At 65.1% G+C, this 57,545-nt stretch carries 49 protein-coding genes and 1 tRNA gene (2 of these 50 cut by a window edge); 27 read left to right on the plus strand and 23 right to left on the minus strand.

The genetic code is table 11. From position 1 onward, the window contains the following. Nucleotides 1-52, plus strand: partial view of a hypothetical protein gene (locus Q9293_RS08635; RefSeq protein ID WP_306252064.1) — the 3' end only. It extends 395 nt beyond the left edge of the window; the window shows 52 of its 447 coding nt (coding positions 396-447); its start codon lies off the left edge, out of view; the stop codon is at nt 50-52. 9 nt (nt 53-61) lie between these two features. On the opposite strand, the gene Q9293_RS08640 is transcribed toward Q9293_RS08635, so the two are convergent. The 8 genes from Q9293_RS08640 to Q9293_RS08675 form a co-directional block, all read right to left on the minus strand. Next, on the minus strand, nt 62-946 hold the full coding sequence (locus tag Q9293_RS08640; RefSeq protein WP_306252066.1) for a DUF2911 domain-containing protein: 885 nt from the start codon (nt 944-946) through the stop codon (nt 62-64). 32 nt (nt 947-978) lie between these two features. Then, nucleotides 979-2,886, minus strand: a complete 1,908-nt coding sequence (locus Q9293_RS08645) for a hypothetical protein (protein ID WP_306252067.1) — start codon at nt 2,884-2,886, stop codon at nt 979-981. 36 nt (nt 2,887-2,922) lie between these two features. Further along, a complete protein-coding gene (locus Q9293_RS08650; protein ID WP_306252069.1) occupies nt 2,923-3,429 on the minus strand; it encodes a hypothetical protein in 507 nt (168 codons plus the stop codon). Nucleotides 3,430-3,436: 7 nt separating this feature from the next. Next, nucleotides 3,437-4,375 carry an arginase family protein gene (locus Q9293_RS08655; RefSeq protein ID WP_306252072.1) on the minus strand — a complete coding sequence of 313 codons (939 nt, stop codon included), beginning with the start codon at nt 4,373-4,375 and terminating at the stop codon, nt 3,437-3,439. Then, a complete protein-coding gene (locus Q9293_RS08660; RefSeq protein ID WP_306252074.1) occupies nt 4,365-5,045 on the minus strand; it encodes a 1-acyl-sn-glycerol-3-phosphate acyltransferase in 681 nt (226 codons plus the stop codon). The genes Q9293_RS08655 and Q9293_RS08660 overlap by 11 nt, the downstream gene beginning before the upstream one ends. Then, nucleotides 5,045-5,581, minus strand: coding sequence for a GNAT family N-acetyltransferase (locus Q9293_RS08665; RefSeq protein WP_306252076.1), 537 nt, complete (start codon nt 5,579-5,581; stop codon nt 5,045-5,047). Before Q9293_RS08665 ends, Q9293_RS08660 begins: the two co-directional genes overlap by 1 nt. A gap of 426 nt (nt 5,582-6,007) precedes the next feature. Then, a complete protein-coding gene (locus Q9293_RS08670) occupies nt 6,008-7,003 on the minus strand; it encodes an inorganic phosphate transporter (RefSeq protein WP_306252078.1) in 996 nt (331 codons plus the stop codon). A 9-nt stretch (nt 7,004-7,012) separates the two neighbouring features. Next, entirely contained in the window at nt 7,013-7,660 is a 648-nt protein-coding gene (locus Q9293_RS08675) for a DUF47 domain-containing protein (RefSeq protein WP_306252080.1), read from the minus strand. A 153-nt stretch (nt 7,661-7,813) separates the two neighbouring features. On the opposite strand from Q9293_RS08675, the gene Q9293_RS08680 reads away from it, so the two are divergent. Further along, nucleotides 7,814-9,130, plus strand: a complete 1,317-nt coding sequence (locus Q9293_RS08680) for a cell wall metabolism sensor histidine kinase WalK (RefSeq protein ID WP_306252083.1) — start codon at nt 7,814-7,816, stop codon at nt 9,128-9,130. A gap of 91 nt (nt 9,131-9,221) precedes the next feature. Here Q9293_RS08680 and Q9293_RS08685 read toward each other — a convergent pair whose 3' ends face one another. The 6 genes from Q9293_RS08685 to Q9293_RS08710 form a co-directional block, all read right to left on the minus strand. Continuing rightward, nucleotides 9,222-9,926 (minus strand): response regulator transcription factor, encoded by a 705-nt coding sequence (locus Q9293_RS08685; RefSeq protein ID WP_306252085.1) that lies wholly within the window; start codon nt 9,924-9,926, stop codon nt 9,222-9,224. A gap of 20 nt (nt 9,927-9,946) precedes the next feature. Next, nucleotides 9,947-10,612: a phosphate signaling complex protein PhoU gene (gene phoU / locus Q9293_RS08690; protein WP_306252087.1), complete on the minus strand. Its 666-nt coding sequence runs from the start codon at nt 10,610-10,612 to the stop codon at nt 9,947-9,949. Continuing rightward, a complete protein-coding gene (gene pstB, locus Q9293_RS08695; RefSeq protein WP_306252433.1) occupies nt 10,612-11,358 on the minus strand; it encodes a phosphate ABC transporter ATP-binding protein PstB in 747 nt (248 codons plus the stop codon). The genes phoU and pstB overlap by 1 nt, the downstream gene beginning before the upstream one ends. Before the next feature lie 167 nt (nt 11,359-11,525). Beyond that, on the minus strand, nt 11,526-13,124 hold the full coding sequence (gene pstA / locus Q9293_RS08700) for a phosphate ABC transporter permease PstA (RefSeq protein WP_306252089.1): 1,599 nt from the start codon (nt 13,122-13,124) through the stop codon (nt 11,526-11,528). Beyond that, nucleotides 13,124-15,301, minus strand: coding sequence for an ABC transporter permease subunit (locus tag Q9293_RS08705; protein ID WP_306252091.1), 2,178 nt, complete (start codon nt 15,299-15,301; stop codon nt 13,124-13,126). The genes pstA and Q9293_RS08705 overlap by 1 nt, the downstream gene beginning before the upstream one ends. Before the next feature lie 93 nt (nt 15,302-15,394). Beyond that, nucleotides 15,395-16,369 (minus strand): PstS family phosphate ABC transporter substrate-binding protein, encoded by a 975-nt coding sequence (locus tag Q9293_RS08710; RefSeq protein ID WP_306252093.1) that lies wholly within the window; start codon nt 16,367-16,369, stop codon nt 15,395-15,397. Nucleotides 16,370-16,692: 323 nt separating this feature from the next. Between Q9293_RS08710 and Q9293_RS08715 the strand changes: the two genes are divergently transcribed. From Q9293_RS08715 to Q9293_RS08725, 3 genes are read left to right on the plus strand one after another with little or no spacing between them, the layout of a single operon-like run. Continuing rightward, nucleotides 16,693-18,921: an Rne/Rng family ribonuclease gene (locus Q9293_RS08715; protein WP_306252095.1), complete on the plus strand. Its 2,229-nt coding sequence runs from the start codon at nt 16,693-16,695 to the stop codon at nt 18,919-18,921. 6 nt (nt 18,922-18,927) lie between these two features. Further along, a complete protein-coding gene (locus Q9293_RS08720; protein ID WP_306252097.1) occupies nt 18,928-19,650 on the plus strand; it encodes a ZIP family metal transporter in 723 nt (240 codons plus the stop codon). Nucleotides 19,651-19,675: 25 nt separating this feature from the next. After that, on the plus strand, nt 19,676-21,976 hold the full coding sequence (locus Q9293_RS08725; RefSeq protein ID WP_306252099.1) for an LPS-assembly protein LptD: 2,301 nt from the start codon (nt 19,676-19,678) through the stop codon (nt 21,974-21,976). A 7-nt stretch (nt 21,977-21,983) separates the two neighbouring features. On the opposite strand, the gene Q9293_RS08730 is transcribed toward Q9293_RS08725, so the two are convergent. The 4 genes from Q9293_RS08730 to kdsB all read right to left on the minus strand — a co-directional run bounded on the left by Q9293_RS08730 (nt 21,984) and on the right by kdsB (nt 26,378). Further along, nucleotides 21,984-23,351, minus strand: coding sequence for a diguanylate cyclase (locus Q9293_RS08730; protein ID WP_306252101.1), 1,368 nt, complete (start codon nt 23,349-23,351; stop codon nt 21,984-21,986). A gap of 46 nt (nt 23,352-23,397) precedes the next feature. After that, nucleotides 23,398-24,537, minus strand: a complete 1,140-nt coding sequence (gene alr, locus Q9293_RS08735; RefSeq protein ID WP_306252103.1) for an alanine racemase — start codon at nt 24,535-24,537, stop codon at nt 23,398-23,400. After that, nucleotides 24,537-25,505 carry a thioredoxin-disulfide reductase gene (gene trxB / locus Q9293_RS08740; RefSeq protein ID WP_306252105.1) on the minus strand — a complete coding sequence of 323 codons (969 nt, stop codon included), beginning with the start codon at nt 25,503-25,505 and terminating at the stop codon, nt 24,537-24,539. Before trxB ends, alr begins: the two co-directional genes overlap by 1 nt. A 78-nt stretch (nt 25,506-25,583) precedes the next feature. Further along, nucleotides 25,584-26,378 carry a 3-deoxy-manno-octulosonate cytidylyltransferase gene (kdsB, locus tag Q9293_RS08745; RefSeq protein WP_306252108.1) on the minus strand — a complete coding sequence of 265 codons (795 nt, stop codon included), beginning with the start codon at nt 26,376-26,378 and terminating at the stop codon, nt 25,584-25,586. A gap of 65 nt (nt 26,379-26,443) precedes the next feature. On the opposite strand from kdsB, the gene Q9293_RS08750 reads away from it, so the two are divergent. The 8 genes from Q9293_RS08750 (at nt 26,444) to Q9293_RS08785 (ending at nt 37,022) form a co-directional block, all read left to right on the plus strand. After that, a complete protein-coding gene (locus tag Q9293_RS08750) occupies nt 26,444-28,495 on the plus strand; it encodes a chemotaxis protein CheA (RefSeq protein WP_306252110.1) in 2,052 nt (683 codons plus the stop codon). Beyond that, a complete protein-coding gene (locus Q9293_RS08755; RefSeq protein ID WP_306252112.1) occupies nt 28,488-28,919 on the plus strand; it encodes a chemotaxis protein CheW in 432 nt (143 codons plus the stop codon). The genes Q9293_RS08750 and Q9293_RS08755 overlap by 8 nt, the downstream gene beginning before the upstream one ends. Before the next feature lie 49 nt (nt 28,920-28,968). Further along, a complete protein-coding gene (locus tag Q9293_RS08760) occupies nt 28,969-29,970 on the plus strand; it encodes a beta-ketoacyl-ACP synthase III (RefSeq protein ID WP_306252114.1) in 1,002 nt (333 codons plus the stop codon). A 70-nt stretch (nt 29,971-30,040) separates the two neighbouring features. Then, nucleotides 30,041-30,511: an RsmD family RNA methyltransferase gene (locus Q9293_RS08765; RefSeq protein ID WP_306252116.1), complete on the plus strand. Its 471-nt coding sequence runs from the start codon at nt 30,041-30,043 to the stop codon at nt 30,509-30,511. Nucleotides 30,512-30,557: 46 nt separating this feature from the next. Then, nucleotides 30,558-33,023 carry a methyl-accepting chemotaxis protein gene (locus Q9293_RS08770; RefSeq protein ID WP_306252118.1) on the plus strand — a complete coding sequence of 822 codons (2,466 nt, stop codon included), beginning with the start codon at nt 30,558-30,560 and terminating at the stop codon, nt 33,021-33,023. 44 nt (nt 33,024-33,067) lie between these two features. Beyond that, nucleotides 33,068-34,741 carry an ATP-binding protein gene (locus tag Q9293_RS08775; RefSeq protein WP_306252120.1) on the plus strand — a complete coding sequence of 558 codons (1,674 nt, stop codon included), beginning with the start codon at nt 33,068-33,070 and terminating at the stop codon, nt 34,739-34,741. Next, complete coding sequence (locus tag Q9293_RS08780) at nt 34,738-36,555, plus strand: response regulator (RefSeq protein ID WP_306252122.1); 1,818 nt, start codon at nt 34,738-34,740, stop codon at nt 36,553-36,555. The genes Q9293_RS08775 and Q9293_RS08780 overlap by 4 nt, the downstream gene beginning before the upstream one ends. 95 nt (nt 36,556-36,650) lie before the next feature. Next, a complete protein-coding gene (locus tag Q9293_RS08785) occupies nt 36,651-37,022 on the plus strand; it encodes a hypothetical protein (RefSeq protein ID WP_306252124.1) in 372 nt (123 codons plus the stop codon). Nucleotides 37,023-37,045: 23 nt separating this feature from the next. Here the strand turns inward: Q9293_RS08785 and Q9293_RS08790 are convergent, their stop codons facing one another. Continuing rightward, nucleotides 37,046-37,738, minus strand: coding sequence for a CoA transferase subunit A (locus tag Q9293_RS08790; RefSeq protein ID WP_306252126.1), 693 nt, complete (start codon nt 37,736-37,738; stop codon nt 37,046-37,048). An 85-nt stretch (nt 37,739-37,823) separates the two neighbouring features. Between Q9293_RS08790 and Q9293_RS08795 the strand changes: the two genes are divergently transcribed. From Q9293_RS08795 to Q9293_RS08835, 9 genes are all read left to right on the plus strand, one after another. Next, on the plus strand, nt 37,824-38,894 hold the full coding sequence (locus tag Q9293_RS08795; RefSeq protein WP_306252128.1) for a hypothetical protein: 1,071 nt from the start codon (nt 37,824-37,826) through the stop codon (nt 38,892-38,894). Nucleotides 38,895-38,964: 70 nt separating this feature from the next. After that, on the plus strand, nt 38,965-39,522 hold the full coding sequence (locus Q9293_RS08800) for an HAD family hydrolase (RefSeq protein WP_306252130.1): 558 nt from the start codon (nt 38,965-38,967) through the stop codon (nt 39,520-39,522). Continuing rightward, on the plus strand, nt 39,519-40,259 hold the full coding sequence (gene sfsA / locus Q9293_RS08805) for a DNA/RNA nuclease SfsA (protein ID WP_306252132.1): 741 nt from the start codon (nt 39,519-39,521) through the stop codon (nt 40,257-40,259). The genes Q9293_RS08800 and sfsA overlap by 4 nt, the downstream gene beginning before the upstream one ends. Before the next feature lie 25 nt (nt 40,260-40,284). Further along, the gene (gene gcvT / locus Q9293_RS08810; RefSeq protein ID WP_306252134.1) at nt 40,285-41,400 is read left to right on the plus strand and encodes a glycine cleavage system aminomethyltransferase GcvT; all 1,116 of its coding nucleotides are present in this window, start codon (nt 40,285-40,287) and stop codon (nt 41,398-41,400) included. A 148-nt stretch (nt 41,401-41,548) separates the two neighbouring features. Further along, entirely contained in the window at nt 41,549-41,932 is a 384-nt protein-coding gene (gene gcvH, locus Q9293_RS08815) for a glycine cleavage system protein GcvH (protein ID WP_306252137.1), read from the plus strand. A 4-nt stretch (nt 41,933-41,936) separates the two neighbouring features. Then, entirely contained in the window at nt 41,937-43,907 is a 1,971-nt protein-coding gene (locus Q9293_RS08820) for a LysM peptidoglycan-binding domain-containing protein (RefSeq protein ID WP_306252139.1), read from the plus strand. Nucleotides 43,908-43,957: 50 nt separating this feature from the next. Then, nucleotides 43,958-44,033, plus strand: a tRNA-Ala gene (locus Q9293_RS08825). A 54-nt stretch (nt 44,034-44,087) separates the two neighbouring features. Then, a complete protein-coding gene (locus tag Q9293_RS08830) occupies nt 44,088-46,067 on the plus strand; it encodes an ABC-F family ATP-binding cassette domain-containing protein (RefSeq protein WP_306252141.1) in 1,980 nt (659 codons plus the stop codon). Between the two features lie 35 nt (nt 46,068-46,102). Beyond that, nucleotides 46,103-46,912: an SDR family oxidoreductase gene (locus Q9293_RS08835; RefSeq protein WP_306252143.1), complete on the plus strand. Its 810-nt coding sequence runs from the start codon at nt 46,103-46,105 to the stop codon at nt 46,910-46,912. Between the two features lie 137 nt (nt 46,913-47,049). Here the strand turns inward: Q9293_RS08835 and Q9293_RS08840 are convergent, their stop codons facing one another. Together Q9293_RS08840 and Q9293_RS08845 are read right to left on the minus strand one after the other, a co-directional pair. Then, the gene (locus Q9293_RS08840) at nt 47,050-48,453 is read right to left on the minus strand and encodes an aldehyde dehydrogenase family protein (protein WP_306252145.1); all 1,404 of its coding nucleotides are present in this window, start codon (nt 48,451-48,453) and stop codon (nt 47,050-47,052) included. Between the two features lie 56 nt (nt 48,454-48,509). Beyond that, nucleotides 48,510-49,880, minus strand: coding sequence for a tryptophanase (locus Q9293_RS08845; protein WP_306252146.1), 1,371 nt, complete (start codon nt 49,878-49,880; stop codon nt 48,510-48,512). A 119-nt stretch (nt 49,881-49,999) separates the two neighbouring features. On the opposite strand from Q9293_RS08845, the gene Q9293_RS08850 reads away from it, so the two are divergent. Beyond that, nucleotides 50,000-50,794, plus strand: coding sequence for a type III pantothenate kinase (locus Q9293_RS08850; RefSeq protein WP_306252148.1), 795 nt, complete (start codon nt 50,000-50,002; stop codon nt 50,792-50,794). 5 nt (nt 50,795-50,799) lie between these two features. Beyond that, entirely contained in the window at nt 50,800-51,471 is a 672-nt protein-coding gene (locus tag Q9293_RS08855; protein WP_306252150.1) for a biotin--[acetyl-CoA-carboxylase] ligase, read from the plus strand. On the opposite strand, the gene Q9293_RS08860 is transcribed toward Q9293_RS08855, so the two are convergent. Next, nucleotides 51,468-52,685, minus strand: a complete 1,218-nt coding sequence (locus Q9293_RS08860) for a LeuA family protein (RefSeq protein WP_306252153.1) — start codon at nt 52,683-52,685, stop codon at nt 51,468-51,470. The genes Q9293_RS08855 and Q9293_RS08860 overlap by 4 nt on opposite strands. Before the next feature lie 6 nt (nt 52,686-52,691). Next, complete coding sequence (locus tag Q9293_RS08865; protein ID WP_306252155.1) at nt 52,692-54,188, minus strand: Ppx/GppA phosphatase family protein; 1,497 nt, start codon at nt 54,186-54,188, stop codon at nt 52,692-52,694. Between the two features lie 324 nt (nt 54,189-54,512). Between Q9293_RS08865 and Q9293_RS08870 the strand changes: the two genes are divergently transcribed. From Q9293_RS08870 to Q9293_RS08880, 3 genes are all read left to right on the plus strand, one after another. After that, nucleotides 54,513-56,234 carry a NeuD/PglB/VioB family sugar acetyltransferase gene (locus Q9293_RS08870; RefSeq protein WP_306252157.1) on the plus strand — a complete coding sequence of 574 codons (1,722 nt, stop codon included), beginning with the start codon at nt 54,513-54,515 and terminating at the stop codon, nt 56,232-56,234. Between the two features lie 87 nt (nt 56,235-56,321). Next, a complete protein-coding gene (locus tag Q9293_RS08875; RefSeq protein WP_306252159.1) occupies nt 56,322-57,374 on the plus strand; it encodes a bifunctional UDP-4-keto-pentose/UDP-xylose synthase in 1,053 nt (350 codons plus the stop codon). 19 nt (nt 57,375-57,393) lie between these two features. Next, on the plus strand, nt 57,394-57,545 hold the 5' portion of the coding sequence (locus Q9293_RS08880) for a GDSL-type esterase/lipase family protein (RefSeq protein WP_306252161.1). Its footprint extends 628 nt past the window's final position; 152 of the gene's 780 nt are visible here — the first part of the coding sequence; its start codon is at nt 57,394-57,396; its stop codon lies off the right edge, out of view.

Consider the following 57,545-nt stretch of genomic DNA (forward strand, 5'->3'; position numbering starts at 1 on the left):
GAGCGGAGTCAACCTTCCGGAGTCCTTCCTGAAGATGGCTGTGAAGATGTGAGGCCAGGGCCTACTTTTGGGCCTTCCAGGCCGCCAGTTCCTTTTCCAGGTTGGCGGTGTATTCCTTGGGCGCGCCGCCGGGCCCGGAAAGATCGATGGCCTTCTGCAGGTGGGCCAGGGCCTCGGGCAGGCGCTTGGCATCCCGGAAAATGCGGGCGGCGGTTTCGTGGTTCCAGAAACTGTCACCGGCCTTGAGGCTCTTCTCGATCCAGAGGATCGCTTTTTGCGGTTCGATGCTCTGGTCCTGGCAGTACTTGGCGGCCTGGTACCAGGGCACCCAGTCCGTATCCGGTGCTTGCTTCAGCTTGTCCTCAAGGTGGGCCCAGTAGATGCCCTTGGTGTCGAAGGCCACCGGAAAACTTACGCGCAGCTTCTCCCAACCCAGCTCCACCACGGCGCTGCTGAGATCCTGGGGGATCACCCGGTAGTCCAGGTATTCGAGGAAGGGCCCGGCCTGGGGCGTGGCCTCCCAGCGCATCAGATCCTCCTCCGGCTTGTACTCGTAGGCACCCCACTGCTTGGCTTTCTTGTTGAGGATGAGGGTCCAGGTCTTTTCCTGGGGGATGACGAAGAAGCCGTAACTGCCCGCGGGCACGTCCTTCCCAGCCACCTTGGCGGCATGGCTGAAGGTGATGACCGTGGCGTTGTTGGCGCCAGCCCGCCACACCTCTTTGTAGGGCACGAGGCCGCCCCAGATGGCGCGTCCCTTCACGGCGGGCCGGGCGAAGGCGAGATCGATGCGGCTGATGCCGATCTCCTGCGAGAGCGTGGTCGCTGGACTCACGCGCAGGGGCGTGAGGCGCACGGGCGCTGGCATGGGCGTCGTCAGGGCGGCTGGCTTGTCCTGAGCCACCAGGGAGCAGGCGAGGAGGGCCGGAAGGAGCAGGTTACGCATGGGCATCTCCGGAATGGGGGGAGTCGAGGGTATCACCCCTGGCCAAAGGCAGAAGGCTTGCTTGGGGGTAAGAGGAAGCGCCCCGGCTGGCGGTTGAAGGCCTTCAGAATGTTCCACCAGAGGTGGCGGCGGGCGGGGCCGTTGAAGGCCCGGGCGCGCAGGGCGGTCCACAGCGCCAGGGCGAAGGAGACGGTGAAGTTCAGGGTTCCGATGAGGGCGATGCCCAGCAACCCCCACAGGGCCTCAGTCCAGAGCAGGGCCCCCTGGGCCCAGAGGCTGGCGGAGGCCAGGGCCAGGGAGGCCGACTGAAGGGTGACGTGGCGCACTTCGAGGTGGATGCCCGCGAAGGCGAAGGCCATGGGCACGAAGACCAGCAGGGCGCCCAAGGCCAGGTAGCCCATGAAGCCTGAGATGTTCCGGTGGACGAACCGGCCCAGCCATTTCGAGCGGTGGGGGCCCAGCAGCGCCTGGATCCGGCGGCTGCGCGCCAGGGCCTCCGGCAGGTTCCGATAGGCGCTCCAGTTGGCGGCCCAGCCCGCAGCCAGACTGGAGATCCACAACAGCACGCCCGTGACTGCGGCGAATACGAGCGTCGAGGCATGAAGGGGATGGGTGCCGTGCAGGCTGTGGAGGGCGGTCTCCTGGCTCAGGGGGCCGTGCCCGGTGAGCCAGATCCAGAGGCCACAGACGGCGAGGGCCGTGGGCATGGCGGCGCAAACATTCCCGATGGTGGCGATGACCTGGGTGCGGGTGATGGCCGCCACCAGTTCGATTTCCTGTTCCTGGTCCTCACCGTTCTCCAGGGCCCGGGCCAGAGCCGAGGCGGTCATGGCCGGCTGCTTGGAGGCCAGGCTGAAACCCAGCAGCTGCATGAGGCAAAAACTGGCGGCGTAGTTGAAGGAAAGGAATAGCCCCATGATCAGGGGCGCCAGGGGCAAGGCTGAGCCTCCGTATTTGAGGAGAGCGGTGCCCGCGGTCAGCAGGCCGCCGCCCGCTGCCGCCCAGCCCGTGGCCTTCCATTCCTGGCGGTTCCGGGCGATGTAGTGTTCACCGGTGTCGCCGGTGTGCTCCACCATCTTGCGGGCCAGGCGCTTCAGGCTGGTGTTCAGCAGCGTGCCGAGGCTGTGCTGTTCCGCGCTGCCCCGCACGAGTTCCAAGGTAAAGGCCGCTCCGTCCCCCTCTCCGTTGGCGAAGGCCAGCAGCTGTTCGATGCGCCGCAGCTGCGCTTCGAGCAGTTCCAGGCGGAACACCAGGTCCGTGGATACGCCTCGGTCATCCAACCGGTCGTGGGCCTGGGACAGGGCGCGCAGGCAGTCGGCATGGCAGCGTTCCCAGGCTGCGCGGACCGAGGGATTTCCTGGATCGTCGCCGTAGGCCCGTGTCGCGTGAGTGAGGTTGAAGAAGGGCGAATCGGCATCCGTGCCAGCGGCATCCAGGTTCAGGAGATCCCGCGAAAGCCCCACGGCCGAGGCGCGGTGTGAGAGCAATCGCGCCGCGTGGACCCAGATCTCGCGGGGGGGGGAGAGCACCTGGCCCCAGGCGGCTTTGATATCAACAGGCAGGCCCTCGACCCACGCTGCGTCCGAGTCGTGGAGTTCAAGGCGGTCGAGGAGGGCATAAAGATCCCCCTCGGGATCCAGGCGCGGAATGACGCGGTCCACCACCCGGAGAAAGCCTTCTCCCAACAGGGAAGTGCGGTCTGGCAGCCCCGTTTCCGCCAGCAGTCGGATGGCCGAGGCGTGGTTCCACTCTTCAGATAACGAACCGAGCAGTCCCCGCTCCACCAGGGCCTTGTGAAGCCGCCGCAGACGGCTGGTCCGCCGGGCCTCGCCATCCACGGAATCGAGCGGGGAGGCCTCCAGCAGCCAGCGCAGGAGCCCCTCGAGCTTTGGGCCTGTGCTGGTGAGCAGGTCATCCAGCCTGGGGTCGGGCAGCGGCATCAGGACTCCGGGGGGAGCCTTCAGGGTGCCACACTCTTAGGAAGTCGCACCAAACCGGCGGGATTGGTTCTTCCGGGTGCCATTGAGGAACTGTTCGACCGCCACCGGATCCACCGTGGCGGGTGTGCCTGACCACCGCTGGGAGGGCTTCAGCATGATCAGCATGTCCTCGGGGCAGCCGACCTGTTCGTACAGGCGCTCCACGCTGCGGGCCAGCTGATCCGCGGTGGTTTCCGTGGCCAGGGCTTCGCGCAGCAGGGCCTCGCGCCAGCGGTCCTGGGCCTGGGACCAGCGGGAGCTGCCGGGGCGGGGGGTCTTGCCCACGGCCTCGGCGCAGGCGGCCCAGAGGTGCGCTTCGAAATTCTTCAGGGCAGAGCCTTCCAGGGCCCGCAATCGCTGGACGGCCAGGCCGTCTCCGGTGGCGGTCACCTGGATTTCTAAGGAAGTGAGAAACCCGAAATCGTAGCCCGTGACGAGGTCATCCCAGGTGAGGGGGCCGATGTGGTTCTCGAAGGCTTCAAGGGGGGAGCTGGCGGGCGTCATGGGAACCTCAGGCGAGAAGGTGGAGGGCGAGGTGGACGGCCACGCGGGCGCTGGCTTCGGCGCCATCCAGCGTGGGAGCAAGTTCCATGAGATCGGCGCCCACCCAGGGCTCGGCCCATTGGCGGGTGCCGTGGATGAGGCGGATGGTTTCGGGCAGGCTCAGGCCGCCGGGCACGGGCTCAGCCACTGCGGGCACGAGCATGGGATCCAGTGCATCCAGGTCGAGGCTCAGGTAGGCAGGGCCCTGACCCACGGCGGCGAGATCCTCTTTCAAACGCAGGGACAGCAAGGGATCGCGCAGATCCGCGGGGGTCCACATGCGCACGCCCACGGCGGACAGGAAGGCCAGTTCGTCGTCGTCGAAGCGTGGGGCCCGCAGGCCCGCCTGCATGGTGCGCTCGGGAGCCACCAGCCCCTCTTCGATGGCCTGCCGGAGCCAGGTGCCGTGATGGATGTCCGTGCCCCAGGCGGCGCCATCGGCGGCATCAGGATGGGCATCCACGTGCAACAGGCCCAGGGGCCCGTGTTGGCGCGCCAGGGCACGCAGGGCGCCAAGGGTGAGCGAGTGGTCACCGCCCAGCATGAGGGTGCGGCAGCCGTTCATGGCCCAGGCGCCGATGGTGGCCTGGACGGTTTCCAGCGCCTCCTTCAGGGAGAAGGGCAGAGCGGGGATGTTGCCGCCATCCAGCCAGCCCTGGGCGGCGGGGGATCCGAAGACGGGCCGTCCTTCCCGAAGTCGGTCAGGCATGGGATGCGAGCCCACGCCCATGGAGGCGGCACGCATGGCCCAGGGGCCCAGGCGCGCGCCAGGACGGTTGATGACGCCCGCATCGCAGGGCGCGCCCAGCACCACGCCCGTGGCACGGCACGGATCGATGCAGAGGGGCAGCCCCAGAAAGGGCGTCAGCCCCGTGCGGAGGCCCTGGAACAACACATCAGCGGACATCGGAACTCCGGGGAGCGAGGGCGGTCTTGAAAGCGGCAATCCAGGCTTCGGCATCCTGGAAATCCGACGGATGCAAAGGATCTTCGGCGGTGACGGTGACGGGTGTGCGGTGGGCGAAGAGGGTCCGGATGTGCGGCACCAGGGTTTCGTCACCGGTCCAGGGATAGTGCGGCGCCGGGCTGCTCAGGCGCAGGGGCTGGGAAGGAAGGCCCAGGTGGAAGGCCAGGCGCAGACCGCCTTCGTAGAACGCCGCCAGCCGCTCGCCACGGGTGGTGGTGCCTTCGGGGAAGAGCAGCATGGGGCGGTCCTTGCGCAGCGAGGCCATGAATGCGGCCAGGGCTGCGGCGCGGCTGGTGGGATCTTCCCGCTCGACGAAGTGGATGCCCGATCGTTGGGCCAGCCGCCCGATGAGGGGATAGCCCGCCACTTCGCCCTTCGAGATGGTGCCCATGGGCCGCAGGCTCATGAGCACCACGGGATCCACCCAGCTCACGTGGTTGGCCACCCAGAGGGGGAGATCCGTCCGCAGGTGCCCTTCGACGTGGAGATCGACGCCCAGCGCCGGCAGCAGACGCCGCGCCCACCGGTGCAATCCGGGTTGCGGCTCCGCTCCGGCGGCCAGGCGTGGCAGAAGGGCGAAGGTGGGCCAGAGGACACCGGCCCAGGACATCACGAAACCAGCTTGAGGCGGGTGTAGCGGGCCCGCACGCGCTCCAGGTCCTCGCGGGTGATGGCGGACCAGAGGCGGGTGTCGCCGGGGGCGTAGAAATCGTTCACTTCTTCCACCACCCGGGCGCCCAGAGCGTTGTGGACGCTGCGGGCATCGGTGTTGCCGGGCTCCACGAGGAAGCGGCATTCGTCCACGTTCTCGTTGAGCAGCTTGGAGACCATGGCGCGGATGAGCAGGTAGTTCACCCGGCCCTTCTGGTATTCAGGATGTACGGCCAGGGTGGCGCAGTAGACCGTGGTGCCCGCCACGAAATTCAGCACATAGCCCACGGGCCGGTCGCCGTCGAGGGCCAGGAAGCACCAGTCGCGGTAGAGCTCGGTGCACAGCCGCAGATAGTGGGGGCAGAGCTCGCCGGTGCCATCGCCGGACCAGATTTCCGATTCCAGCCGACGCAGATGGACGAAGTCCGAACTGCTCAAGGGGCGCACGGTGTAGCGGGCGCCTTCGGGATGGGGCGTGAGGGTCTCGATCGTCATGGTCGTGTCTCCCTGGTTCTGAAACCAGGGTCGGTCACGGTGATGACGGCCTCATGGCGGCGTTGGCAATTCCGCGGGAAAAGGGTGAGACCAAGCGGTGACGGGCATCCGCGGGGCAGGGACGACAAGTGTCGGGCTCGGATGTGACGGAATGATGCGCGCGCCGTCACCGCGGTGGAACATCTTTCGCACCGTTTTGTCTGCGCTTGTCAAAGGATCCACCACGGAAGCACGGAGCATGGGCACTTCGCAGACGCCAGGTTCGGATCCTCCTCAGGGCATCCGAGCCTGCGCCTGCGAAGGCTTCCGGCCCTGCCGGAAGCGGCCTTCGGCCTGCCCATGCGGGAGGAACGCGGAGGCCTCCGTGCCACCTCCGTGATTTCAGTGTCTCCGTGGTGGATCTCTATCGCTGATGGCGATCTGGCCTCAGAAGAGGGGCGCCACCAGTTTTAGGAAGGCTGCGGCCAGGAGGGCGCTGATGGGAATGGTCAGCACCCAGGCCACCAGGATGTTCCCGGCCACGCCCCAGCGCACGGCGGACACGTTCATGCTGGCGCCCACGCCCATGATGGCGCCGGAGATGACGTGGGTGGTGCTCACGGGAATGCCCAGGTGGGCGGTGGTGAAGAGGACGATGGCCGCGGAGGTCTCCGCCGCGAAGCCGTGGATGGGCCGCAGCTTCACGATCTTGGTGCCCATGGTGCGGATGATCTTCCAGCCGCCGGACATGGTGCCCAGGCCCATGGCTGTGGCGCAGGCCAGCTTCACCCAGATGGGCACGTCGACCTTGGCCCCGTGGGCGGCCAACTTCCCGTAGGTGATGAGGGCCAGGGCGATGATACCCATGGCCTTCTGGGCATCATTGGTGCCGTGGGTGAAGGCCATGGCCCCAGCCGAGACAAGCTGCAACTTGCGGAAGGCGACGTTGACGCGGTGGCCCGCCATGCGGCGGCAGATCCAGAGCAGGAGGATGATGATGGCCATGGCGATGAAGAAGCCCACCACCGGCGATACCACCAGGTAGGTGGCCACTTCCTTCAGCTTGGTGGTGTGCAGGGCGCCGAGGCCCGCCTGGGCCACCACGGCGCCGGAGAGGCCGCCCACGAGCGCATGGCTGGAACTGGAGGGAATGCCGAACCACCAGGTGATGAGGTTCCAGACGATGGCTGCCAGCAGGGCCGCCACAATGACGGCGGGAACCACAAACTGGCTGTCGGCGATGCCTTTGGCGATGGTGGTGGCCACCTGGGTGCCCAGCAGGGCCCCGCCGAAGTTCAGCACTGCGGCCATCATGATGGCGTTCCGGGCGGACAGCACTCCCGTGGATACCACCGTGGCGATGGCATTGGCGGTGTCGTGGAACCCGTTGATGTAGTCGAAAACCAGGGCCAGCAGGACGATCAGGGCAAGCGCGAGAAACATGGACCGTCCTCAGGCGTTGCGCATGACGGTGGAACCCACAACCTTGGCCACCAGCTCGATCTTGTCCGTCGCGTCTTCGATCTGTTCCAGGAGCTCCTTCCACTTGATGAGTTCAATGGGATCCTTCGGGTCTTCGAACACCTGGGCCAGGGCCGCATGGTAGATGGAGTCGGCCTTGTTCTCCAGGGTGTGCACGCGCCGGATGCGGTCGCGGATGTCCTTCTGGTTGGACATGTTCCGCAGGGAGCGGATGAGGTGCAGGATTTCCCCGGCGCCTTCCACGATGATGGAGCTGATCTCGGTGACGGCGGGCATCACGGGCCCGATGCGGTAGAGGATGAGGCGCTCGCAGACCGCGTGGATCTTGTCCACCACGTCATCGAGGGCATGGGCGAGCGCCATGATGTCTTCGCGCTCGATGGGGGTGACGAAGGTCTGGTTCAAACGGTCGAGGATTTCGCGGGTGATGTCATCGCCGATGTGTTCAAGATCCTTCATCTGTCGGCGCAGTTCGGCGAAGCGGGCGGCATCACCGGTGCGGATCTCGCGGTCAAAGAGCTGGGAGGCCTGGTAGGCATTGCCGGCGGCGCTCTCCAGGAGATCGAAAAACACCATCTCCCTGGGTTTCAGCCAGCGCATCAGGGCATTCAAGGACATTGGGTTCTCCCGCGATCAACCTTCAACTGTACTGGGTCTAGCCGGGTAACTGGAGCGTAAATTCAGCACCTGACGGCTGGGCGGAGAGCTTGTGACCGTGTATGGTCGGAGCACATGGACCAGCTCGACTCACCGCGCCACGATGGAAATGGAATGCCTGTCTTTCTTGGCCGCGCCATCATCTGCCTGATATCCATGCTGTTCCTTGGCTTCGGCTTGGGCATGAGCGTTCACCAGGGCGTCTCTCTTTTGTGGGCTGCCGGTCTGCTGGGCACTTTGGCCCTGGTGCTGGTGCTCATGGCCCGCTGGCAGGTGCGGGCTGTGGCTCAACCCCTCGATTCTTTGGAACGGGATACGCCACCCAAGGCCCTGCAGGAACTGCCCCGGGCCTGGCTCGCCCTGCAGCGTGAAAACATCGAATTGAAAGAAAAGGTCGGCCGGGAGGATCGCCTCCTGCCTGGCATCATGGCCCGCTTGGAAGAAGGCGTGCTGCTGTTCGGGGCCCGTGGCGATCTGGAGCAGTTCAATCCTGCGGCCCAACGGCATCTGGGCTTGGGCGCGCCGCTGGCCAAGGGCATGGCCGTGGGCGATGTCCTCCGGGGACAGGAGGGACTGGATCTGGTGCAGAAGGCCTATGGCGGAGTCCCCGGGGAATGGCGCCTGGCGCGGGCCGGGCGCACGCTGAGGGTTCGGGCCATTCCCTTCGCGCCGCATGGCTCGGTGAGCGGGGTGCTGCTGACCCTGGACGATGTGACCAGCCAGGAGGCGTTGGAGACCACCCGGCAAAAGTTCATCTCCAATGTGAGCCATGAACTGAAGACACCGGTGACGGCCATCCGCATCGCCGCCGAGAACCTTCAGGAGGAGAATCTGGACGAGGCCTCCCGGTCCAGCGCCCAGTCCATCATGCGGTCCGTGGACCGCCTCACCCTGCTGCTGGGCGATCTCTCCGAACTGAGCCGGATCGAGAGCGGCGCCCTTCATCTGGCCCCGGTCCAGCTCGATCTCGCTGCCTTCCTGGATGGGCTCATGAAGGACTTGCAGCCCCGTGGCGAGGCGCTGGGCGTGGTCCTGGCCCTGGAGGTGGATGCCCCCCAGGGCGCCACCATCCTCGCCGATCCGCTGCGGCTGCATCAGGTCATCGAGAACCTGGTGTCCAACGCCCTGAAGTTCAGCCCGGCGCAGGGCCGGGTGAATCTCAGGGTCCGGGTCACCACCCACGGTCAGATCTGGGAGGTGCAGGATCAGGGCCCCGGCATCCCCGAAGCGGAGCAGGGCCGCATTTTCGAGCGCTTCTACCGCGCCAAGGCTTCCATGGCCAAACCTGGCACGGGCTTGGGCCTGGCCATCGTGAAACACCTTTGCCGCCTCATGGGCGGAGAAGTGTCCGTGTTCAGCGTTCCGGGCGAGGGCGCCACCTTCAAGGTGATCCTGCCCCCGCAGATCGAGACTCAGGAACGGCCCCAGTAAAACGGGTCCACAGATTTCACAGATTCACACAGATTCCCACTGGGGTTGGATCTGTGGAATCGGTGGAATCTGTGGATCAAGCACTTTTGGTTTAGGACCCCGCCGGGCCGCCCAGCCGGTAGCCGACACCCACCACGGTTTCGATGAACTCGGCAGCGGCCTCGCCGATCTTGGCGCGCACGCGACGCACGTGGGCGTCAATGGTGCGGCTTTCACCGAGGTACTCCAGGCCCCAGACCTGCTGGAGGATCTTCTCGCGGGTGAGGACACGCCGGGGGTTGGCCAGGAAGTAGGCCAGCAGCTCGAATTCGCGGCGGGTCAACTCCACCAGTTGTCCGTCCACCCGGGCGGTGTGCATGTCCAGGTCCACGGCGATGGGGCCGAAAGCGAGCTGGCTGGTTCGCTCCGAGCCTTCAAAGGGTGTGGAGCGGCGCAGGATGGCCCGCAGCCTGGCGGCCAGTTCCCGGGCGGAGAAGGGTTTGGAAATGTAGTCGTCGGCGCCCAGTTCCAGCCCCAGCACGCGGTCGATCTCCTCGCTGCGGGCCGTGACCAGGAGCACCGGCAGGCTGCGCAGGGTGGCATGGGTGCGGATGGCGCGGAGCACGTCCAGTCCATCCATGTCCGGCAGGCTGAGATCCAGCAGGGCGGCGTCCAGCTTGGGCCCGGAGGCGTTGAGGGCCAGCAGGGCGTCCTTGCCCGTGCCCACAGGGATGAGGCTGAAGCCTTCGCGGCGCAGGTGCTGTTCCAGGCCCAGGCGGATTTCGGTGTCGTCTTCGAGGAGGAGGATGCGCGTCATGGAGCCCTTTTCTCAGTTCCCTATTCTGCCGTACCGCCCTGGAGATAGGTGTGCTTGGCACTCCGCCCCTCCAGGATGAACAGCACTTCTTCTGCGATGTTGGTGGCCTGGTCGGCGATGCGCTCCCAGTTCTTGATGACCAGGATGAGGTGGCTGGCCCGCTCGATGGACAGGGGGTCGGACATCATCAGGCGCAGCAGCTCCCTGTAAATCTGGCCATAGAGCTCGTCCACGGAATCATCGGACTGGATGACCGTGCGGGCGATGCCCGCATCACTGCCGATGAAGGCATCCACGGCCATTCGCACCATGCCTCGGGTTTCCTGTCCCAGCCGTTCCAGCGACCCCGTGGAAAGAATGGGGGGATGGACATAGGTGGCGCGGCGCGCGATGTTGCAGCAATGGTCGCCGATGCGCTCCAGCTCGGGCACGATCTTGAGGCTGGAGGCGATGAGGCGGAGATCCCCCGCGGCGGGGGCTCGCAGAGCCAGCAGGTCCACGCAGAGGCGGTCCAGCTTGAGCTCCCACTCGTCCAGGCCGCGATCCAAGGTCATGACCTGATCGGCCTTGACCTTGGAGCGCTCGGTGAGGGCCTGAATGGTGAGATCGATCATCTCTTCGGCCAGCCCGGCCATGGACAGGATGCCGTCCCTGAGATCCCTCAGTTCCTGGTCGAATTGACGCATCAGCCGAACCTCCCCGTGATGTAGTCCTCGGTCATGCGCTGCCCGGGATTGGTGAACATTTTCTCTGTGAGCCCCGACTCGATGAGTTTGCCCATCCAGAAGAAGGCGGTGTGGTCGCTCACACGGGCGGCCTGCTGCATGTTGTGGGTGACGATGACGATGGTGAACTCGCGCTTCAGCTCAAGAATCAGTTCTTCCACCCGAGCGGTGGCGATGGGATCCAGCGCTGAGCAGGGCTCGTCCATGAGAATGACTTCAGGCCGAACGGCCAGGGCGCGGGCGATGCAGAGGCGCTGCTGCTGGCCGCCGGAAAGGCCCTGGGCTGAATCCTTCAGGCGGTCCTTCACTTCCTCCCAGAGGCCAGCGCCTTGCAGGCTGCGTTCCACGGCCTCGTCGAGCACCGTGCGGTCGCTCTGGCCCTGGATGCGCAGGCCATAGGCCACGTTCTCGTAGATGGATTTGGGGAAGGGGTTGGATTTCTGGAACACCATGCCCGCCCGTTTGCGCAGGGCGATGACATCGGTCTCGGGAGCGTAGATGTTCGTATCACCGAGCAGGACGCGCCCTTCGATGCGGACATTGTCGATGAGATCGTTCATGCGGTTGAGGCAACGCAGCAGGGTGCTCTTGCCGCAGCCCGAAGGCCCGATGAAGGCCATCACCGAGTTGCGCGCCACCTGCAGGTCGATGCCGGTCAGGGCCTGCTTCTGCCCGTAGAAGAGATTGAGCCCTTCCACCTGCAGCATGGTGGGCGCCGACAGCACCGAGGGGTCGGTGAGAGGCAGGTCCGGCTGGGCGAAGGCCGTGGGGCGAAGGCCCGTGGCGGCGGACGGTGGCGGCGTCTGGAGGAGCGCGGGCTCCGTCACGGGACGGGGGTCGTCGATTTCCATGTCGATGGCTCCGGGTTTCATGTTCAGAAAGTGCTCCCCCCCAGACGCTCCCGCAGCTTGCGCCGGAGGTTCAGGGCAAACAGGTTCAGGACCACCACCACCAGCAGCAGCAGGAAGGAGGCCATGAAGACCATGGGCTTGGCCGCCTCGGAGTTCGGGCTCTGGAAGCCCACATCGTAGATATGGAAGCCCAGGTGCATGAACTTGCGGTCGAGGTGGAAGAAGGGGAAGGTGCTGTCCAGAGGCATGGCGGGGGCCAGCTTCACCACGCCCGTGAGCATGAGCGGTGCCACCTCGCCCGCGCCCCGGGCGATGGCCAGGATGAGGCCGGTGAGGATGCCGGGCGTGGCGCTGGGGAGCACGACATTCCAGAGGGTCTGCCACTTGGTGGCACCCATGGCCAGGCTGGCTTCGCGCTGAGAACGGGGCACGGCGCCGAGGGATTCCTCTGTGGCCACCACCACCACGGGTACCGTGAGCAGGGCCAGGGTGAGCGAGGCCCAGAGGATGCCGCCCGTGCCGTAGGTGGGCGTGGGCAGGCTATCCGCGAAGAAGAGCTTGTCGATGCTGCCGCCCAGGCCGTAGACGAAGAAACCCAGGCCGAAGACGCCGAACACGATGGAGGGCACACCCGCCAGGTTGTTCACGGCCACCCGCACGGCTCGCACCAGCCAGCCCTGCTTGGCGTACTCCCGCAGGTAGAGGGCGGTCACCACACCCAGGGGCACCACCAGTACGGACATGACCAGCACCATCATCACGGTGCCGAAAATGGCCGGGAAGATGCCGCCCTCGGTGTTGGATTCGCGCGGGTCATCAGCAGCGAATTCCCAGAGGCGGGAGAGGTAGACGCCCAGCTTGTCGAGGGGGCCCATGGCGTTGGCGGGCACCATGCGCACCACAGCGCCCAGGGAACATTCCTTGGTTTGGCCGTCGGCGGTCTGCAGGTTGAGGGTCCAGGCCTTCGCTTCGGTCCGGCTCTGTTCCAGGCTGCCCTGCAACTGATCATAGGCGGCCTGCAGGTCAGCGGCCTTGGCGTCGAGAGCGCTCAGGCCAGCGGCCTCGCCCTTGGTCTCCAGTTTCTTCCGGGCAAGGCGGACCTGTTCAATGCGCCGGTTGAGATCACCGACCTGGCCCTTCTCGATGGAATGGATGTGGCGCCTCAGGCGGCTGGCTTCGGGCAGGCGCCTTAGCGCTTCCCCCAGAGCCGCGGGCCCTGTGGCAACCTGCTGGCCGTCATGGCTCAGCGAGGCGATGCGGCCGATGAAGGGGCCGTATTCCAGGCGCTCGATGAGGACGGCGTCCTTCGGGCGTTCCTGGGGCCCCAGTCCCGTGGTGGGCACCCAGCGGAAATCCTGGCCGTAGACATCGCGGTTGCCCACGCGGAACTGGATCTTCTCGGTTTCTTCGCCGCGAGCGGGCTCGTGGGCCGTGATTTCACCCAGCAGGGGACCATCCGTGGTCTGCACCTGAACCAGCGGGCTCGGCCAGAAGTAGCCCATGCCCTTGGCCACGATGAAGCCCACGAGGCTGATGATCATGGCAAGGCAGAAGGCCAGCAGGGCTCCGGAGAACCACACAAAGATTCCACCTTGTCGGATGCGGTCGGCCAAGCGGCTCATCAGATGGACTCGTAGCGGCGGCGCAGGCGCTGGCGGACCAGCTCGGCGACAGTGTTGAGGATGAAGGTGAGGACGAAGAGCAGGAAGGCCGCCAGGAACAGCACCCGATAGAGGGTTCCATGCAGCGGGGCTTCCGGCACTTCCACAGCGATGTTGGCGCTGAGCGTGCGCATGCCGTTGAAGGGGCTCCAGTCCAGGATGGGCGTGTTGCCCGTGGCCATGAGCACGATCATGGTTTCCCCGATGGCGCGGCCCAGGCCCACCATGGTCGCGGAGAAGATGCCCGGGCTGGCCGTGGGCAGCACGATGCGCCAGGCGGTCTGCCAGGGGCTGGCGCCACAGGCGAGACTGGCGGAGGTGAGGGACTTGGGTACGCTGGACAGCGCATCCTCACTGATGGTGAAGATGATGGGGATCACGGCAAAACCCATGGCGAAACCCACCACCAGGCTGTTGCGCTGATCGTAGGTGACGCCCATGGCGGTCTGAAGCCAGGTGCGGTAGCTGCCGCCCATGGCGACCCGCTCCACCCAGGGGCCCGCCAGGCTGGTGATCCAGACGCCCAGCAGCAGCACGGGGACCATCCACAGCACCTCCCGTCCCGTGCCGAAGGCATTGCGGAAGGGCAGGGGCAGCCGGCCCCAGAAGGGTGTGGCCAGGAAGGCCAGCAAAAGCACCACGAAGGGGAAGATGAAGACCTCGACAGCCATCTTTTCCAGCAGGGGCGCCATCACGAGACCGGCCAGGAAGCCCAGCACCACCGAGGGCAGAGCCGCCATGATTTCCACGGCGGGCTTGATGGTGTTTTTCAGGCGGGGCGTGGCGAATTGGGAGGTGTAGAGGGCGCCCAGCACCGCCAGTGGAAAGGCGAAGAGCATGGCGTAGAGGGTGCCCTTGAGGGTGCCGAAGACCAGCGGCACCAGGCTGAACTTGGGCTCGAAATCATCCGTGCCGCCGGTGCTCTGCCACACGTATTCAGGCTTTTCGTAGCCCTCGTAGTGTGTCTTGCCCCAGAGGAGGCCGAAGCTCACTTCGGGGTGGGGCGCGTCGAGGCTCCAGACCTTCAGGGCGCCCGTGCCCTCGCTGGCGTGGACGATGAGGTCACCGCGCGGGGCCAGGGCGGCGGAGCCGCGGCCATCCAGGCGGGCGGACATCATCCGGCGTTCGGTGGTCAGGTGATCCACCACGGCTTCGGTGGGGGTCCAGGCGAGGAAGCGCTTGTCGCGCTGGCTGGCCTGGAAGCCAAGCACGGGGCCGCTCAGGCGGGGAAAGGTGTGGAAGGGCTGCAGGGCGAAGACTTCATTCACCCGCACCCGCTGGTACGCCGCCAGCTTCCCTTGTGCGCCGCCCACCAGGAGGCTGGACTGGCCCAGGGCGAATCCCAAGGACTCCACGGGCTCACCGAAGTCGGCTTGAGATGTGACTTGATTGGCTTCGGGATCGAGGATGAGCAGGCGCCCTTCGCGGGTGCCCAGAAAGAGGTTCTTGCCATCCGAACTCCAAAGCGCCGCCGTCGCGTGCAGTGAGGTGTCGAGCGGAAGGGGTTTCCAGGCGAGGGGGGTGGGGGCATCCAGCGAGGCTTCCGACCAGACCAGGCCGCCCTCGGTGCGAGCTACCACGCGCAGCGTGGTGCCACCGCCAAGGCCACCCGCCTCGAGAAGCCGGAAGTGCAGCAGCTCGTTCGGGACCTGATCCATGGCGAGACCGCCTTGCCAGCGGGGTTCCAGGGTCCACTGGGCCGGATCGTTCTCCCCGGCGGGTTTGGACCAGTTCAGCCGGGCGAGGAAGAGGCGGCCGTCGGCACCGGTGATCAGGGATTCTCCGCGGGCATTCAAGGTCGTGAAGGCGCGCCAGGGCAGGGCCGGGCCTTCCGCGGGACCAGGCGCGGCCAGGGCCGTGCCTTCGGGGAACCGCAGGGCCTTCAGTCCTTCCGTGCGGGACAGCAGCACCACCGCTTTGCCGGATTCGTCTACCCAGACTCCCCCGGATGGGGGCGCCTGGACGGTGGCCAGGAACTTGGACTGGGGCGGCACGAAGAGCGGGATGGATTCCTTCATGATGAAGACGAGCATGGCCAGGACGGCGGCGATGATCGTAAGGCCGCCGCCGGAGATGGCGAAGGCCATGAACCGGTCCATGCGCTGGGCTCGTGCCTGCTTGGAAGGGATGCTGGGCATGTCGTCTCTTCGAGGGGCTCAGGTGGTGGAGGGGATCGCTTCAATACACAGCCGTGCCGGAGGAGCTCCCCGGCACGGTTGTGGCATGGATTCCTAGTTCAGCTTGGCGAGTTCGTCGGCTTCCATCTTGGCGGTGAGGGGCAGGAAGCCGTCCTTGACGACGATCTCCTGGCCTTCCTTGCTCAGCACGAACTTGAGGAATTCGCGGGTGAGGGGATCGATGGCCTTCTTGGGATCCTTGTTGATGTAGATGTAGAGGTAGCGGGACAGGGGATACTTGCCGCTGAGGGCGTTGGCGTAGGTCGCCTCAAACACGGCGCCGCCGTTCTTGGTCTCATCGGACATGGGGACGGCGCGCACGCCGGAGGTGGCGTAGCCGATGCCGCTGTAGCCGATGGCGAAGCGGTCGGAACCAACGCTCTGCACCACGGAGGAGGAACCGGGCTGCTCCTTCACGGAATCCTTGTAGTCACCCTTGAAGAGCGCGTGTTCCTTGAAGTAGCCATAGGTGCCGCTGGCGCTGTTGCGGCCGTAGAGGCTGATGGGCTTGTTGGCGGCTTCGCCGGTCAGGCCCAGATCACCCCAGGTCTTGATCTCCTTGGCGTAACCGCCCTTGCGGCCCTTGGAGAAGATGGCATCCACCTGCTGCATGCTGAGCGACTTGATGGGGTTGTTCTTGTTCACGAACACCGCCAGGGTGTCGATGGCCACAGCCACCTTGGTGGGCTTGTAGCCGAACTTCTTCTCGAACTTGTCCGCCTCTTCGCTCTTCATCTCGCGGCTCATGGGGCCCAGCTGGCTGGTGCCTTCAATGAGGGCCGGAGGCGCGGTGGTGGAACCCTTGCCTTCCACCTGGATCTTGACGTTGGGGTATTTTTTGTTGAAGCCCTCCACCCAGTAGGCCATGAGGTTGTTCAGGGTGTCGGAACCAATGGAGTTCAGGTTCCCGCTGATGCCAGACACCTTCTTGTAGGTGGTGACCTTGGGGTCCACCTTGACGTTCTGGGCGGTGGCGGTCACTCCCACCAGGGCGGCCAGCAGGGTCTGGGCCAGGATTCGGATCCTCATGGATGCCTCCTTCAAGGCTTTGATCCTGAGACCCGGAGGTGAAGCGCCTTGTGATGGGCTGTGACATCGTTGTAACTTCCCCATCGATCAAGCTTGCCCTCCCGAGAATAAGTGGGTTTAATGCTTGAAGATCCTGCGGGTCGATCGAGGCACCGCCCGTTCCCGGGGATCACGACCATTCCGATTTTCACAGCGGGTGGCCGAAGTCAGGGCAGGGCCCCCTTCGGTTTCCCCATCTCCCATCCCAAGCCATCCAACCCCAGGGCCGCTGAGCCTGCCGGGCGTAAGCCGCAGCCAGGACCTGGGCCCCGAGAGGAGCCTCCTTGAATTCCAAGAAGACCATGCTGATCAACGCCACCGATCCCGAAGAGATCCGGGTGGCCACTTTGATCGACGGGGTGCTGTTCGACTACGACGTCGAGTTCCTGCACAACGAAAAAATCAAGGGCAACCTGTACAAGGCCAAGGTGGTCCGGGTGGACACCAGCCTCCAGGCCGCCTTCGTTCATTTTGGAGGCCAGAAGAATGGCTTCCTCCCCCTGGGCGAGCTGCCCCGGGATCTGAGTGGCGATGGCCGCCGGGCCCGCATCCAGGACGTGCTCCAGCGGGACCAGGAGATCCTGGTTCAGGCCGTGCGTGAGGAACTGGGCAGCAAGGGCGCCATGATGACCGGCCAGGTGAGCCTGGCGGGCCGCTACCTGGTGATCACCCCCGGCAATCCGGTCAACGGCATCAGCCGGAAGATCGAAGCCACCGAGGAACGGCGCCACTTCAAGCAGCTCATCGATACCCTGGACATCCCCGAGGACATCGGCGTCATCGTGCGAACGGCCAGCCTGGGCGTGACCAAAGAAGACTTCGAGCGCGACCTGGAATACCTGCTCGACACCTACAAGGAAGTGCTCAGCCGCTACAAGCACCGCCACGGTGTGGGCTTGGTGTGGCAGGAGGATGACGTCGTCACCCGCACCCTGCGCGACACCTTCAGCGCCGATGTGGAGGAAGTGCAGATCGACGATCTGGACACCTTCCACGCCGCCCAGTCCTTCTTCAAGCGCACCATGCCGCAGCACTTGGATGTGCTGAAGCACTACACGGGCAAGAAGCCGCTGTTCTCCCGCCATCAGCTGGAAGAGCAGATCGACCGAGTTTATGGCCGCAAGGTGGGCCTGCCCAGCGGCGGCGCCCTGGTGCTGGATCAGACCGAGGCCCTGGTGGCCATCGACGTGAACAGCGGCAAGACCTCTGGCGACGGTGTGGAGGACATGGCCTTCAAGACCAATATGGAGGCCGCGGAAGAAGTGGCCCGCCAGCTGCGGCTGCGCGACCTGGCTGGCCTCATCGCCATCGACTTCATCGACATGAAGCGCGACACCCACATTCGTGCCGTCCAGGATCGACTGGTGGATTGCCTTAAGGCCGACAAGGCCCGCATGGAGGTGGGGAAGATCAACCGCTTCGGCGTGCTGGTGATGACCCGCCAGCGCATCCGTCCCAGCCTGCAGCACGTGAACCACGAGAGCTGCCCGGCCTGTGCCGGAACGGGCAAGGTGAAGACCATCGAGGCCATGGCCCTGTCCGTGGTGCGCAAGCTGCACGGCATCCTGGCCAAGGGCGGCATTGGCGAGATCCGCGTGAAGCTGGCCCCGGCCATTGCCACGGCGGTCCTCAACCAGAAGCGCCGTGAGCTGACTCAGATGGAAGAGGAGAGCGAGGCGAAGATCTCCATCCAGGCCGACTGGTCCATGAGCTACGGGGAGATGTCCGCCGAGATCGAGCGCAGCGAAGAGGTTCCCGTCGAGAAGCCCGCCCCCAGGCCCCATCGGGAGAAGGGCGCTCCTGAAGACGAGACCGTGGTGCTGGGCGGCGATAGTCCCATTTCCTTCGACAAGGCCCTGGGTGTGCATGGCGATGGCCCCAAGGACGCCAAGAAGGAAGCCTTCAAATACGATCGCCGCGACCTCCAGCGGGCGGCCCTCGATGAGCGTGAGCGCCTGCGTGCCCTCTTTGAAAGCGCCAAGCCCGAGGATGATGAGTCCGAGGAGGGGGCCGAGGAGGCTGGCGAGGATGTCAAGGGTGAAGGTGCCAAGCGCAAGCGCCGTCGTCGTCGTCGCAAGGGTGGAGCGGATCGCGGCGCCGAGGCCCAGGTGCAGACCGGGGGCCTGGAACCGCGCCCCGAGCCCAACCAGCGTGCTGTTGAATCTCAGCCCGAACCTCCCAAGGCCACGCCGGATCTGGTCGCCAGCCTGCTGACGCCCAATCCCCGGCCGAAGTTCGGCCAGGCCCAGGCCGCTCCGGCGGTGGAGGAGGTTTCCAAGCCCAAGCGCACCCCGCGCGCCAAGGTGGCTTCCGCGCCTGAGGCTGCTCCGGCTCCGCAGGTCGCTGCCGTGGTTGAGGCCCCTGTGGCCGAAGCTCCCGAGAAGAAGAAGGCTGCGCCCAAAGCGAAGGCCCCCAAGACCCCGGCTGTGAAGAAGGCCAAGGCCGAGAAGCCCGCCCCTGAGGAGGCCCCGAAGGTTAAGGCCACCCGGGCGAAGAAGGCGAAGGTCGAGTAGCCACCCATGTCCCTCTACTGGCTGGCACCGCTTGCGTCCCTGGCCACCCTCCTGGGTGGCTGGGGCGTGGTGCGTTTTCTTCAGGGCCGCGCGCAGTTCATGCGCCTGCTTTCGGGCGTGGCGGCAGGCTACCTGCTGTCGGTCACCCTGGTCCGCGTCATCCCTGAATGCCTGGAAGCCAAGGGCGGCGAGACCAACGCCCTCTGGGTGCTGGGGGGCTACCTGCTGGTGCATGTCATGGAACACGGCATCACCCTGCATTTCCACTACGGTGAGGAAACCCACACCGATGGCTCTCCCCTCAGTGGCGTGCTGGCGCTGGTGGGCCTGTCGTTGCACAGCCTCATGGATGGCGTGGCCATTGCCGCCGCGCTGGCCACGCACAGCAACCTGGGGCCATTGGTGCTGCTGGGCATCCTCTTCCACCGCATCCCGGAAGGCGGCACCATCGCCTCGATCTTTCTGGTGCGGGGCTTCGGCAACCGCGGCGCGCTCATGGCCGCTGGCACCCTCGCCCTGGCGGCCCTGCTGGGTTCGGCTGGGCAATCCCTGCTGAGCCTTCCCACGGGCCCGATCCTGGGCCTCACCGCTGGTCTGGCGCTGTACGTGGCCAGCTCCGATCTGCTGCCCGAAGTGCAGAAGGTGTCAGGGTTCCGCAGCACCATTGCCCTGCTGTCCGGTGTGGGGATCTTCCTGATCAGTGCGCGGCTGCTGCCGCACCATCACTGAGCCATTCATGGGGCGGAACCGTTCCTTGGGGCGTCATCTGCTGTTGGCCGCCTTGCCGGCCTGGCTGGTGGCCCAGGAACTGCCGCGCACACCCAGCCTGGACCCGCTGGAGGCGCCAACGCCAGCAGAGCTTCTGCCGCTGCGGCCCTTCCAGATGGAAAGCGGGCCGGGGCATTCACGCGTGCCCTTTACCTGGCGTGGGGAGCGGGTTCGGGAGGAGGGCGACCTCTGGATTCTGGAGCAAGGTGCCATTCAGGCCGAGGGACTCCTGCTGCTGGCCGACCGCATCGTGTACCGGATGTCTGAAGGTGAGTTGTCTGCCGAAGGGCACATCCGCCTGGAAGGGCCCGATCTGCGCCTCCGCTGTGAGCGCCTGCGGATGGCCTGGCGGCAGCGCTCCGGCGAGGCCTGGGCTCTGCAGATGGATCTGCCTCCCAGCTGGACCCTGCGTTCCGGCCATGTGGCTTTTGCCACCCTGAGGACCTGGTCCTTCGATGCGGTGGAACTGAGCCCCTGTCCCGAAGAACGGCCAGGCTGGAAGTCCAAGCTCTCGAGCCTGAAAGTGGATCTGGATGGTTTCGCCACCCTGCGCAACGCGCACATCTATCTGGGCTCCATTCCCACGCCCTACTTCATTCCCTGGGCGGTCTACCCGGCCCAGATGGAGCGCACCTCGGGCCTGCTCCCCCCCAAGCTGGGCTACTCGAACACCTTTGGGGCCACCGTCGGGCTTTCCCATTACCAGGTGTTCGGCGATGCGCTGGATGCCACCTTCTCGCCGGAATATTTCAGCAAGGAGGGCATGCTCTGGGGCGGCGAGGCTCGCTGGAACCCGGACCTCACCCACCAGGGCAGCTTCTCGGGGGAGACCATTCATCAGCGCAGCCTGGATACCCGGCGCTACCGCTTCAACCTCAAGGAAGTCTGGCAGCGGGAGGATGGCTGGCAGCTCACCGCTGATGTGAACCAGGCATCGGACAACTTGGTGGATGCGGATTTTGGCAAGGGGCTCGGCAACCTTGGCGCCACCAGTTTCGATTCGGCCCTCTATCTGGGCCGCAGCTTCACCTTTGGGAGCCTCAGCCTGTCCGCGGCGGAACAGCGCAGCTTCTTCTTCACGAAAGATCAGGGTGATCCCTTCTACAGCCCCGAATTCCCAGCCTCCCTGCGGCGGCAGACCCTTCCCCAGGGGGAATTCCGCTTCTTTCCGGTGGCTGTGCTGGGGCCGCTCTACCTTGACGGTGGCGTCCGCCTTGGCCGTTTCGCCTACCGAATTGAGGGCAGCGCGGAAGCGCCCGAACGCAGCTACAGCTGGGATCGCCAGGATGCCAATACCCGGCTTCATGGGCGTCTCGGGCAATGGGGGCCCTTCAGGGCCGATTTGGAAATGATGGGGCGTGCCACGCACTACAGTTCCAGCCTGGAGGCGCCGGTCTTCGATCCGGCGGCCGGGGTCGATGGCGCCGTGGTGAACCCTGCCACCAGCCCCTTCCAGGTGGATGGCGCCGCCGCCACAAGATACCTCTTCTCCAGCCACCTGCGTTTCTCCGGCCCCCAGGTGGGCCGCAGCTTCAAGGATGTGTCCTTGCTGGGCTACACGGGTGAGCTGAAACATGTGGTGGAGCCCTATTTCGGCTTTACAGAGACCAGCCGCTACGGGGAGGCCGGCACCCTGCCGCGCTTCGACATTCTCGATTCGTTCCCGGGTGTCAACGAAAGCGCCTCCGGCGAGCGCAGCTTCGAAGTGGGCTTTAAGCAGCACATTCTGGGACGCGGAATGTCGGGGAGCAGTTTTGCTGACCTTGCGCGGTTGCGCATCGCCACCCGGTACCACGCCACGCCCATCATCCTCAGCGATGGCCGCTACAAGAAGGGCTGGTCCTCCGTGGACACGGACCTGGATGTGGAGCCGGATGAAACCTGGCGCCTTAGCCTGCGGCGCTCTTCGGAGGTGGGGAACGGCGGCTCTGACAATGCCCTCAGCGTGGACATGAAGGCGCAGGAAGGAGGCCGGTTCAACCTGGCCTATTTCTCGACCGGTATCAACCGCTTCCTGGTCCGCCAGCAGGGCTTGCAGGTGGGCGGACTCCAGCGGCTCTGGGACGACCGGGTGCGGCTGGAATTCAGCGCCAACTATGACTTCAAGTTCAAGGGCTTCGCTTCCAGCCAGGTGGCCTTGGCTTATGTCCGGCCCTGCGTGGCCTACATCCTGAAATACACCCACGTGGCCCTGAACACTGCCCTGGTTTCAGGAGGCAGGGAAGACCGCGTGGACTTCACCTTGACGCTGCGGGGGCTGGGGGATCTCTTCAGTTACCGCTACTAAACCAGCGCTACCGGGCCCGAGGCGGGTACTCGCCTTCGTTGGCGACCACCACCCGGTTCCGGCCCAGGTTCTTGGCTTGGTACAGGGCCTTGTCCACCTGGGCCATGAGGTCCTCGATGCTGGAGGGCCCCGGTCCGCAGACTCCGAAGCTCATGGTGGGGAAGATCGTCTGTCCCGAGGGAAGGTGGAGGGGCTCTTCGTCGATGCATTTCCGCAGCTTGTGGGCCACCTCAGCCCCGCCCTTGAGCGTGGTTTCCGTCAGCAGCACGGCGAATTCCTCGCCGCCGATGCGAAAGGCCAAGTCGGATTTGCGCAGCGCTTCATGGAAGCGGGCGGCCATCTGGCGAAGCACCTCGTCGCCCACGGGATGGCCGAAGCGGTCGTTGATGAGCTTGAAATGGTCCACATCGCCCAGCACCAGGACGAAGGCCCGTCGGTGGCGCTCCCACTGCCGCACCGCGTGCTCCAGGTTCTGGTCGAAGGCCCGCCGGTTGAGCAGCTCCGTCAGAGGATCCGTGAGCACTTCGTTGCGCAGGGCCGCCGCCTCGATCTCCAGCATGGCGCGACGTTCCCGCAGGTCGTGGATGGCGGATTCGTATTCGGTCTGGATGCGCTTGGCGTGCACCCACTCGATGGCGCGTTTGCAGGCGTGGATCAGGCGCGGGCCGGAAAGGGGCAGGGGCACCCAATCGGAGATGCCCGCGAGGATGAGGCGGCGCTGCGAAGCTTCATCCTTCACTTGCCCGAGGAGGATCGTATAGGGGAGGCGGTTCTGTTCCCGCAGCTGGGCCAGCAGGGCCAGGGCGCCGTCCACACCCCCCGAGGAAAGCCCCAGGATCAGCACGGGGGCCTTCAACACCCGCTGGGCCTCGCTGGCATTGCGAGCTGGCGGGGTATGCACCTCCATCGCGTAGTGTTGCAGCAGGTCCCGCGTCCGTTGGGCCAGGCTCGCGTGGAGGCCCACGGCCAGGACAGGCAGGTGCTGGCCCTCATCCCGGGACCGGCCTCCGGCCATGACGGGGCCCAGGTGGTTGAGCAGCTGCTGGATGCTGTAGCCCGCCAGAATGTAACCATCGGCTTCGGCGGCGTGTAGGGATCGGGCGTCTTCATCCGTCACCGAGTGATCGTGGATGAGGAAGATGGGCAAGTTCCGGAACAGCACCCGGGCTTCGGTACGCAGTAGGCGGCAGAGACGGTAGCCGTCCATGGGATCGCCGCTGGCGTCCACCAGCAGCACCTGGGTCTCGCCCCAGGAATCCATGGCCAGGGCTTCCAGGGGATCGTTGGCGTGGAGAATGCGGTGCCCCGCCCCCTCGAACGCCATGCGCAGACGCTCAACAAGGTCGACATGTTGGGAGATGACCAGCAGGTTCATGGAGGAGCCAAGAGGGTCCTCAATGGTAGTGCAGAACGCGCGTGGTTTAGGAAAAATAACGCCGAGTGATGCGTCGATGCAGGGCGCAGGTCAGTTCGTAGGGGATGGTGTTCAAGGCCTGGGCCAGCCTTTCCACGCTGTGGGGTTCGGAGGGATCCGCGCTGAAGAGGGTCATGGGGTCCCCTGGGGTGACCGGCACCTCGCCGGGCAGCGCCACGGTGAGGTAATCCATGGACACCCGACCCACCACTGGGAAGGTGCGTCCTTTGAAACCCACGACAGCCCGGTTGCCCAGGTCGCGGCGGTACCCATCCGCGTAGCCGCAAGCCAGGGTGGCGATCTGCATGGGCTGCGGGGCCACAAAGGTGCGGCCGTAGCCCACGGTGGTGCCTGCAGGGACAGTCTTCACCCGGGCCACTTCGGCCACCAGGGCCAGGGCGGGCTCCAGACCCAAGACTCGGCCTTCGGGCACCGTGGTGAGGCCGAAGAGGGCCAAGCCCGGCCGGATGTGGGTGTCCCGGTCCAGCAGATTGCGCAGGCAGGCGTCGCTGTTGCCATGATGGCGCTGGGGCGGATGGATGCCGGCATCGGACAGCTGAGACAAGCAGGCGTCGAAGACCCGCCGTTGCCTCAACGCGAAGCCTTGGTCGGGATCGTCGGCAGTGGCGAAGTGGCCCATGACGCCGTCCGTCCAGGGCGAGAGCTGGCGCAGGTCCTCCAGGCACTCACTCAACTCCGAAGGCAGCAGGCCGAAGCGGCCCATGCCCGTGTCCAGCTTCAGGTGCAACCGCACGGGATGGGAAGACAGGGCTCGGGCGTAGTCGCGCAGGTGCTCAGGGCCCACCACGGCGATGCTGAGGCCTTCGGCGCTGGCGGCGGGCAGGGCTTCGGGGCGCAATCCACCCAGCACGAGGATGGGACATTCGATGCCGCCTTGGCGTAGCTCAAGGCCTTCTTCCAGATTGGACACAGCCAATCCATGGGTCCCGGCGGCGGCCAAGGCGCGCCCCACATGGACGGCTCCGTGGCCGTAGGCATTGGCCTTGACCACGGCCCACACCTCTCGCCCCCCGGCGGCGGCGCGGATGCGGCCCAGGTTCCGCCCGATGCGGCCCAGATCCACCTCCGCCCGGAGGGCCCGGCCCTCGGGATGCCGCTTCAGGGGTTCGAGGTGTTCTTCGTTCACTACTCGGCCAGGCCCTTCTCCGCCAGCCAGCGCTCGGCGTCGATGGCCGCCATGCAGCCGCTGCCCGCGGCAGTGATGGCCTGCCGGTAGGTGTGATCCTGCACGTCGCCGCAGGCGAAGACGCCTTCGATGGCGGTGCGGCTGGAGCCCTTCTCCACCAGCAGGTAGCCGGTCTCGTCCATGGGCAGCTGGCCCTTGAAGAGGCTGGTGTTCGGCTCGTGGCCGATGGCGACGAAGAGGCCTTCTACCGGAAGCTCGGATTCCGTGCCGTCCACGGTGTCTTTGAGCTTCAGGGCGCGGATCTTCTCCACCTTTTCCCCCATGGGGGTCTCATGGGTGGCGGTAATGACATCCAGCACAGCCTTGTTCCACACGGGCTGGATTTTCTCGTTCTTGAAGGCCCGCTCCTGCATGGCCTTGGAGGCCCGCAGCTTGTCCCGGCGGTGGATGAGGTGGACCTTCGTGGCGAACTTGGTGAGGAAGGTGGCCTCTTCCACGGCGGTGTCGCCGCCGCCCACCACGGCGATCTCCTTGCCGCGGAAGAAGAAGCCATCGCAGGTGGCGCAGGCGCTGACGCCGCCGCCGGTGCGCGAGAGCTGTTCATCCTTGCCGATGCCCAGCCACTTGGCGGAGGCGCCGGTGGCGATGATCACGGCGTCGGCGGTGTATTCGCCCTTGTCGGTGGTGAGTTTGAAGGGGCGGCTTTGGAGGTCGGCCTTGAGCACGGTCTCGGATTTGATGGTGGTGCCGAAGCGCAGCACTTGCTCGCGCATTTCGTCCATGAGGGCCGGGCCTTCGATGCCCTTGCGGAAGCCTGGGAAGTTCTCCACCTCGGTGGTGATGGTCAGCTGGCCGCCGGGCTGGGCGCCTTCAAAAACCAGGGGGGCAAGGTTGGCGCGCGAGGTGTAGAGGGCGGCGGTGTAGCCGGCGGGGCCGGTACCGATCACGACGACTTTGTGGTGGCTCACAACATCTCCTGGCAGGGAACGGGCGCGGGGCCCAGCCCGATAGTCTAGCGCGACCCTGGTTCCCAAAAACGGCGGCTCCTAGACCGCGAGCCCCCGTTCCCGAAGGAGCGCCTCGGCGGCAGCCACATCAGCGGGCACATCCACACCCAGGCTGAGAAAAGGCGTATGCGCCACGCCGATGGGCATGCCTGAAGCCAGGGCCCGCAATTGCTCCAGCATTTCAAACTGTTCGAGGGGGTGGGGCGGCAGCTGGGTGAAGGCCCGCAGGGCCTCGGGTCGGTACGCGTAGATGCCCAGGTGACGCTGGAAGAAGGCCAGCTGCTCAGGCTTCAGCCAGGGCCGGAAATCCGGCTCGAAGACTGTGGAGTTCCGCAGGTAGGGAATGGGGCTGCGGCTGAAGTACAGGGCCCGGTGCAGGTCGCTGACCACCACCTTGACGGCGTTGGGATTGAAGAGTTCATCCACCTGGGCGAAGGGGCAGGCGGCGGTGCCCATGGGCAGATCCGGCTGGTCGCGCATAAGCGCCACCACGGCGGCCACGGTCTCGGGATGCATGGCCGGTTCGTCTCCCTGGATGTTCAGCACGCAATCGAAGGATTCCCCCCGCTCCACAAGGGCTTCCAGGGCCGCCGCGGCGCGGTCGGTGCCCGAGGGCAGGGCGGGATCCGTCATCACAGCCTCGCCCCCGAAGCCCGTCACGCAGGCGGCGATGCGGTCATCATCCGTGGCCACCACCACCCGATGCACGCCCTCGGCCCGGCGGGCGGCCTCGTAGACCCACTGGATCATGGGTTTCCCGGCGATGGGTGCCAGGGGCTTGCCCGGAAAGCGGGAAGCCTGGAAGCGGGAGGGGAGCACGGCGAGGGTTCGCATGGGGCCAGTGTAAAGCAGCGGATGCTCCCGGATTCCAGACCCTCGGGACCTGTGCCGATGCCACCATGACCGGGGGCACCCTTTTGGACCAATCCTTCGATGATGTCTGGGCAGAGTGTGAGGACCTGTTCGCGCAGGCCCGGAAGACCCTTGTCGGCCTGAAGGAAACGCAGCCCGCCCACGTGGTGCAGGCCTCGGTGAACGCATTGTTCCGCACCACCCATACCCTCAAGGGCATGGCGGGCATGCTGGGGTTCCCCAGCTTCAGCCGCGCGGCCCACCGCATGGAGGATATCTTCGACCTCATGCGCCAGGGGCGGCTACGCTCCACAGATTCCCTGGTGGAAACCCTCGAGGCCGGGATGATGGCCCTGGAATCGGGTTTGAACGGCCTGCGCCGGGGACGCCCAGAGCCCGAGGACTACTTGTCCCCTCTGCGCAAGCAGCTGGGGGAACTGGAGGCCCTGGCCCGCCCCACGGAAGGGGGTGCCCAGGATCTGACCTCCATGCTGGATCTGCCGCCGGAGGCGCTGAAGGCCCTTTCGGAGTATGAGCGGACGCGGGTGACGGCCCTGCTCATGAGCGGCATGCCCATCCACGGAGCCACCATCTGCCTGGAGTTCGCCACCTTCGATGAGCGTCTGCGGGTTCTGAACGAGGCGCTGGCGGGTTTGGGGGAACTCATCTCCACGCTGCCCTGCGATGCGCCGGAGGACCGCGAGGGCATGGGCTTCCTCCTGCTGGCCGGTTGTCCCGCCCTCGATCCGGCCATGCTTCCCACCCTTGAAGGGGAACTGGTCGGCACCGCCCTGCTGGCCGATCCCAGCCGGGTGCCGGACAGCCTGAGGAATCCACCCACCCTTGCGGTGGAGGAGGTTGTTCCGCCGATTCCGGTGGTGGAACCCGAGTCTGCCGCTCCGCAAGCGCCCCATGCCCAGGAAGTGGAGATCCTCCGTTTGCCGGCCCATCGAGTGGAGGCCTTGGAAGCCCGGCTGATGGCCGTGGGCCAGCTGCGGGATGCGGCCAGCCAGCTGCTGCACAAGGGCATGGATATCCGCGATGACCGTCCTTCAGCCCTCATGGCCCAGATCCAGGACGGCCTCCTGGAGGTTCAGAAATCCCTGCTGCAGATGCGCATGCTCCGGGTCGAGAGCCTCTTCGCCCGTATTGAGCCCATGGTGAAGAGCCTCAGCCGAGACACGGGCAAACCCGTGAAACTGACTTTTCAGGGCAGCGATCTGGAGTTGGAACGGGGCCTGCTGGGCAGGCTCACCGACCCCTTCCTGCATCTGGTTCGCAATGCGGTGGACCATGGGCTGGAGACACCTTCCGAGCGCCTGGCCTTGGGAAAAAGTGAGGCTGGTTCCATCCGCATTTCCGCCTCCCAGCGGGGGCGAAACATCCGCTTCGACATCCGTGATGATGGGCGGGGCTTCGATCTGGCGCGCATCGAGGCCCGTGGTGTGGCGCTGGGTCTGCTGAAGGCCGGGCAGGCGCACACGCCTGAACGGCTGCACCGACTGACCTTGGAACCCGGGTTCTCCACCCAGGAGCGGGCCTCTCAGATTTCCGGACGGGGCGTGGGCATGGATGTGGTCAGGGCGGAGATCGAGGCGCTGGGCGGAGAGATCCACCTTTCCAGCGAAGCGCGGCGGGGCAGCCTCATCCGACTGAGCATCCCCCTCAGTCGGGCGGTGGCGAGTTGCCTGAAGGTGCGCTGCGACCGCCAGTCCTTCGGCATCCCCCTGGTGAATGTGGTTCGGGTGCAAGCAGGCGATCAGGTCCACCGGGGTGGGGATCAAGTGCAGGTGTTCGGCAATTCCATTCCCCTGGAATCCCTTCAGGCGTGTCTGGGGCTGCCAGAACCGGATGGCCAGCGTTCCTTCGTGGTGTTGAGCACCCAGGGGGCCTCGGCTCGGAGCGTGGAAGTGGCCATCGGCGTCGATGCCATCCTGGGGCGCGGGGAAGTCCTGCTAAGAAGCTTGCCTGAACTGGCCCACGCGGCGGGCATCATGGGAGGCAGTCCCCAGGAGGATGGCATCCTCTGGGTGCTGGATCCGGAGGCCACGCTGAGCCTGGCCATGAACTCCCTCATGCGGCGGGTGGCCAATGTCTGAGCATCGCACCTGGCTGCACGCCAAGGCCGCAGGCATGGATCTGCTCATTGCCACGTCGGATCTGCGGGAAGTGGTCGCCTCCGCGCCCATTTCGCCCCTGCCGGGCCGACCCGCAGGCATCGCGGGGGTGGTGGTGTACGAGGGCGAATTCCTGCCTGTGTTGGCCTGGAATGAACTCCCGGGGTGCGCGGCACCCCCGGGCCAGCCCGTGGCCTTGGCCGTGCTGCGGCCCCGGCTGGGCATTCCGCTGGAGCGCCTCATCGGCACCACGGATCTGCCTCACGGCATTCTGCGGGAGCCGGAAGAAAGCGACCCGGCACTTCCATGGCTGGGGGGCATCGCCCAAGAGGAAGATCAGATTTTCCGCCTGCTGGATGCGGACCGCCTCGTGGCGCTGCTGCGTCGCTTCAGGGGTGAACACTGACGGGCCGGGCTGGTCTATGAGATGATCGGGGTTTCGTACCGGAGGCCCCTTGAACCGTCGTCTTTCCGCCCCCGTTGGCATCACCGCTACCGGCCAGTGTTTTCCTCCCCGGGTGGTCACCAATGATGATCTGTCCAAGATCATGGAAACCAATGACGAGTGGATCCGCAGCCGCACGGGCATCGGCCAGCGCCGCTGGGTCGAGCCGGGCGTCGGGGCTTCCCATCTCGGCGCTCCGGCCCTGCAGATGGCCCTGGACAACCGCGGCATCAAGGCCTCTGAGCTGGACATGATTCTCGTCACCACGGTGACGCCCGATACGCTCTTCCCGGCCACGGCCTGCCGCATCCAGCAGATGGTTGGCGCCGAGAACGCCTTTGGCTTTGATCTGAACGCAGCCTGCTCGGGCTTCCTCTTTGCGCTCACCACCGCCTGCAGCCTGGTCGCCGCGGGTGGCGTAAAACGCATCGGCATTGTCGGCGTGGACATCATGTCCACCATCATCAACAAGGAAGATCGCGCCACGGCCGTGCTGTTCGGCGATGGCGCCGGAGCGGTCATCGTAGAGCGCGTGGAGGAGGGCCTGGGCATTCTGGATTTCGAGCACCGGATCGATGGCTCGGGCGGCTGCTTCCTCTACATGCCAGCGGGTGGCTCGCTGAAGCCGGCCACCGCCGAGACCGTGGCGGCCAAGGAGCACTATGTGCACCAGGCCGGCAGCGAGGTCTTCAAGAACGCCGTGCGCGAAATGGCGGACAACAGCCGCATGCTCATGGACCGGAACGGCTTCACGGGCGACCAGCTCAAGCTCTTCGTGCCCCACCAGGCCAACATCCGCATCATGGATGCCGCCGCCAAGCGGCTGGAACTGGATCCCTCCCGTATGATGGTCAACATCGACAAATACGCCAACACCACCACGGCCACCATCCCCACGGCCCTGCACCAGGCCTTCGAGCAGAAGCGCATGGCCAAGGGCGACCTGGTGGCGCTGGCGGCCTTCGGCGCCGGATTCACCTGGGGAGCCACACTCCTCCGCTGGGCCTACTGAAGCCCCGCCCATGCGGGTGGTGGCTGGAACCCTGAGGGGGCGCCGGTTGGCGGCGCCCCCCCCAGGGGATTTGCGCGTCCGCCCCACGGCGGACCGAGCCCGGGAGGCCCTCTTCTCCATCCTCCAGAGATGGCCGAGCGGCGCCTTCCTGGACCTCTGTGCAGGCACCGGGGCCGTGGGAATCGAGGCGCATTCCAGGGGGTACGCCCCCGTGGTGTGCGTGGAGGCCGCCGAACCAGGCTGGTCCTGCCTTCGTAAAAACCTGGGGGATTTGCCCGTGAAGGCGGTCCAGGCCGACCTCCGGAAACTGGCCGCCGGGGCATTCCAGGATCAGGCGGTGATCTTCCTGGATCCGCCCTATGAACTGGCCCCGTCCTTCTGGACCCGGCTGGCTCCGGTGCTGCGGGCCTGGATGGCCCCCGATGGGATCCTTGTTTTTGAAACGGACAGGAATACTGCGCTGGAATTACAGCCCGGGTGGACCCTGGCCGAAACACGCGAATATGGCGCTGCCCGATTCCATCTCTGGATCCCTGCCTGAACTTAGGGCAAACGCCCCTGTGCGGTTGGACAGGGATGGACGGGAGTTGATTCTCTCCCGCCTCCGGAAGGGGGTGGGCCTCATCTGGGTGGTGGGGTTCACCGTGGCAGGGATCCTCTTCCTGCTGACGTCCCCTCCGGGCTTCCACCTCACGGTCAAGGGGATGGTCGGCCTGCTGGTGTTGCTGAGCTGCATTCTTTGGGTCAGCTTCTACAACATCAACCAACTCGGGAAGATCCTATCGGAACAGGCCCTGGGCCCCGATCTCTACCGCCCCATCACGCGGTTCCCGCAATCGTCGTCCATCCTCTTCTTCCTTCTGGCCTTCGGCCTTAGCGCCGCATCTTACCTATGGGTGAAGCTCTACCTCGCTCAGAGCCTGTGGGTGAGCTTCATCACCATGGCCATGTTCATGCTGCTGGCCGGGCTGGGCGGCATCTGCCACTACTTCGTGGCCAAGCAGAGCCTGATGAAGGTCTTCCGGATCCTCGCAGGGCAGCCGGGCTTTGCGGATTCCATGGCGCGGTTCACCACCAGCCTGAGGGCCAAGTTCGGCTTCGGCATCCTGGGCATTACGGGGGGGGTGCTGCTGCTCTCCATCCTCGTTTCCGGCCTGACGCTGCAGTCATCGATCCGCACCAAAGTCACCAGCTATGCCAAGAACGAGCTGGCCAACCTGGCGGATTCGGTCACCTTCGTCACCGAGATGAACACCACGCCAGAGGACCTGGACGCCTTCCTCGGCACCCTGAAGCTGGGAGCAGGCGGGGGCGTGTCCCTCAAACTGCCCGCCTCCAAAGGGGGTGCCATCCTTGGCTCCAAGATCCAGCCTGGGGGCGGAGGCGACATCCTGGTGATTCAGTCGCTGCCGGATGGATCAGAGCTGAGGGCGGTCATCCTGGAGGGCGAGTACGCGGACGCCATCTGGAAGGCGCTGCGGCCCAATCTCGCCATCCTGGCGCTGGCAGCGATCTTCCTCACCTACTTCATTCCCCACATCCTCCGGGACGTCCAACATCCTCTGGTGCTCCTGAGCCGGAACACCCAGGAAGTGGGGGAAGGGCGCATCGACCGGCTTGAGCCGGTCTACAGCGACGATGAGGTGGCCTCCCTGGTCAAGGGCTTCGGGCACATGGTGGGCAGCCTCCGGGGCATGGTGGTTCAGATCCGCTCCGCCAGCCGCGACCTGGCCAAGGCCTCGGCCCTCATCCGGGAATCCGGAGACGGCGTCCGTCAGTCGAACCAAGGCCAGCGGGAGCTCATCGAAGCCTTCCACCAGGAGATCAACGAGCTGACGGACACCTCCATCGGCATCAGCGCCAGTTCCATGGAACTCAGCCTGGCTTCGGAAAGCACCAACACCACCATCGTGGAAATGGCCGCCAGCGTTCAGCAGATCAACCTGAGCATGGACGAGCTGTTGATGGTGGTGGAGGGCATCACCTCCGCCATCCGGGATTTCGACATCGCCATCAAGAACGTGGGCAAGAACGTCGATCACCTCGCCGGGCATGCCGAGCACACCAAGGAATTTGCCGAGAACCTGGAGCAGAGCACCTCGGCCATCGACGACAGCGTCAAGATCGCCCAGCGGTACACCAAGAAGGTGATCCACAACGCCAGCCGTGGCATGGAGCTGGTGGCCCGGAACCGCGAGAAGATCCAGGTCATCGAGCGGGTGGTGCAGGATTTCCACGGAACGACCCGCACCCTGCTGCAGCTGGGCGCCGACATCGCCAAGATCCTCGATTACATCGGCGATCACGCCCAGCAGACCAACCTGCTGGCCCTCAACGCCGCCATCATCGCCTCCCAGGGAGGTGGTGTCGGGGATGGCCAGGCCCGGGGTTTCTCGGTGGTGGCCGATGAAATCAAGCAGCTCTCCGAGCAGACCTCGAGGTCCACCCAGGAGATCCAGCAGATCATAGGAACCCTGCAGTCCGAGATCCGGAAGGCCTACCAGCAGGTGGAGCTGGGCCTCGATGCAGTGCGGGATGGCGCCGAGTCCGTGAGCCAGAGCCAGGAGGCGCTCCAGGCCATCCTGGAGTCCGTGAGCGAGACCGACAGCGTGGTGGAAAGCATCCTCAGCGAGACCATTCAGCAGGCGGGGCAGGCCTCGCTCATCCATGAGGCCAACCGGAACATCCACAACCAGGTGGAGACCATCCGCTCCGTCATCGCCGAGCAGCAGCAGACCAGCAATTACATCCTGTCCCTGGCCATGAACGTCCAGCAGGCCACGGCGGTGGTGCGGGATTCCACGAAGGAACAGAGCATCGGCAGCGACGAGATTGCCAAGGCCACCGAGCAGGTGCGCGCCCTCGCAAGCAACCTGCACGAGATCCTGGCCCGGCAGGAGGACCACGTCATCTCCCTGAAGGAGACCATGAACCGGGTGCTGGGCAAGGCCATGGAAAGCGAGCGGGCCATTGAGGCCTCCAGCGGGGCCGTGGAGCAGCTGGGTGCCCAGGTCCACATGCTCAACCGCGAGGTCAACCTCTTCAAGCTCTAGGAAGCGTAGCTGGTAGGCTGGAGGCTGGTTTCCAGGCTTCGCCCATGTACCGCATTTCCATCAAGACCAAGCTGAGCGCCGTCATCAGCATCCTGGTTCTCTCGTTCATCGCCTTCAACCTTCTGTACTACCCCCGCTGGGTGGAGCAGCAGATTCAGAAACAGGCCGAACTGAGTGCCCGCCAGGTGGCTGAGACGGCGAGCTATGCCCTGGGCCCGGCGGTGAGCACCGGCAACAACCGCGACATCGCGAAAGTGCTCCAGGGCGTTCAGAACATTCCCGCCTTCCGCTTCAGCGCGGTCTACGGGGCCAAGGGCGAGGCCCTGGACAGCACACCCACCACGCCCGAGTGGGCCATGGGCGGACAGACACTCATGGATGGGATCTCCACCACGTATACCCGCCGCAACGAGAACATGCTGGTGGCGGTGGCTCCGGTTTTTTACGAAGAACCGCATGCGGATCAGGTGGGCACCCTGATCATCGGCTTCACCACCGAGGGCACCCAGAAGGCCGTGCGCGACAACATCAAGGCCAGCCTCGCGGTGGGGCTGGTCACCCTCATCCTGGGCATCGCCATTGCCGTTTTCCTCTCGAACCGCTACCTGCGGCCGGTGATCCAGCTGACGGAGGCGGCCCAGAAGGTGGCCCAAGGCAACCTGGAAACGGTGTCGGTGAAGGTCTACACCCGGGATGAGATTCAGGACCTGAGCCAGTCCTTTGAGGTGATGACGGAAAAACTCCGGGTGTCGCGTGATGAGATCGAGCGCCAAAACCGGCTGCTGGAATACCGCGTGCAGGAACGCACCCGCCAGCTCATGGAGACCATCTGGGAGCTGGAGGAGATCCGGGCCAACCTGGAGCAGCTGGTCCAGGACCGCACCCGGGGCCTGGAGCAGAGCCGCGCCGAACTGAAGGCCTGGGCCAGCACCCTGGAGGAGAAAGTCCATGAGAAGACGCAGGAACTGCGTGAGCTCAACGAGAACCTGCTCATCAGCTACCAAAAATTGAAGGAGGTCGATCAGCTGAAGGACGAGTTCCTGGCCAACATGAGCCACGAGCTGCGCACGCCCTTGAACTCCATCATTGGATTCTCGGGCATGCTGCTGCAGGATCCGATGAATGCCTTGAGCCAGGATGCCCGGGAGGATCTGCACATCATCTACCAGAATGGGCGCTCGCTCCTGGGGCTCATCGATTCCATCCTGGACCTTTCCAAGATCGAAGCGGGCAAGATGGAGATGGAACTGGAGGAGGTCGACCCCGTGGAGCTTCTGGATGAAGTGAGGGCCATGTCCGCCGGGCTCATCAAGGGCCGCGACATCGACCTTGAGTACGTCCGTCCCGAAGGGGCCATTCGCGTCATGGGTGACCGTGACCGGCTGAGGCAGGTCTTCACCAACCTCGCGGGCAACGCCATCAAGTTCACGGAGGCAGGGAGCGTGCGCATCTCCACGCTGCAGGAAGCCGGCCGCTTCCAGGTGCGCATCGAGGATACGGGCATCGGCATGTCTGAAGAGGAGCTGAGCCGTCTGTTCATGCCCTTCCAGCAGGTGGACGGCAGCATCACTCGGCGTTTCGGCGGCACCGGCCTTGGCCTGGCCATCAGCCAGCGCTTCATGGGCCTCATGAATGGCCGCATCTGGGCCAGCAGCCGCAAAGGAGAGGGCAGCACCTTTGTGGTGGAGATGCCCCTGATTCCGGGAGGTGGGGCTTGAACGCGGCACCGGCGCGCATCCTCTGCATCGAAGACAACCCCATGAACTGGCGCCTGGTCCAGCGCCTGCTCTCCCAGGCAGGTTACGAGATGCATTGGGCGGAGGATGGCCTCAAGGGTTGCGAGCTGGCCCTGGAGCTCAAGCCCACGCTCATCTTGTTGGACATCAACCTGCCGGGGCTGTCCGGCTTTGAGGTGGCCACCAAGCTGCGCCAGAACACCAGCATGGATGGCACCCTCATCGTGGCGCTGACCGCCAAGACCATGAAGAGCGACCGGGAGACCGCCCTGGTGACCGGTTGCGATGGCTTCATCTCCAAGCCCATCGATCCCTTCCTGTTCGTGAGCCAGGTGGAAGGCTACCTGGGCGGCCAGCGGGACCGGCTTGAAAAGGGCAGGGAGGGCGCGGCCCTGCGCCAGTTCAGCCAACAGGTGGTGGTGCATCTGGAAGCCCAGCTGCGGGAGGCCCAGGAGGGCAACCGGAAGCTGACCGAGGTTCAAGCCGAGTTGGAGCAGCGGAGCCAGCATCTCTCCCGCCTGCTGTCGCTCAGCAAGGACATCATTCCCATCCGCAGTGATCTGGAAATCTTGTCCAAGGTGTTGGGTCAATTGACTGAGGAACTCCAACTGGACCGGATCCGGGCCTACCGGGTTCATGAGAGCGGCGTGTATTTCCAGGGCCTGGCGGCCGTCGCCGGGGGATTCGAGGAAACCCCCGTGTTGCCCATGACCCATCCCCTCGTGGCCTGGGCTGAATCACTCGCCCCCGGCGCAGTGCTGTGCGGAAGCGATCTCCACCAGTCCTCGCCTTGGGAACAGGGCATCGACCTTGGCTTGTGGGCGCCCCGAAACCAGGCCTTGATGCTGCCGCTGGGCAGCCGTTCCGAGGAGGGCAGGCTGTGGGGATTCCTGGCGGCGGATCGAGCCGAGCGCCCCTTCCAACCCTTTGAAGCGGAACTGGCGGCACTCCATGGCGGCATCCTGCAGGTCAGTCTGGAGAATGCCGGCCTGATTGCCCACCTTGCGGAGACCAGCCAGGCCCTGGCCACCAGCTACGAGGGCCTGGAGACGGCTTATGAGGCCCTGAAGGAAGCCCAGCGGGCCCTGGGCACCCAGAATCAGAAGACGGCACTGGGCGGCCTGTTCATGAACACGGCCAAGCGGTTGCAGGGCCCTGTGCGGGTTTTGAAGGAGGAGAGCGTCGCGCTGTCCCAACTCCTGGATCAACCCGGGCCGCCTCAGGGCGAGGAACGCTCGGCGAGCCGCCAAGCCATGGATCAGATCCGTCATGCCACCGCCCAGGTGGATGGGTTGGTGCGGTCTCTGCTGCGCCGGGCCGGGCGGGGCGAGGCCAGCGCACCGGAGTGGATCCACCTCCACGAGCTGATGGCCGAGGAGTTGAACCTCCTGCGGGCAGAGGAGGCGCTGCCCGAGGATCTGCCCGTGGAATTGAATTTCCAGGCCCCCAGGGACCTCCTGTTCGGGGTGCATTCGGATTTTGCGGAAGTCTTGGGTCACCTGGTCGCCCACGCCGTGGAAGGACTGCCCCGGCACCTGATACTGCGGACCTGGGGCGGGAACAGCCACTTCCGAATCGAACTCGAAGACGATGGGGCGCCCATCGAGGCAGAGCTGCTCGTCAATGCCCTGGAGCCCTTCAAAGACCTTCGCCCCGTGAAGGGCGAGGGCGGCGGGCGCACGCCGGGCCAAGGGCTTTCGGCCTGTGCCCAGCTCATGAATGCCTATGGTGGCAGCGTCCAGATCGTGCCCCTGAAGCAGGGTTCTCTGGTGCGTCTCAGCCTTCCCATGGATTGATCTGATCTCTCTTTTGGCGGGCCGGAGGGCTGGGAAGGGTTGTGACTTTATATTTCGGACAAATCGGTATGATTTTATGTTCCGACGGAGTTCCCATGACCGCCCTTCGCCTTCTCCCAGCCCAATTTTCGCTCCTCCTGCTGGCCGCCCTGTTCATGCGGGTGGGGGTTCCCCTGATCCTCATCGTGCCGCTCACCCTGATGCTCATGGGGGCGCTGCTGGTGCCCTGGCCCGAAGTGCGGGCCTTGATGACAGCGGCGCTGGGCTTCGGCGCCCTCATCTGGGGTTTCATGACCTGGCTGCGGGTGCAGGAACGCCTGGCCTACGGCGAGCCCTGGTCCCGCCTGGCGGTCATCCTTGCGGGGGTGGCGCTGTTCACGGCCTGGTCGGCCTGGCTGGTGTGGGGCAACCGCAAGCGGGATATGCAAAGGCTGCAAGAGAATTCCCCCGCGGAGCCCTCAGCTTGAACCCGACGCGACTCCGCTGCCTTTCAGCGGGTCACCACCTTTTCGATGCGCTTTTCGTATGCGGTTCCGAGCACCAGGCGATGCACGAAAATGCCGGGGGTATGGATGGCGTCCGGATCGAGATCGCCCACTTCGACGATCTCCTCCACCTCGGCGATGCACACCTTTCCGCAGGTGGCGACCATGGGGTTGAAGTTGCGAGCGGTTTTGCGGAACACCAGGTTGCCCAGACGGTCAGCCTTCCAGGCCTTCACCAGGGCGAAATCCGCGAAGATACCCGCTTCCAGCACACATTCTTTTCCGCGGAAAAGACGGGTCTCTTTGCCTTCGGCCACCTTGGTGCCCGCCCCGGTGGGTGTGAAGAACGCGGGGATGCCGGCTCCGCCGGCGCGCATGCGTTCGGCCAGGGTGCCCTGAGGCACCAGTTCGACCTCCAATTCGCCACTGAGGTATTGCCGCTCGAACTCGGCGTTCTCGCCCACGTAGCTGCTGACCATTTTCTTGATCTGGCGGTTCTGGAGCAGGATGCCCAGACCGAAATCATCCACGCCGGCATTATTGGAGTAGCAGGTGAGATGCTTCACGCCGGTCTGGGCCAGCGCGGCGATGAGGTGCTCGGGAATGCCGCAAAGGCCGAAGCCGCCCACGGCCAGATGGGCGCCTTCCGGGATGTCCTTCACGGCTTCCAGGGCTGAGCTGACGCGCTTGTCGATCATGGCGGAGGACCTCGGGATGTGCCATCAGTGTGCCATCTCTGGCATTCTGCTTCAGTTCCTGTTTGTACTTTGAAGGGAGTTGCCCATGAAACGTTGGCTCGTGGCGGCCATGTGCCCCTTGATGCTTGGAGCGCAACCTGTTTCACCCCAGCCCGCCCAGGTGCCTCGGCCCGAAGGCCTGTGGGATGCCCGGGAAACCCACCTCAAGCACGTGAAAAAGCTGACCGGTGTGGGCTCCAATGCCGAGGCCTACTGGTCGAATGATGGCAGGAAGATCATTTTCCAGAGCACCCGGGATGGGTATCCCTGCGACCAGCTCTACACCATGAACGCCGATGGTTCCGATCAGAAGCGGGTCAGCAGCGGCAAGGGCCGTGTCACCTGCGGCTGGTTCCTGCCCGGCGACAAGAAAATCATCTTCGCCAGCACCCATGGGGCCGGGCCGGAATGCCCAGAAGGCCCGCCCTTCACGCCGGGGAAGTACCAGTGGCCTGTCTTCCAGGGCTACGATCTCTACACCGCCAATGCCGATGGCAGCGACGCCAAGCCTTTCCTGGCCTCGCCAGGTTATGACGCGGAGGCCACGGCTTCGCCCAACGGCAAGTGGATCGTCTTCACCAGCGAGCGCAGCGGCGATGTGGATCTCTGGCGCGTGGATCTGGACGGCAAGAACCTTCTGCGCCTCACGGATGGCGTGGGCTACGACGGCGGGGCTGTGTTCAGTCCCGATTCCAAGCTCATTGCCTGGCGCACCAACTACCCCAAGGGTGAAGCGGCCACCGCGAAGTACAAGGAACTCCTCAAGCAGCATCTGGTCGAGCCCATGGAGATGGACATCTGGGTGATGAACGCCGATGGCAGTGCCAAGCGCCAGGTGACAAAACTTCCCGGGGCGGCCTTCGCACCCATCTTCACGCCGGATGGCAAGGGCCTCGTCTTCGCCACCAACCATCACGACAACGAGGGAAAGGGCAGGAGCTTCGACCTTTTCCGTGTCAATCTGGACGGTACCGGGCTGGAGCGCATCACTTGGACGGGCGTCTTCAATTCGTTCCCCCATTTCAGCCCTGACGGGAAGAAGCTTTTGTGGGTCAGCGGCCGCAGCCCCCGCGGTTCGCGCCAGTTCGATGTCTGTGTGGCGGAGTGGATTCAGTGAGCATGAATCAGGAGAGAAGTGCCACTTTGGCGAAGCCGAAGCCCGAAGGGTGCGGCATAGGATGTGCCGCATGAGCATGAAACCAGCGGTCTTCCTCGACCGCGACGGCACCCTCAATGAAGAAGTGGATTTCCTGTGCGACCCGGACGAACTGGTCATGATCCCCGGAGCGGCCGCTGCCGTGGCTCGGCTCAACGCCAAGGGCATCCCGGTGGTGGTGGTAACCAACCAGAGCGGCATCGGCCGTGGCAAATACGATTGGACGGATTTTGCCGCCGTGATGAGCCGCATGGGCACCTTGTTGGCGATGGAGAATGCGCGCATCGACGCCGTCTACGCCTCTCCCCACCACGAACAGGCCCTGGGCGAGTACGCCGTGGCGGACCATCCCGAACGCAAGCCGAACCCTGGGATGCTGCTGCGGGCGGCAGAAGAACACGGTCTGGACCTGTCCCGCTCCTGGATGGTGGGGGACAAGGCCCTCGACATTGAGGCGGGGCTCCGCGCCGGCTGTAAGGTGGCGCTGGTGCGCACGGGCTATGGTGCCTCCGTGGATGGCTCCCGGGCAGACCTGGTCGCCGACAGCCTGCCAGACGTGGTGGATCACATCCTGTCCCACTGGCCATGATCCTCATCGAGAAAAAGGGGCTGGTGAGCGGCTTCCTGATCCAGCGCTACAAACGATTCCTGGCGGATGTGCGCCTGGAGGATGGCAGCGTCGTCACGGCTCACACCACGAACACAGGCTCCATGAAGACCTGCTGGGAGCCCGGAGATCGCGTCTTGCTGGAGCCCGCCACGAACCCTGAGCGCAAGCTCAAGTTCACGTGGCTGGCTGTGGAACGCCCCGGCGGCTGGGTGGGTGTGGAAACGGGCATGCCCAACCGCGTGGTGGCCGAAGCGGCGCGCCGTGACGTGCTACCTGGCCTGACCGGTCTGCGCGAGGTTCGTACCGAGGTGAAATACGGGGCTGAACGCAGCCGCATCGACGTGTTGGCCCAAGATGCAGAAGGTCGGCAGGTGTTCATCGAGGTGAAGAACACCACCTTGAAAGAGGGGAACTGGGTGCTGTTTCCGGATGCGGTGACCGAGCGGGGAACCAAGCACCTGCGTGAGCTTCAGGCCATGGTTCGGGAAGGTCATTGGGCCGCCATCGCCTTCTTCGTGCACCGCACGGATGTGGATCGCTTTGATGCTGCGCGGGACATCGACCCGGCTTACAGTGCCGAACTGGATCGCGCTGCGCAGGCCGGGGTGGCTGTCCTGCCCTTGGCTGTGCATCTGGTCACAAGGCAGGAAACAAGTGGGTTGTGGGCCCTTGGCTGGGAATTACCGGGCCTTCTGCCCTGGGCTCCCCGCCGCTAGACTGGGGGTTCATGCCGGAGCAACCATGTCGACCGCCGCATCAGAATTGATGAAGACGCCTCTCAACGCCGCCCACCGGGCCCTGAACGCCAAGATGGTCGACTTCGGCGGCTGGGACATGCCGGTGCAGTACCCGGCGGGCATCATTGCTGAGCACGAGGCCGTGCGCACCAAGGCGGGTCTGTTCGACGTAAGCCACATGGGTGAGATTCGCGTGAAGGGCCCAGGCGCGCTGGCCCTGGTGGAACACCTCACCCCCAACGCCGTGTCCAAGCTGGCCATTGGTCAGGTGCATTACACGGCCTTCCTCTACGAGAACGGCACCTTCGTCGATGACCTGCTGGTCTACCGCGAGGGCGAGCAGGAGTTCCTCCTGGTGGTGAATGCGGGCAACTCCGACAAGGATTTCGCCTGGGTGCAGCAGCACGCCAAGGGGTACGACTGCACCGTGGTGAACGAAAGCCCCATCACTGGCCAGATCGCCCTGCAGGGACCGCTGGCTGTGGAGATCCTCCAGCCCCTCACCGCGACTCCGCTGGATCCCATCGGCTACTACTTCTACACGCACGGTGAGGTGGCTGGCATCAAGTGCATCATCAGCCGCACGGGCTACACCGGCGAGGATGGCTTCGAGCTCTACTGTGCCGCTGGCGACACGGAGAAACTCTGGAACGCCGTGATGGCCGCCGGGACGCCCAAGGGCCTGCTGCCCGCGGGTCTCGGCTGCCGCAACACCCTGCGCCTGGAATGCAAGATGGCGCTCTACGGCCACGAGATCGACGACACCATCCACGCCCTGGAAGCGGGCCTGGGCTGGATCGTGAAGCTGGATCACAGCGACTTCATCGGCCGCGATGCGCTGCTGGCCGCCAAGGCCGCCCCCGCGCCCCGCAAACTGGTGGGCTTCAAGACCCACGAGAAGCGCGACATCGCCCGCGACCACATGCCCGTGGTGCAGGATGGCAAGCAGATCGGGTTTGTCACCAGCGCGGCGCCTTCGCCCACCTGCGGCTTCAACCTGGGTCTGGCCTACGTGCCCACAGAGCTGGCCAAGGTCGGCGGTACCATCCAGATCGAGATTCGCGGCCGCGCCGTCAACGCCGAGATCATCCCTACGCCCTTCTACAAGCGGACCAAGTAGCGAATGCTGGCCGGGGGGACCGCCTGCTCGCGTGGCTCGCGATGTCCCCCCGGACCCCCGCCGTCCGGGCGGGATGAACCCACCCTGACCGGCCACAAGTAGCCACCTGTTCACTGCTCACACCACCTACCGCCTCAAAGGAGGAACCATGTTCCCTGCCGATCTCAAGTACACCAAGGACCACGAGTGGCTGAAGCCCGCTGGCGATGGCACCGCCCTGGTGGGCATCACCCACTACGCGCAGGATGCGCTCGGCGACGTGGTCTTCGTGGACCTGCCCGAGACGGGTGCGACCTTCGCTGAGGGCGAGGAGTTCGGCACGGTGGAATCCGTGAAGACCGTGTCCGAACTGAACATGCCCACCGCTGGTGAAGTGCTTGAGGTGAACGAGGGCCTGGGCGATCATCCGGAAGCTGTGAACGAGGATCCCTACGGCAAGGGCTGGCTGGTGAAGATCAAGCTGAGCGGCGACCTCGCCGGGCTGCTCGATGCCAAGGCCTACGAGGCCCTGGTGAGCGCCGAAAGCCACTAGGCTCATGTCGGTTCAGATCCTGGCCACCCTCCTCTGGGGGACAGCGACCGTGCATGCTCCGGCGCAGACTCCCCAGGCCTACGTGGCCACGGCTCCCATCCGAGCCGCTGAATCCGACAGTGTGCGGATTCAGCGGCTCCGCGTCTTGGTGGAGGCTGCCGAAAAGGCCCTGGAGGCCGAGGATGAAGACGGGGCCGAGGCCCGTTCCGACGAAGCCGATGTCCTCACCGCCGACTGGTCGCTGGACCTTCTGAAACAGCCTGAGGTTCAGGGATTGCTCCAGCGCCTGAAAGAAGTGCAGGACCAGCTGTCTGAGGAGGAAGAACCAGAGCCGGAACCAGGCCTCAAGGCCCCGGAAGAAGTGGTCTCCATCAGCGGCGAGGAACTGCGGGCGGAGTTGGAATTGGTCCGCAGCGCCGAGCAAGGCGCCACGTATGATTTCCCCATCGATCTCAATGACAAGGTGCTCACCTGGGTGAGCCTGTTTAGCACCACCAAGCGCGGCTTCATGGAGAACGCGCTGGGGCGGGCTTCCCAGTACATGCCCATGATCCGCCAGGTCTTCGCGGAGGAAGGCATCCCCTCCGATCTGGCCTACCTGGCGGTCATCGAATCCGGTTTCCGGAATGAGGCCAAGAGCCGAGCGAAGGCCGTGGGCATGTGGCAGTTCATCCGCTCCACCGGCCGCATCTACGGCCTCAGCGGCAACGCCTGGGTGGAAGAGCGCCGCGATCCGGTGAAGGCCACGCGCGCCGCAGCGCGCTACCTGAAGCGGCTCTACGAAATCACCGGCGACTGGTACCTCGCGGCATCCAGCTACAACGCCGGCCCCCTCACGCTGGATCGGGCCATCCAGAACCTGGGCACCCGGAATTTCTGGGATCTGGCGCGCTCGCGCTGGCTGCGCACCGAGACGAAGAACTACATTCCCGAGCTCTGCGCCGCCATCCTCATCGGCCGCAACCCCGAACGTTATGGTGTGCACATTGTTCCTCTCACGCCCTACACCTACGAAACGGTGAATGTGGCGAGCATGACCAGTCTCTCGGTGCTGGCCCGTTGCGCCAATACCGATGCCGCCACATTGAAGGCGCTGAACCCGGAGCTGCTTCGAGGGTCCACACCTCCTGGGGCATACCTTCTGCGTGTGCCCCCGGGGAAGGCACTGGAATGCCTGCGGCAGCTGGCCAAGATGCCCGCCGGGAAGCGGCTGGATTTCCAGACCTACACCATTCGCAAAGGCGACACTCCGGCCAAGGTGGCCAAGCGCTTCAAGCTGACCCCAGAGGATCTGCTGGAGGCCAACGATCTCGCGGCCAAGCAATTCAAGCCGGGCAAGCGGATTCTGCTGCCGCCGCCGCCGGTACTGGCCCTGGAGGATCGCGACCTGGGCTCCACACCCGAGCGTGCCAAGGCCCTGGGTGACCGGCCCCTGGCCCCACTCCCAGCGGCACCCCGCGAGGTGGATGAGCCGACGCCCCGCGTATCCGCCGAACCTGCCGCTGCTGCGCCCGTTCCAGCATCTGCGGTCCAGATCCCGGTGACCACTCCTCAGGTGCAGAATCCCGTTCCGCCTGCGAACAAGCCGGAGTCGAACCACGCGGAGTCGGTTGCGGCCAAACCCATTGCGCCCGAACCCACCAAGGAGGCGACCGTCATCCGCGCCAAGAAGGGCGACACCTTGGCCAGGCTGGCCCGTGCCCATCAGGTTCCCTTGGGAGAACTCCTGCGGCTGAATCCAGAGGCCCGGAAGGCGCTGCACCCCGGCGATGAGGTCCGTCTCCCTGGATCCGCGCCCCGTCTCGCGAAGGCGACAGCCCCTGCCGCAGCCACCCTGCACCGGGTCCAGAAGGGTGAGACCCTGGCTTCCATCGCCCGCAAGTACGGCGTGGATCCCAAGGATCTCAAGGTCTGGAATCGGCTGAAGGGCGACCGGATCCTCCTGGGCCAGAAGATGCGCGTCACACCTCCGTGATCAGTGCTTGCAGAAGTGCGGAAGGAGTGTGATACTGGTTCTTCCCCATTGGGGCCATAGCTCAGCTGGGAGAGCGCTTGCATGGCATGCAAGAGGTCGTCGGTTCGATCCCGATTGGCTCCACCAAACAGAAGGCCACCGCAAGGTGGCCTTCTTGCTTCAAGCTGAAGGTTTCCGGACATGCTCGCATCCCTGAACCACGTGGATCTTCGATTCGGCCCCCAAGAGGTGCTGAAGGACGCCACCTGGGCCATCCAGGAGGGCGAGTGCTGGGGTGTCATTGGCCGCAACGGCGCGGGCAAGAGTACGGTGTTCAAGCTGCTTCTGGGCCAACTGGAAGCCGACAGCGGCACCGTGGTGCGGCCCACCAAGGAACGCGGCATTCGCATGGGCCACTACGCCCAGGATCTCGTTCCTGAAACCGATGGCAGCGTGCTGGAAGAAGCCCTGGCGGCCTTCGGCGATGTGGAGCGCTTGCAGCACGAGATGCGCGAACTGGAACACCGCATGAGCGAGCCTGGCGTCGCGCTCGATGACGTCATGGAGCGCTACCAGAGGGTCACGGAAGCCTTCGAGCACCTGGATGGCTTCAGCATCCGCGCGCGGGCCGAGAGCATTCTTCAATCCCTCGGTTTCAGCGCCGCCGACTTCGAGCGTCCCGTGGAAACCCTGTCCGGCGGGCAGAAGAGCCGCGTGATGCTGGCCAAGGCCATCCTCCAGGGCCTGGATCTGCTGCTGCTCGATGAACCCACGAACCACCTGGATCTGCCCAGCCTGCGCTGGCTGGAGGATTTCATCCAGGGCACCGATGCCACGGTGGCCGTCATCAGCCATGACCGCTACTTCCTGGATAAGATCGCCACCGAAATTCTGGAGCTGGAGCTAGGCCGTTCGCGGGTCTACGAGGGCAACTACTCCGAATTCATGGAGAAGAAGGAACAGGAGCTGGAACTGCTGGAGCGCCACTACGAGCAGCAGCAGGCCTACATCAAGAACCAGGAAGAATACATCCGCCGCAACATCGCCGGGCAGAACACCAAGCAGGCCCGCGGCCGCCGCACGCATCTCGCCAAGTTGGATCGCATCCAGAAACCCCTGCGCGACGGCCGCAAGGTGAAGTTCACGTTCCCGGAAACCCAGCGCGGCGGCGACGTGGCCCTGGTGCTGGAAAAGGCCAGCGTGGGCTGGGGTGGGAAGCCGCTCTACGAACCGTTGGAACAGCTGCAGATCAAGCGCGGGCAGAAGGTGGGCATCGTGGGCCTGAACGGTACGGGCAAGTCCACCCTGCTGAAAGCCATCGCAGAGGAGATCCCATTCATCACCGGCCAGGCACGGCTGGGCAGCCAGGTGAAACTGGGCTATTTCGATCAGCACCACAAGAACCTCGATCCCCGCAACACGGTCTTCCAGCAGATCCACGGCGTGAATCCGCAAGCCCTGAAGCAGGATGTGCTGGGCTTCCTGGCCAAATTCCAGTTCCGTGGCGATGAGGTGGACAAACCCGTCACGGCGCTCTCTGGCGGTGAGCGCGCGCGCCTCAGCATCGCCACGCTCATCCGTCAGGGCGTGAATCTGCTGCTGTTGGACGAGCCCACCAACCACATGGACATCCCCAGCATGGAGGCGATGGAGGACACCATCCTCAGCTTCACCGGGGCGGCCATCGTGGTGACCCACGACCGCTACCTGCTGGGGCGTGTGGCGGATTCCCTGCTGCGCATCCACGAGGGCAAGGCTGAGTTCCGCGAAGGCGGCTACGAGGATCACCAGGCCTGGGTGGATCTGGACCTCGGGGCTGAGGATGAAGCTGGCAGCGCCGAGCCTGAAGCCCCAGCCAAGAAGCCCGCTTCGCCCCAGGCCAAACCGAGCTCTGCGGTGAAGCCGCAGAGCCAGCCGCCGGTCAAGCCCGTGGCCATCGACAAGGACAAGCAGCGCGCCATCAAGCGCTACGAAAAACAGGTGGCCGAAGCCGAGGCCAAGGTGACCGAACTGGAAGCAAAACTGGCCGCAATCCAGCAGGAGATGGCCGCCATGGACCCCGCGGACTGGCAGGCCTTCAGTGCCAAGCTGGATGCCCAGAAGGCCCTGGAAGCCGATCTGGCCTACGCCATGAGCGATTGGGAGGCCGCGCAGGGCGCTCTGGAGGAAGCTCAGCGTTGAGGCGGTGCTAGCATCAGGAAACCCCTGAGGCTTTCATGACTGCATTCCGTGGCGCCCACGTCCTCATCACCGGTGCGGCCAGCGGCCTGGGCCGTCTCATGGCCCTGGATGCTGTGCAGCGCGGGGCGCGCGTGACCCTGCTGGATCGGGATGCGAAAGGGTTGGGCCTCGTCTGCGACGAGATCCAGGCGCTGAAGGGCGACGCCGAAGGCTTCGTGGTGGATCTGTCCAGCCGCGAGGCCATCCAGGCCACCTGCGCCGAGGTGCTGCAATCCCGCGGCCCGGTGGGCATCCTCATCAACAACGCGGGCATCGTGTCGGGCAAGCCGCTGTTGGAATGCAGCGATGAAGCCATCGAGCGCACCTTCCAGGTGAACACCCTGGCCCTGTTCTGGATGGTGCGGGCCTTCCTGCCCGCCATGATGGCGGCGGGCGGGGGGCATGTCGTCACCGTGGCTTCCGCGGCAGGTCTGGCGGGCACCTCGCGCCTGGTGGACTACAGCGCCTCCAAGTTCGCCGCCGTGGGCTTCGATGAGTCCCTGCGCATGGAACTGAAACGCCTCGGCAGTCCGGTGCGAACCACGGTGGTATGCCCTTTCTTCATCGACACGGGCATGTTCGAGGGCGTGAAGACCCGCTTCGCCTGGCTGTTGCCCATCCTCAAGCCCGATTATGTGGTGCGCCGCGTCATGGGGGCCATCGCCAGCAACCGCGCCCGGCTCATCCTGCCGCGCTTCGTGTGGACCGTGCCCGTGGTGCGCGCCCTGCCGCCCTTCCTTTTCGACGCGGTGCTGAGCTTCTTCGGAGTGAACCGCAGCATGGACGAGTTCGTGGGAAGGCACTGATCCGGCGGGCCTCGACAAGCGGGAACACAGAGAACACGGAGTTCCCACAGAGATCACAGAGGAAAGCGGAGCGCTTGTCGATGTCTTCTCTGCGTCCTCTCTGCGGCTTCTGTGTCCTTTGTGTTCCGCTTTTAGCTTCAGAAATAGCGCAGGGTCAGGTCGATCATCCGCCGCACGAAGCCGGTGTAGGGCGGGTACATGAGCTGGATGGCGGAGAAGCGCGTCCGCTGGCGCAGGAGGCCCCGTGCGTTGGAGAAGGCCTGGAAGCCGTGGACGCCATGGGCCTTCCCGAATCCCGACGTGTTCACGCCTCCCGTGGGCAGGCCGGTGTGCGCGAAGTGCAGCACGGTGTCATTGATGCACCCGCCACCAGCTGTGGTGCGGGCCATGAGGGCTTCGGCTCGGCGGCGATCACCACTGAAGAGGTACATGGCCAGGGGCTTGGGCCGGGCGTTCACGAAGGCCACGGCCGCCTCCATGTCCGGCACTTTGAGGATGGGCAGGAGGGGGCCGAAAATTTCTTCCTGCATGATGGGCGTGGTCGGGTCGACCGCGGTCAGCACCGTGGGGCTGATGTAGCGGGTGGCCGCATCCGTCTCGCCCCCGAAGGCCACCGTGGCGTCGCTGGTGCTCAGCAGAGACTGGATGCGGTCGAAATGCCGATCATTGATGATCCGTGCCAGGTCCGGGCTGGCCATTCTCTGGGCTGGGTTGTCCCCGTAGAAGGACGTCAGCGCCGCCTTCAGTTCCGAAACCAAGGCATCGTGAACGCGCTCATGGACCAGCACGTAGTCCGGTGCCACGCAGGTCTGGCCGCCGTTCAGGCACTTGCCCCACGCGATCTTGCGGGCGGCTTCCTGCACGTTGGCGTCCGCATCCACCAGCACTGGCGACTTGCCGCCCAACTCAAGCGTCACCGAGGTCAAGTGTTCGGCCGCAGCCTTCATGACCGCCTTGCCCACGGTGGGGCTGCCCGTGAAGAAGATGTGATCGAAGGGCAGGGCCAGCAGGGCCTGGGCGGCTTTGGCATCGCCTTCCACCAGGGCCACCTCGTCTTCAGGGAAGAGTCCCGCCAGCAGCTTGCGGAGAAAGGCCGTGGTGTGCGGCGTGAATTCCGAAGGTTTGAGAACGGCGCAATTGCCCGCGGCGAGGGCGGACACGAGGGGCCCCAGCGTGAGGTAGATGGGGTAGTTCCAGGGGCTGATGATGAGCACCACGCCCTTGGGTTCGTGGCGGATGGAACTGGCCGCGCCGAAGAATCCCACGGGCGTCGCCACTTTCCATGGTTTCATCCAGCGCGGCAGATGGCGCAGGGCATCCTTGATTTCAGAGATGACGGGATAGAGCTCCGTCAGGTCGACTTCTTCCGGCGCCTTGCGGAAATCCGCCGCGAGGGCTGTCTGGGCCTCTTCCCTGTGGGCCATGAGCGCTTCCAGCAGGGCCTGCAGCTTCGCCCGCCTTTGATCGGCCGACGTTGCGGCCACGCGCCAGCGGGCGGCCTGCTGGCGGGCGAACAGGGCATCGAGGTCGGGAGTGGCCACAGGAACTCCGATGAGCAGAGGGGTCTGCCCATCTTAGGCTCCTGTTCATTCGCCTCCTAGGCCCAGGCCATCTCGGCGGTGAAGTGGCGCAGATACTTGCTCTGCTTGACGATCTTCACGCCGCGGATCTCTTTGGCCTTGGCCTTCACTTCGGCGATCACCTCGGCGGCGAAGTCGAAGTGGCTCTGGGTGTACATGCGGCGGGGGAAGGCCAGGCGGACCAGCTCCATGCTGTGGTAGGTCTCGGTGCCATCGTCCATGCGCTTGCCGAACATGACCGAGCCGATTTCCACACCGCGGATGCCACCTTCCAGGTAGAGGGCGTTGCAGAGGGCCCAGGCTGGGTACTGCTCCACGGGCATGTTGGGCAGCACCGTCTTGGCGTCGATGTAGACTGCGTGGCCGCCCGTGGGCTTCACGAAACCCACGCCCGCGGCCTCCAGCTTCTCGCCCAGGTATTCCGCAGTGCGCAGGCGATAGCGCAGGTAGTCCTCATCCATGCCTTCCACCAGGCCCACGGCCAGGGCATCCAGGTCACGTCCGGCCAATCCGCCGTAGGTGGGGAAGCCCTCGGTGAGGATGAGCATGTTGCGGACGGCATCCAGCCATTCGTCGCTGCGCAGCATGATGAAGCCGCCGATGTTCACCATGCCGTCCTTCTTGGCGCTCATGGTGCAGCCGTCGGCGTAGCTGAACATCTCCTGGCAGATGGCCTTGATGGACGTGTTCTGGTAGCCGTCTTCGCGCTGCTTGATGAACATGGCGTTCTCGGAGAAGCGGCACACGTCCATGATGAGGGGCTTGCCGTATTTCTTGAGCAGCTGGGAGTAGGCGCGGATGTTGGCCATGGAGACGGGCTGGCCGCCGCCGGTGTTGTTGGTCACCGTGATCATGCCGAAGGGAATGCGGTGCGCATCCTTCTTGAGGGCCTCTTCCACGCGGACGAGGTCGATGTTGCCTTTGAAGGGGTGGATGAGGCTGGGCTGCAGGCCCTCGGCGATGACCAGATCCGCGGCTTCGACGCCGTTGAATTCCAGGTTGGCGCGGGTGGTGTCGAAGTGGCAGTTGTTGGGCACGTAGTCGCCGGACTTGCACACGGCGCTGAACAGCACCTTCTCGGCAGCGCGGCCCTGGTGGGTGGGAATGAAATGTTCCATGCCCGTGATGTCCTTCAGCACCGACTCCAGGCGGAAGAAGCTGGGCGAGCCTGCGTAGCTTTCGTCGCCGATCATGATGGCGCCCCACTGGGCGGAGCTCATGGCGCCCGTGCCGGAATCTGTGAGCCAATCCAGAAGCACATCCTCGGCGCGCAGCTTGAACACGTTCAGCTTGGCGTCCTCCAGCATGCCCAGGCGCTCCTGGGCAGTGGTCATGCGGATGGGCTCGATGGATTTGATGCGGAATGGCTCGATCAGGGTGCGAGGCATGGGGGCTCCATAGAGAACCTCAGAGTATCTAAGGTGGGCAGGATTCGCATCACAACGGATTCGGGGGGACTGGCGGCGCAGACCGCATCCGGCGATGCTGGAAGGCTTGGAGCTTGCGCATGAGTCTTCTGCTGGCAGTGGATGTTGGAAACACCAACGTGGTGCTGGGGATCTTCGACCTTTCCAAAGGACCCGATTCGCCGCTGGTCTGTTCCTGGCGCTTGGCTACCAGCCGCGAGCGCACCGTCGATGAATACGGCCTGTCGGTCCTGGCGCTCATGCGCCACCAGGGGATTGAAGCCAGCCAGATCAAGCACGTGGCGATATCGTGCGTGGTGCCGCCCCTGCATCCCGTGCTCATGAGCCTGGCCAAGAGCTTTTTCGGGGTGGAGGCCTTCTACGTCGAACCGGGTGTGAAGACCGGCGTGAAGGTGCTCATCGATAATCCGGCGGAGCTGGGCGCCGACCGCCTGGTGAACGCCGTGGCAGGCATCGAGAAGTTCGGCGCGCCGCTCATCGTGGTGGATTTCGGTACCGCCACCACTTTCGACGTGGTGAACGCCAAGAAAGAGTACCTGGGCGGTCTCATCTGCCCCGGCCTCAAAATCAGCGCCGACGCCCTTTTCCAGCGGGCCAGCCGCCTGCCGCGGGTGGAGATTGCCGAGCCCGAGCGCCTGGTGGGCCGCAACACCGTGCAGGCCATGCAGTCGGGCATCTTCTACGGCTACGTGGGCATGGTGGATGGCATCCTGGACCGCCTGCTGGAGGAGAGCCCGGAGGCCAAGGTCGCCGCCACCGGAGGGCTGGGCCGGGTGATCGGGCCCCACACCAAACACATCAAGCACATCGCCCCGGATCTGACCCTGGACGGCCTGCGGATCCTTTGGTTCCGCAATCAGGGCGGAAAGAAATAAGCAGCATGGAACGGCGCCTGATCCACCTGCCTGTGGTGGATTCCACTCAGGCCTTCCTGCGGCGAAATCCCCACCTCGGGTTTTGTACGGTGCTGGCGGATCGCCAGACCGAAGGGCGGGGCCGCCAGGGCAATCGCTGGGAAAGCGCCGCCGGGGCCGGGTTGTGGATGTCGGCGGCGCTTCCGGCATCCAGCGGCGTGGCGCCGGGCGTGCTGCTGCAGCGGGCCATGGCCGCGGCGGCTCAGGTGCTAGATCCAGAAGGGCAAACCTTGGGCCTGAAATGGCCCAATGATCTGGTGGCCCGGCGCGAGGCAAAGCTGGTGAAGCTGGGGGGCATCATCGGCGAGCAGGTGGCGGGTCGGCTCATCCTCGGGCTGGGCGTCAACCTGAGTGCTGCCCCGCACCTTCCGGAGCGAACCTTTGCCCCAGCCTGCCTGGAGGACGTGGGATTGCAGGCGCCCTCGGCGCCTGCATTGGCCCTGCGCATCGCGGGGCTTTGGGAACACCTCGATGCGGATTTCCGGCCGCTCTTCCGCTGGCCGGAGGCAGGCCTGGCGATCCATTGGGAAGAGGGCCAGGGCACCGCCCTCGGCTGGGAGTTCGACGGCCGCCTCAAGGTGGCCACTTCCGAGGGCATCCGGCGCCTGAGCGTCGGCGAAGTGCGGGGCCTGGGCTAACGGCTGGCCGACTCAGACACGGCGCGGATTTCGGCTTCGCTGAGAATCCTGGCGCTGTTCTTGGCAGCGTTCAGAATGCGGTCCACGCGGTCGGGGCTGGGATCGTAGCCATTCATTTCGAGCCAGTAGACCACGTTGCTGTGACCCGCCAGAGGGCCGATCTCGATCTCTTGGCGGCGGCCCACCAGGGCGGCGGGGACGCCAGAGTAGACGGCATCCGCCAGTTCCACATCGCCGCGGTGGAGGGCCTTCACGATGGCGGCGGCGTGAACACCCGTGCCGGTGCGGAAAGCATCGCGGCCCAGCACGGGGTAGTTGGCGGGGATCTCCACATCGCACAATTCGGCCACCCGTTCCGCCAGGGCGGGCAGGTCGGAGAGATCGCCCTTCGGGAAACCCATGAGATGCAGGTTGATCATGAGCTGATCCATGGCCACGTTGCCGCAGCGCTCGCCGATGCCCAGGATGCTGCCGTGCAGGCGGTCGGCACCGGCCTCGAAAGCGGCAATGGCATTGGCCACGCCCAGGCCGCGGTCGTTGTGTCCGTGCCAGTCGATGCGCACGGAGCGATCCTTGACGACCTCCTCTTTGATGAACCGCACCAGGCGCCGGGTGCCGTCGGGGGTGGCGTGGCCGCAGGTGTCCGACAGGCAGATGGATTGGGCGCCTTCGTCCAGCGCTGCGGCGTAGATGGCTTTCAGCACGTCGGGCCGGGCTCGCGTGCTGTCCTCGGTCACCATCATGACGGGCACCTCGTGGCGGCGGCAGAAGGCCACGGCCTTGCGGGCGGTGTTGACGAGGAAGGCCAGATCCCAACCCTCCACGTCCATGCGGATGGGGCTGGAGCCCAGGAAAGCACCAGCCTCCAGAGGCATGCCAGCGCGCTGCTGGATCTCGGCCACCTGGGCCAGGTCGGCCTCCACGGTGCGCACGGCCACATTGGGCGCTATGGCCAGCCGATGGTCGCGGATCTCCACCATGAGCGCCCGCACGGCAGCCAGGGCCTTGGGCCCGGCGCCGGGCATGCCCAGATCCAGGGCATCCACGCCAAGGCGCGCCAGCCGGTGGGTGAGGTCGCGCTTGGCCGCGATATCAGGATCGCGGACGGAGGGGCTCTGCAGGCCGTCACGCAGCGTCTCATCGTTCAGGAGGGGAATCCGGTCGTCCTTGGGGGGAAGGCCATTCCAATCGTTGATGAGTTCGTCCAGGGTCATGAAGCCCTAGGCTACGGTAACTTCGATCCTGCGGTCCAGCAGGGTGCCCAGCAGCGAGCCTTTTTCGAGGAAGGCCGCCATTTCAGGTTCCACGTCCCCGGCGGCATCGATGATCAGATTGAGGCGCGATTCGTCGACCTCCACCGCCAGGTGCCGCACCGACTGCCTCCTGCGGCGATCCAGGGCATCGGCGCCCCGGAGGATGGCGGCCAGCTTCCTCACCACCTGGCGGTGCCAGGGGGCCAGGGCGCGGAAGGCCTCATGCTTGGTGTGGTGGGGCGCCTTGCCACGGTGGAAGCGCACCACCTGGGCCAGCAGATCCACTTCCTCGGGCCAGAAGCCGGGCAGGGCGGCGTTGCGGATGAGATACTCGCCGTGCTTGTGATGACCCTTCTCTGAAATGGAGAAGCCGATGTCGTGCAGCCGCGCGGCGTAGGCCAGCCACTGGCGCTCGGTGTCGCCCAGCTCGAAGTGGGGCTGCAGCGAAGTGAACAGTTCATCCGCCAGGCGGGCCACATGGCGGCTGTGGCCAGGATCGGGGTCCAGGCGCGAAGCCAGCTGTTCGATGGAGGCCTTGCGCCGGTCTGCCAGGGGCGGAATGGCCGCGCCGCCGTGTTTGAGGGCCTCCCAGATCATGCCCTCCCGCAGACCCACGGGCAGGTGGCGCAGGGGAGGGCAACCCAGCCATTCCATGAGGGAGAGGGCCCAGATGGCGCCCACGTGCAGCACCTCGGCGCGCTTGGGGTCCACCCCCAGGCGCTCGATCCGGTGCTGGGCATCGGCACGCCACAGCTTGAGCGCGAAGTCCCGGAGCTGTTCCGCCGAAAAGGCCTGGCCCGCTGCGGCGCCCTTGGCAAGATCCTCCAGGGTGCCGGAGGTGCCCAGGATCAGCCGGGGCTCCGGCAGTTCCGAAGGCAAATCTTTGCGTGCCTTCTTGAGGATGCGGCGGATCATCTTGCGCAGCCGCTTGAGGTCGTGGGCGGTGGGCGGGTTGGCCGTCTGGGCCGCATCCGCCAGCCGCTGCAGGCCCCAGGGCAGGGAGATGCTGGCGGCCACCCGCCCGCCCGCCACCCAGGTCAATTCGGTGCTGCCGCCGCCGATGTCCACCAGGGCGACCGGCTCGGGGGGGAAGGGGATGGCGTGGGAGACGGCCTGATGGATGAGGCGCGCCTCTTCTTCACCGGAGATCACCTGGATGGGGATGCCCAGTTTTTCGGCTCCCAGCACAAATGCCTGCGCGTTCTTGGCATCCCGCAGGGCGGCCGTGCCACAGGCCATGAGCGTTTCGCATCCGAAATCACTGATGGTTTTGGCCATCTGGGCGAGGGCGTCCAGGCCGGCGCGGAAGGCTTCGGGCCCGATCTCGCCGGACTTGGCCTCGCCCCGGGCCAGCCGCACCATGGCCTTGTCGCGGGCGAGAACACGCTGTCCGCCGATGGCATCGGCCTCCACCACCACCATGTGGATGGAGTTGGAGCCGACGTCAATGGCAGCAATGCGCATGGCTCGATTGTGGCCAAGCCGGGTCTCCTGGCCACAGGAATCTTGGAGATTCCTTGTGAATGAAACGGAATGCCTTGCTCCTTTCTCCGAATGTGCTGACCATGCGGTGAGGCGCACCCGGCCGGTTTGCTCCAAGTGAAGATGTGGTGCCATCGCTGTCTTCAGGCATTGATCAAATGCTGAAGCAGATTAGAATCGCGGAACGCCCTGTCGGGGAATCCCCTGCAGAGCCATTGATGAAAGCGCAGGGATAGAGACGCCTCCGCGGCCCGTCCCCACGCAGAAAAGCTCCACCAGGCGTGTGCTTCCAGCTGAGGGTCGTTCATGAGCGGATTACTGATTGTCGGCGCCGGCGGCCATGGCAAGGTCGTCGCAGACATCGCCTTGTCCCTGGGGCAATGGGAGAACATCGCCTTTCTGGATGATCTCTTTCCGGAATTGACGCAGGTGGGGGACTGGAAGGTCATCGGGAAGACCCAGGATGCGAACCGGTTCCGGGAGGACTATCCCGAAGCCATCGTGGCCATTGGGGCCAACGCGCTGCGCCTCGAGATGCTGAACCGGCTGATCCGGGATGGATTCAGGGCTCCGGTGCTGATCCACCCGCATGCTTCTGTCAGTCGCTTCTCCACCATCGGGGCGGGCACGGTCATCTGCTCCCAGTCCGCAGTCATCATCGGCTCCCGCATCGGCCGCGGGGCCATCGTCAACACAGGGGCCTCGGTGGGGCATGACGGCATCCTTGAAGACGGCGTTCATGTGGCCCCCGGCGTGCGGCTGGCGGGCGGTGTGTCGGTGGGGGAATGCAGTTGGGTGGGGATTGGCGCCGTGGTCAAAGAGTGTCTATCCATCGGCAGCGGCGTGATGATTGGGGCTGGTTCCACGATCATCACGGATGTTCCGGACGGGGTGACCGTGGTGGGGTCTCCTGCGAAGGTCATCGGCACCCGGGCGCCGAAGGCGGGCTCTGGAAAGACCGAAGGGGTCATCCGGATTCTGGATGCTGCCCTGGCGTCGGATTTTGACGAATGGGTGGCGTTCTGGCGGCGCTGGCCGGATCGGGAAGTTTCGGCCCATCCGGCCTACGTGCGTCTGTTCACCCATGCCCATGACCGCGTGGTGGGCGTGGTTCGTGAAACGGAAGCGGGAGGCATCTTGTTTCCCCTCATCCTCAGGCCGATCGCTGCCGAATCCTGGGCTGGAGGGCAGGAGCAGGCCTGGGATGCCGTCACGGCCTATGGTTACGGCGGGCCATTCACCTGGGGCGATGGTCGGGCGGGTGCAGACGCGTTCTGGAAGGCCTTCTCTGGGTGGGCGATGGATCAGAAGATCGTGTCCACCTTTGCGCGGCTCTCACTCTTTCCCGAACAGTTGTTGGATGCGCCCATGGAAACTGTGGTGGACCGCAGCAATGTCGTGCGGGCCCTGCAGCTGGATGAATCAGCCCTGTGGATGGATTACGCGCACAAGGTGAGGAAGAACGTCAACAAGGCCCGGCAGCTGGGGGTCGAGATTCGCCTGGATCCCGAGGGGGCAGAACTGGATGCCTTCCTCAAGATCTATGAATCCACCCTGGATCGCCGGGAGGCCTCCGGCGGCTACTTCTTCGGCCGACCCTTCTTTGAATCGATCATTCGCGATCTCGAAGGCCAGTTCATGTTTTTCCATGCGTGGCTCGATGGGCAGATTGTGTCCACAGAACTGGTGCTGGTCGCGGAGCGAAACCTCTATTCGTTCCTGGGTGGAACCTTGGCCGAGGCCTTCCATGCCCGTCCCAATGACCTGCTAAAACACGCGGTCATCGAGTGGGGACGACAAACGGGCAAGTCCACTTTCGTGCTGGGCGGAGGCTGGCAGGAAGCCGATGGGATCTTCAACTACAAGCTGGCCTTCGCACCCCACGGGGCCGTGGATTTCCGGGTGGGGAAGTGGGTGCACGATGCGGAGGCCTATGGACGCCTCCTGAAACGCCGGAGCGAGTGGGAGTCAGCGCAAGGGCGTGAATGGGTGCCGAAGGCGGGATTCTTTCCGGAATACCGGGGGTAAAGCCGCGGCTCCACTTGGAAGGGGACAAACCGGATGTTCAAGGGGCACCTCAGGCTATAAACTGGAACGTTTGAGCTAGGAGCCTGCGTGAAAGTCCTCATTCTCGGTGTCAACGGATTCATCGGCTCCCATCTGGTGGACCGCATCATGGCGGATACGGATTGGGAGGTCTACGGCCTGGATCTGGGCGCCCACAAGGTGTCGGACCATCTGGCCAACCCGCGCTTTCATTTCGTGGAAGGCGACGTGACCATTTCCAAGGAATGGATCGAGTACCACATCAAGAAGTGCGATGTGGTGCTGCCCCTGGTGGCCATCGCCACGCCCAAGATCTACGTGACCGACCCCCTGCGCGTGTTCGAGCTGGATTTCGAGGAGAACCTCCGCGTCGTCCGGCAGTGTGTGAAGTACAAGAAGCGCGTCATCTTCCCCAGCACTTCCGAGGTGTATGGCATGTGCCCGGACGAGGAGTTCGACGAGTACGAATCTCCCCTGGTCACCGGGCCCATTCCCATGAACCGCTGGATCTACAGCACCAGCAAGCAGCTGCTGGACCGCGTGATCTGGGCCTACGGCTTCCAGCAGGGCCTGAAGTTCACCCTCTTCCGCCCCTTCAACTGGATGGGCCCCAAGCTCGACAGCCTCAACACTGCCAAGGAAGGCAGCAGCCGCCTGGTGACCCAGTTCAGCTGGAACCTGTTCAATGGCGAGCCCCTGCAGCTGGTGGATGGCGGTACCGCGCGTCGCTGCTTCATCGACGTGGCCGATGCCATGGACGGCCTCATGGCCATCCTGCGCAACGAGGGCGGCAAGGCCAACGGGGAGATCTTCAACATCGGCAACCCCGCCAACGACTTCAGCGTACGTGAGATCGCCGAGCAGATGATTGCCATCTGGAAGGACCATCCTTTCCGCATCGAGCGCGGCATTCCCGAGGGCCGCATGGTCGAGGTGGGCAGCGGCGACTTCTACGGCAAGGGCTACCAGGATGTGACCCGCCGCACGCCCAGCATCAAGCGCATGCAGACCACCTTCGGCTTCCAACCCAAGGTGTCCATGAAGGATTCGCTCAAGAAAGCCATCGACTTCTTCGTCGAGGAGCACAAGGCGCTGGAAAAGATCGTCGAGACCGAAAACTAGCACGCCGGCAGGAGTGGACATGCGATGGGGTTTGTGGGCCTTGTTGGCGACGCTGGGCTTGCTGCCGCTGTCGGCCCAGGTCTTCCCTTCTGAACCTACCCCCGAGCTGCAGGGGCAGGCCCGGGCTCGCCTGGAAGCCTGGCGTGCCAGCCGATTGGCGAGCCTGTGCAA

It is taken from the genome of Geothrix sp. PMB-07 (assembly GCF_030758935.1).
Classification (GTDB): Bacteria; Acidobacteriota; Holophagae; order Holophagales; family Holophagaceae; genus Geothrix.

Bases quoted from the DNA above. Each gene is read 5' to 3' on its own strand.
- Q9293_RS08640 (WP_306252066.1), bottom strand. From the start codon at position 946: ATGCGTAACCTGCTCCTTCCGGCCCTCCTCGCCTGCTCCCTGGTGGCT.
- Q9293_RS08645 (WP_306252067.1), bottom strand. From the start codon at position 2,886: ATGCCGCTGCCCGACCCCAGGCTGGATGACCTGCTCACCAGCACAGGC.
- Q9293_RS08650 (WP_306252069.1), bottom strand. From the start codon at position 3,429: ATGACGCCCGCCAGCTCCCCCCTTGAAGCCTTCGAGAACCACATCGGC.
- Q9293_RS08655 (WP_306252072.1), bottom strand. From the start codon at position 4,375: ATGTCCGCTGATGTGTTGTTCCAGGGCCTCCGCACGGGGCTGACGCCC.
- Q9293_RS08660 (WP_306252074.1), bottom strand. From the start codon at position 5,045: ATGTCCTGGGCCGGTGTCCTCTGGCCCACCTTCGCCCTTCTGCCACGC.
- Q9293_RS08665 (WP_306252076.1), bottom strand. From the start codon at position 5,581: ATGACGATCGAGACCCTCACGCCCCATCCCGAAGGCGCCCGCTACACC.
- Q9293_RS08670 (WP_306252078.1), bottom strand. From the start codon at position 7,003: ATGTTTCTCGCGCTTGCCCTGATCGTCCTGCTGGCCCTGGTTTTCGAC.
- Q9293_RS08675 (WP_306252080.1), bottom strand. From the start codon at position 7,660: ATGTCCTTGAATGCCCTGATGCGCTGGCTGAAACCCAGGGAGATGGTG.
- Q9293_RS08680 (WP_306252083.1), top strand. From the start codon at position 7,814: ATGCCTGTCTTTCTTGGCCGCGCCATCATCTGCCTGATATCCATGCTG.
- Q9293_RS08685 (WP_306252085.1), bottom strand. From the start codon at position 9,926: ATGACGCGCATCCTCCTCCTCGAAGACGACACCGAAATCCGCCTGGGC.
- phoU (WP_306252087.1), bottom strand. From the start codon at position 10,612: ATGCGTCAATTCGACCAGGAACTGAGGGATCTCAGGGACGGCATCCTG.
- pstB (WP_306252433.1), bottom strand. From the start codon at position 11,358: ATGCTGCAGGTGGAAGGGCTCAATCTCTTCTACGGGCAGAAGCAGGCC.
- pstA (WP_306252089.1), bottom strand. From the start codon at position 13,124: ATGAGCCGCTTGGCCGACCGCATCCGACAAGGTGGAATCTTTGTGTGG.
- Q9293_RS08705 (WP_306252091.1), bottom strand. From the start codon at position 15,301: ATGCCCAGCATCCCTTCCAAGCAGGCACGAGCCCAGCGCATGGACCGG.
- Q9293_RS08710 (WP_306252093.1), bottom strand. From the start codon at position 16,369: ATGAGGATCCGAATCCTGGCCCAGACCCTGCTGGCCGCCCTGGTGGGA.
- Q9293_RS08720 (WP_306252097.1), top strand. From the start codon at position 18,928: ATGTCCCTCTACTGGCTGGCACCGCTTGCGTCCCTGGCCACCCTCCTG.
- Q9293_RS08730 (WP_306252101.1), bottom strand. From the start codon at position 23,351: ATGAACCTGCTGGTCATCTCCCAACATGTCGACCTTGTTGAGCGTCTG.
- kdsB (WP_306252108.1), bottom strand. From the start codon at position 26,378: ATGCGAACCCTCGCCGTGCTCCCCTCCCGCTTCCAGGCTTCCCGCTTT.
- Q9293_RS08750 (WP_306252110.1), top strand. From the start codon at position 26,444: ATGACCGGGGGCACCCTTTTGGACCAATCCTTCGATGATGTCTGGGCA.
- Q9293_RS08755 (WP_306252112.1), top strand. From the start codon at position 28,488: ATGTCTGAGCATCGCACCTGGCTGCACGCCAAGGCCGCAGGCATGGAT.
- Q9293_RS08775 (WP_306252120.1), top strand. From the start codon at position 33,068: ATGTACCGCATTTCCATCAAGACCAAGCTGAGCGCCGTCATCAGCATC.
- Q9293_RS08785 (WP_306252124.1), top strand. From the start codon at position 36,651: ATGACCGCCCTTCGCCTTCTCCCAGCCCAATTTTCGCTCCTCCTGCTG.
- Q9293_RS08790 (WP_306252126.1), bottom strand. From the start codon at position 37,738: ATGATCGACAAGCGCGTCAGCTCAGCCCTGGAAGCCGTGAAGGACATC.
- Q9293_RS08795 (WP_306252128.1), top strand. From the start codon at position 37,824: ATGAAACGTTGGCTCGTGGCGGCCATGTGCCCCTTGATGCTTGGAGCG.
- Q9293_RS08800 (WP_306252130.1), top strand. From the start codon at position 38,965: ATGAGCATGAAACCAGCGGTCTTCCTCGACCGCGACGGCACCCTCAAT.
- sfsA (WP_306252132.1), top strand. From the start codon at position 39,519: ATGATCCTCATCGAGAAAAAGGGGCTGGTGAGCGGCTTCCTGATCCAG.
- gcvT (WP_306252134.1), top strand. From the start codon at position 40,285: ATGTCGACCGCCGCATCAGAATTGATGAAGACGCCTCTCAACGCCGCC.
- gcvH (WP_306252137.1), top strand. From the start codon at position 41,549: ATGTTCCCTGCCGATCTCAAGTACACCAAGGACCACGAGTGGCTGAAG.
- Q9293_RS08820 (WP_306252139.1), top strand. From the start codon at position 41,937: ATGTCGGTTCAGATCCTGGCCACCCTCCTCTGGGGGACAGCGACCGTG.
- Q9293_RS08830 (WP_306252141.1), top strand. From the start codon at position 44,088: ATGCTCGCATCCCTGAACCACGTGGATCTTCGATTCGGCCCCCAAGAG.
- Q9293_RS08835 (WP_306252143.1), top strand. From the start codon at position 46,103: ATGACTGCATTCCGTGGCGCCCACGTCCTCATCACCGGTGCGGCCAGC.
- Q9293_RS08845 (WP_306252146.1), bottom strand. From the start codon at position 49,880: ATGCCTCGCACCCTGATCGAGCCATTCCGCATCAAATCCATCGAGCCC.
- Q9293_RS08850 (WP_306252148.1), top strand. From the start codon at position 50,000: ATGAGTCTTCTGCTGGCAGTGGATGTTGGAAACACCAACGTGGTGCTG.
- Q9293_RS08855 (WP_306252150.1), top strand. From the start codon at position 50,800: ATGGAACGGCGCCTGATCCACCTGCCTGTGGTGGATTCCACTCAGGCC.
- Q9293_RS08860 (WP_306252153.1), bottom strand. From the start codon at position 52,685: ATGACCCTGGACGAACTCATCAACGATTGGAATGGCCTTCCCCCCAAG.
- Q9293_RS08865 (WP_306252155.1), bottom strand. From the start codon at position 54,188: ATGCGCATTGCTGCCATTGACGTCGGCTCCAACTCCATCCACATGGTG.
- Q9293_RS08870 (WP_306252157.1), top strand. From the start codon at position 54,513: ATGAGCGGATTACTGATTGTCGGCGCCGGCGGCCATGGCAAGGTCGTC.